Annotated in this window: 52 protein-coding genes and 2 pseudogenes (2 of these 54 only partly in view); 28 read left to right on the plus strand and 26 right to left on the minus strand. The window is 53.1% G+C overall.

Translation table 11 applies throughout. From position 1 onward, the window contains the following. Both NQH49_RS08005 and NQH49_RS08010 read left to right on the plus strand, forming a co-directional pair. Nucleotides 1-399 carry the 3' portion of a phosphatase gene (locus NQH49_RS08005; protein WP_256696244.1) on the plus strand. It extends 339 nt beyond the left edge of the window, so the window shows 399 of its 738 coding nt (coding positions 340-738); its start codon lies off the left edge, out of view; the stop codon is at nucleotides 397-399. 27 nt (nucleotides 400-426) lie between these two features. Next, nucleotides 427-987 carry a TorD/DmsD family molecular chaperone gene (locus NQH49_RS08010; protein WP_008102748.1) on the plus strand — a complete coding sequence of 187 codons (561 nt, stop codon included), beginning with the start codon at nucleotides 427-429 and terminating at the stop codon, nucleotides 985-987. A gap of 3 nt (nucleotides 988-990) precedes the next feature. Here NQH49_RS08010 and NQH49_RS08015 read toward each other — a convergent pair whose 3' ends face one another. Beyond that, nucleotides 991-2,352 (minus strand): CoA transferase, encoded by a 1,362-nt coding sequence (locus NQH49_RS08015; RefSeq protein WP_256696246.1) that lies wholly within the window; start codon nucleotides 2,350-2,352, stop codon nucleotides 991-993. A 46-nt stretch (nucleotides 2,353-2,398) separates the two neighbouring features. Next, nucleotides 2,399-3,283, minus strand: a complete 885-nt coding sequence (locus NQH49_RS08020; protein WP_256696247.1) for a DMT family transporter — start codon at nucleotides 3,281-3,283, stop codon at nucleotides 2,399-2,401. Nucleotides 3,284-3,473: 190 nt separating this feature from the next. Between NQH49_RS08020 and NQH49_RS08025 the strand changes: the two genes are divergently transcribed. Continuing rightward, entirely contained in the window at nucleotides 3,474-4,199 is a 726-nt protein-coding gene (locus NQH49_RS08025) for a glutamine amidotransferase (RefSeq protein WP_256696248.1), read from the plus strand. On the opposite strand, the gene NQH49_RS08030 is transcribed toward NQH49_RS08025, so the two are convergent. Then, nucleotides 4,187-4,750: a class I SAM-dependent methyltransferase gene (locus tag NQH49_RS08030; protein ID WP_061716776.1), complete on the minus strand. Its 564-nt coding sequence runs from the start codon at nucleotides 4,748-4,750 to the stop codon at nucleotides 4,187-4,189. The genes NQH49_RS08025 and NQH49_RS08030 overlap by 13 nt on opposite strands. 237 nt (nucleotides 4,751-4,987) lie before the next feature. Here NQH49_RS08030 and exaC point away from each other — a divergent pair, with 237 nt between their 5' ends. Then, complete coding sequence (gene exaC / locus NQH49_RS08035) at nucleotides 4,988-6,508, plus strand: acetaldehyde dehydrogenase ExaC (RefSeq protein WP_256696249.1); 1,521 nt, start codon at nucleotides 4,988-4,990, stop codon at nucleotides 6,506-6,508. Between the two features lie 172 nt (nucleotides 6,509-6,680). Continuing rightward, nucleotides 6,681-6,893 (plus strand): hypothetical protein, encoded by a 213-nt coding sequence (locus NQH49_RS08040; RefSeq protein WP_110865967.1) that lies wholly within the window; start codon nucleotides 6,681-6,683, stop codon nucleotides 6,891-6,893. Nucleotides 6,894-6,999: 106 nt separating this feature from the next. On the opposite strand, the gene fumA is transcribed toward NQH49_RS08040, so the two are convergent. Then, the gene (fumA, locus tag NQH49_RS08045; protein WP_008102761.1) at nucleotides 7,000-8,643 is read right to left on the minus strand and encodes a class I fumarate hydratase FumA; all 1,644 of its coding nucleotides are present in this window, start codon (nucleotides 8,641-8,643) and stop codon (nucleotides 7,000-7,002) included. Nucleotides 8,644-8,807: 164 nt separating this feature from the next. Further along, entirely contained in the window at nucleotides 8,808-10,322 is a 1,515-nt protein-coding gene (locus NQH49_RS08050) for an anion permease (RefSeq protein ID WP_293798172.1), read from the minus strand. Nucleotides 10,323-10,927: 605 nt separating this feature from the next. Between NQH49_RS08050 and NQH49_RS08055 the strand changes: the two genes are divergently transcribed. Then, nucleotides 10,928-13,708: an NADH-dependent fumarate reductase gene (locus tag NQH49_RS08055; protein ID WP_256696251.1), complete on the plus strand. Its 2,781-nt coding sequence runs from the start codon at nucleotides 10,928-10,930 to the stop codon at nucleotides 13,706-13,708. Between the two features lie 51 nt (nucleotides 13,709-13,759). Beyond that, entirely contained in the window at nucleotides 13,760-14,719 is a 960-nt protein-coding gene (locus tag NQH49_RS08060; RefSeq protein WP_256696252.1) for an FAD:protein FMN transferase, read from the plus strand. Here the strand turns inward: NQH49_RS08060 and dcuR are convergent. From dcuR to NQH49_RS08080, 4 genes are all read right to left on the minus strand, one after another. Beyond that, nucleotides 14,713-15,432, minus strand: coding sequence for a two-component system response regulator DcuR (gene dcuR / locus NQH49_RS08065; protein ID WP_008102769.1), 720 nt, complete (start codon nucleotides 15,430-15,432; stop codon nucleotides 14,713-14,715). The two genes, NQH49_RS08060 and dcuR, sit on opposite strands and share 7 nt — an antisense overlap. Next, on the minus strand, nucleotides 15,429-17,054 hold the full coding sequence (locus NQH49_RS08070) for a sensor histidine kinase (RefSeq protein ID WP_256696253.1): 1,626 nt from the start codon (nucleotides 17,052-17,054) through the stop codon (nucleotides 15,429-15,431). Before NQH49_RS08070 ends, dcuR begins: the two co-directional genes overlap by 4 nt. Before the next feature lie 108 nt (nucleotides 17,055-17,162). After that, the gene (gene msrA / locus NQH49_RS08075; protein ID WP_256696254.1) at nucleotides 17,163-17,699 is read right to left on the minus strand and encodes a peptide-methionine (S)-S-oxide reductase MsrA; all 537 of its coding nucleotides are present in this window, start codon (nucleotides 17,697-17,699) and stop codon (nucleotides 17,163-17,165) included. A 63-nt stretch (nucleotides 17,700-17,762) separates the two neighbouring features. Beyond that, nucleotides 17,763-18,317, minus strand: a complete 555-nt coding sequence (locus NQH49_RS08080) for a flavin reductase family protein (protein WP_256696255.1) — start codon at nucleotides 18,315-18,317, stop codon at nucleotides 17,763-17,765. 106 nt (nucleotides 18,318-18,423) lie between these two features. Between NQH49_RS08080 and NQH49_RS08085 the strand changes: the two genes are divergently transcribed. Further along, nucleotides 18,424-18,927 (plus strand): P-loop nucleotide/nucleoside kinase family protein, encoded by a 504-nt coding sequence (locus NQH49_RS08085; RefSeq protein ID WP_154152577.1) that lies wholly within the window; start codon nucleotides 18,424-18,426, stop codon nucleotides 18,925-18,927. Between the two features lie 19 nt (nucleotides 18,928-18,946). Beyond that, complete coding sequence (locus tag NQH49_RS08090; RefSeq protein ID WP_256696256.1) at nucleotides 18,947-20,005, plus strand: NAD(P)H-dependent flavin oxidoreductase; 1,059 nt, start codon at nucleotides 18,947-18,949, stop codon at nucleotides 20,003-20,005. 14 nt (nucleotides 20,006-20,019) lie between these two features. Here NQH49_RS08090 and NQH49_RS08095 read toward each other — a convergent pair whose 3' ends face one another. Next, nucleotides 20,020-20,946, minus strand: a complete 927-nt coding sequence (locus NQH49_RS08095; protein ID WP_256696257.1) for a LysR family transcriptional regulator — start codon at nucleotides 20,944-20,946, stop codon at nucleotides 20,020-20,022. A gap of 95 nt (nucleotides 20,947-21,041) precedes the next feature. Here NQH49_RS08095 and NQH49_RS08100 point away from each other — a divergent pair, with 95 nt between their 5' ends. Beyond that, a complete protein-coding gene (locus NQH49_RS08100; RefSeq protein WP_256696258.1) occupies nucleotides 21,042-21,545 on the plus strand; it encodes a GNAT family N-acetyltransferase in 504 nt (167 codons plus the stop codon). Nucleotides 21,546-21,903: 358 nt separating this feature from the next. Here the strand turns inward: NQH49_RS08100 and NQH49_RS08105 are convergent, their stop codons facing one another. The 4 genes from NQH49_RS08105 to NQH49_RS08120 are packed head-to-tail and all read right to left on the minus strand — an operon-like array spanning nucleotide 21,904 to nucleotide 26,673. Then, entirely contained in the window at nucleotides 21,904-22,725 is an 822-nt protein-coding gene (locus tag NQH49_RS08105) for an alpha/beta fold hydrolase (RefSeq protein WP_256696259.1), read from the minus strand. Between the two features lie 36 nt (nucleotides 22,726-22,761). Then, entirely contained in the window at nucleotides 22,762-24,387 is a 1,626-nt protein-coding gene (locus NQH49_RS08110) for an MFS transporter (RefSeq protein ID WP_256696260.1), read from the minus strand. Further along, nucleotides 24,374-24,793 carry a DoxX family protein gene (locus NQH49_RS08115; RefSeq protein WP_256696261.1) on the minus strand — a complete coding sequence of 140 codons (420 nt, stop codon included), beginning with the start codon at nucleotides 24,791-24,793 and terminating at the stop codon, nucleotides 24,374-24,376. The genes NQH49_RS08110 and NQH49_RS08115 overlap by 14 nt, the downstream gene beginning before the upstream one ends. A gap of 2 nt (nucleotides 24,794-24,795) precedes the next feature. Next, nucleotides 24,796-26,673, minus strand: a complete 1,878-nt coding sequence (locus NQH49_RS08120; RefSeq protein ID WP_256696262.1) for an amidohydrolase — start codon at nucleotides 26,671-26,673, stop codon at nucleotides 24,796-24,798. A 196-nt stretch (nucleotides 26,674-26,869) separates the two neighbouring features. Between NQH49_RS08120 and NQH49_RS08125 the strand changes: the two genes are divergently transcribed. From NQH49_RS08125 to NQH49_RS08145, 5 genes are read left to right on the plus strand one after another with little or no spacing between them, the layout of a single operon-like run. Continuing rightward, nucleotides 26,870-27,562: a hydrolase gene (locus NQH49_RS08125; RefSeq protein WP_256696263.1), complete on the plus strand. Its 693-nt coding sequence runs from the start codon at nucleotides 26,870-26,872 to the stop codon at nucleotides 27,560-27,562. Nucleotides 27,563-27,616: 54 nt separating this feature from the next. Beyond that, nucleotides 27,617-27,868 (plus strand): DUF1427 family protein, encoded by a 252-nt coding sequence (locus NQH49_RS08130; RefSeq protein ID WP_256696264.1) that lies wholly within the window; start codon nucleotides 27,617-27,619, stop codon nucleotides 27,866-27,868. Between the two features lie 2 nt (nucleotides 27,869-27,870). After that, nucleotides 27,871-28,122 (plus strand): XapX domain-containing protein, encoded by a 252-nt coding sequence (locus NQH49_RS08135; protein ID WP_008102799.1) that lies wholly within the window; start codon nucleotides 27,871-27,873, stop codon nucleotides 28,120-28,122. Between the two features lie 41 nt (nucleotides 28,123-28,163). Then, nucleotides 28,164-28,550 (plus strand): response regulator, encoded by a 387-nt coding sequence (locus NQH49_RS08140; protein WP_256696265.1) that lies wholly within the window; start codon nucleotides 28,164-28,166, stop codon nucleotides 28,548-28,550. After that, on the plus strand, nucleotides 28,547-34,108 hold the full coding sequence (locus NQH49_RS08145; RefSeq protein ID WP_256696266.1) for a trifunctional serine/threonine-protein kinase/ATP-binding protein/sensor histidine kinase: 5,562 nt from the start codon (nucleotides 28,547-28,549) through the stop codon (nucleotides 34,106-34,108). Before NQH49_RS08140 ends, NQH49_RS08145 begins: the two co-directional genes overlap by 4 nt. A 67-nt stretch (nucleotides 34,109-34,175) precedes the next feature. On the opposite strand, the gene NQH49_RS08150 is transcribed toward NQH49_RS08145, so the two are convergent. Together NQH49_RS08150 and NQH49_RS08155 are read right to left on the minus strand one after the other, a co-directional pair. Continuing rightward, nucleotides 34,176-34,790: a response regulator transcription factor gene (locus tag NQH49_RS08150; RefSeq protein ID WP_256696267.1), complete on the minus strand. Its 615-nt coding sequence runs from the start codon at nucleotides 34,788-34,790 to the stop codon at nucleotides 34,176-34,178. A 190-nt stretch (nucleotides 34,791-34,980) separates the two neighbouring features. Continuing rightward, nucleotides 34,981-35,373 carry a YgiW/YdeI family stress tolerance OB fold protein gene (locus tag NQH49_RS08155; RefSeq protein ID WP_256696268.1) on the minus strand — a complete coding sequence of 131 codons (393 nt, stop codon included), beginning with the start codon at nucleotides 35,371-35,373 and terminating at the stop codon, nucleotides 34,981-34,983. A gap of 222 nt (nucleotides 35,374-35,595) precedes the next feature. Here NQH49_RS08155 and NQH49_RS08160 point away from each other — a divergent pair, with 222 nt between their 5' ends. From NQH49_RS08160 to NQH49_RS08170, 3 genes are all read left to right on the plus strand, one after another. Beyond that, the gene (locus NQH49_RS08160; protein WP_101760752.1) at nucleotides 35,596-36,729 is read left to right on the plus strand and encodes a glutathione-independent formaldehyde dehydrogenase; all 1,134 of its coding nucleotides are present in this window, start codon (nucleotides 35,596-35,598) and stop codon (nucleotides 36,727-36,729) included. Between the two features lie 269 nt (nucleotides 36,730-36,998). Beyond that, entirely contained in the window at nucleotides 36,999-39,263 is a 2,265-nt protein-coding gene (gene katE, locus NQH49_RS08165; protein ID WP_256696269.1) for a catalase HPII, read from the plus strand. A 271-nt stretch (nucleotides 39,264-39,534) separates the two neighbouring features. Next, on the plus strand, nucleotides 39,535-41,103 hold the full coding sequence (locus NQH49_RS08170; protein WP_256696270.1) for a sensor domain-containing diguanylate cyclase: 1,569 nt from the start codon (nucleotides 39,535-39,537) through the stop codon (nucleotides 41,101-41,103). 8 nt (nucleotides 41,104-41,111) lie between these two features. Here the strand turns inward: NQH49_RS08170 and NQH49_RS08175 are convergent, their stop codons facing one another. Then, nucleotides 41,112-41,363, minus strand: a complete 252-nt coding sequence (locus NQH49_RS08175; protein WP_008102814.1) for a hypothetical protein — start codon at nucleotides 41,361-41,363, stop codon at nucleotides 41,112-41,114. A gap of 183 nt (nucleotides 41,364-41,546) precedes the next feature. On the opposite strand from NQH49_RS08175, the pseudogene NQH49_RS08180 reads away from it, so the two are divergent. Together NQH49_RS08180 and NQH49_RS08185 are read left to right on the plus strand one after the other, a co-directional pair. Then, a pseudogene (locus tag NQH49_RS08180) lies at nucleotides 41,547-41,645 on the plus strand (type II toxin-antitoxin system RelE/ParE family toxin); the annotation flags it as partial. After that, nucleotides 41,645-41,962, plus strand: coding sequence for a HigA family addiction module antitoxin (locus NQH49_RS08185; RefSeq protein ID WP_256696271.1), 318 nt, complete (start codon nucleotides 41,645-41,647; stop codon nucleotides 41,960-41,962). The pseudogene NQH49_RS08180 and the gene NQH49_RS08185, both read left to right, overlap by 1 nt. Before the next feature lie 304 nt (nucleotides 41,963-42,266). Here the strand turns inward: NQH49_RS08185 and NQH49_RS08190 are convergent. Beyond that, nucleotides 42,267-42,597: pseudogene (locus NQH49_RS08190) on the minus strand (DUF4113 domain-containing protein); the annotation flags it as partial. 572 nt (nucleotides 42,598-43,169) lie between these two features. On the opposite strand from NQH49_RS08190, the gene NQH49_RS08195 reads away from it, so the two are divergent. Both NQH49_RS08195 and NQH49_RS08200 read left to right on the plus strand, forming a co-directional pair. Next, complete coding sequence (locus NQH49_RS08195; protein ID WP_256696272.1) at nucleotides 43,170-45,293, plus strand: ATP-dependent nuclease; 2,124 nt, start codon at nucleotides 43,170-43,172, stop codon at nucleotides 45,291-45,293. Continuing rightward, entirely contained in the window at nucleotides 45,290-47,128 is a 1,839-nt protein-coding gene (locus NQH49_RS08200) for a UvrD-helicase domain-containing protein (protein WP_256696273.1), read from the plus strand. The genes NQH49_RS08195 and NQH49_RS08200 overlap by 4 nt, the downstream gene beginning before the upstream one ends. A 689-nt stretch (nucleotides 47,129-47,817) precedes the next feature. Here NQH49_RS08200 and umuC read toward each other — a convergent pair. The 3 genes from umuC to NQH49_RS08215 form a co-directional block, all read right to left on the minus strand. After that, a complete protein-coding gene (umuC, locus tag NQH49_RS08205; protein ID WP_256696274.1) occupies nucleotides 47,818-49,080 on the minus strand; it encodes a translesion error-prone DNA polymerase V subunit UmuC in 1,263 nt (420 codons plus the stop codon). After that, nucleotides 49,080-49,502, minus strand: a complete 423-nt coding sequence (umuD, locus tag NQH49_RS08210) for a translesion error-prone DNA polymerase V autoproteolytic subunit (RefSeq protein WP_256696276.1) — start codon at nucleotides 49,500-49,502, stop codon at nucleotides 49,080-49,082. Before umuD ends, umuC begins: the two co-directional genes overlap by 1 nt. A gap of 140 nt (nucleotides 49,503-49,642) precedes the next feature. Further along, on the minus strand, nucleotides 49,643-50,155 hold the full coding sequence (locus NQH49_RS08215) for a GNAT family N-acetyltransferase (RefSeq protein ID WP_008102825.1): 513 nt from the start codon (nucleotides 50,153-50,155) through the stop codon (nucleotides 49,643-49,645). A gap of 197 nt (nucleotides 50,156-50,352) precedes the next feature. Here NQH49_RS08215 and NQH49_RS08220 point away from each other — a divergent pair, with 197 nt between their 5' ends. From NQH49_RS08220 to NQH49_RS08235, 4 genes are all read left to right on the plus strand, one after another. Next, nucleotides 50,353-50,631: a hypothetical protein gene (locus tag NQH49_RS08220; RefSeq protein WP_256696277.1), complete on the plus strand. Its 279-nt coding sequence runs from the start codon at nucleotides 50,353-50,355 to the stop codon at nucleotides 50,629-50,631. Nucleotides 50,632-50,844: 213 nt separating this feature from the next. Beyond that, nucleotides 50,845-51,090, plus strand: coding sequence for a regulatory protein YcgZ (gene ycgZ / locus NQH49_RS08225; protein WP_007891089.1), 246 nt, complete (start codon nucleotides 50,845-50,847; stop codon nucleotides 51,088-51,090). A gap of 121 nt (nucleotides 51,091-51,211) precedes the next feature. Beyond that, nucleotides 51,212-51,502, plus strand: a complete 291-nt coding sequence (locus NQH49_RS08230; RefSeq protein WP_256696278.1) for a hypothetical protein — start codon at nucleotides 51,212-51,214, stop codon at nucleotides 51,500-51,502. A gap of 62 nt (nucleotides 51,503-51,564) precedes the next feature. Beyond that, the gene (locus NQH49_RS08235) at nucleotides 51,565-51,831 is read left to right on the plus strand and encodes a biofilm development regulator YmgB/AriR family protein (protein ID WP_256696279.1); all 267 of its coding nucleotides are present in this window, start codon (nucleotides 51,565-51,567) and stop codon (nucleotides 51,829-51,831) included. A 35-nt stretch (nucleotides 51,832-51,866) separates the two neighbouring features. Here the strand turns inward: NQH49_RS08235 and NQH49_RS08240 are convergent, their stop codons facing one another. The 5 genes from NQH49_RS08240 to NQH49_RS08260 form a co-directional block, all read right to left on the minus strand. Next, on the minus strand, nucleotides 51,867-52,127 hold the full coding sequence (locus tag NQH49_RS08240) for a hypothetical protein (protein ID WP_256696280.1): 261 nt from the start codon (nucleotides 52,125-52,127) through the stop codon (nucleotides 51,867-51,869). Nucleotides 52,128-52,212: 85 nt separating this feature from the next. Then, nucleotides 52,213-53,022, minus strand: coding sequence for a hypothetical protein (locus tag NQH49_RS08245; RefSeq protein WP_256696281.1), 810 nt, complete (start codon nucleotides 53,020-53,022; stop codon nucleotides 52,213-52,215). Continuing rightward, nucleotides 53,023-53,220, minus strand: a complete 198-nt coding sequence (locus NQH49_RS08250) for a hypothetical protein (RefSeq protein WP_008102837.1) — start codon at nucleotides 53,218-53,220, stop codon at nucleotides 53,023-53,025. Nucleotides 53,221-53,415: 195 nt separating this feature from the next. After that, complete coding sequence (gene fucO, locus NQH49_RS08255) at nucleotides 53,416-54,567, minus strand: lactaldehyde reductase (protein ID WP_256696282.1); 1,152 nt, start codon at nucleotides 54,565-54,567, stop codon at nucleotides 53,416-53,418. A 161-nt stretch (nucleotides 54,568-54,728) separates the two neighbouring features. Further along, a complete protein-coding gene (locus NQH49_RS08260) occupies nucleotides 54,729-55,022 on the minus strand; it encodes a hypothetical protein (protein ID WP_305961176.1) in 294 nt (97 codons plus the stop codon). A gap of 536 nt (nucleotides 55,023-55,558) precedes the next feature. Here NQH49_RS08260 and otsB point away from each other — a divergent pair. After that, complete coding sequence (otsB, locus tag NQH49_RS08265) at nucleotides 55,559-56,347, plus strand: trehalose-phosphatase (RefSeq protein WP_256696284.1); 789 nt, start codon at nucleotides 55,559-55,561, stop codon at nucleotides 56,345-56,347. Next, on the plus strand, nucleotides 56,344-57,671 hold the 5' portion of the coding sequence (gene otsA / locus NQH49_RS08270; protein ID WP_008102848.1) for an alpha,alpha-trehalose-phosphate synthase. The gene runs 112 nt beyond the window's last position; the window shows 1,328 of its 1,440 coding nt (coding positions 1-1,328); it begins with the start codon at nucleotides 56,344-56,346; its stop codon lies beyond the right edge, outside the window. The genes otsB and otsA overlap by 4 nt, the downstream gene beginning before the upstream one ends.

The raw sequence follows: 57,671 nt of genomic DNA on the forward strand, positions 1-57,671 counted from the left end.
ACCGAAGCGATGATTGCGGCGATGGCGGGCGGTTTGGTGCATATCATTTCGCATCCGGGCAACCCGAAATTCCCGGTGGATATCCGCGCAATAGCCGAAGCCGCCGCGCATTATGATGTGGCGCTGGAGATCAACAACTCCTCCTTTACCCATTCGCGCCTCGGCAGCGAACCGAACTGTCGCGCCATTGCCGAAGCGGTGCGCGATGCGGGGGGGAAACTGGCATTTGGCTCCGATTCGCATACGGCGTTTACGCTGGGAAATTTCGAACACTGCCTGCGCATCACCAGCGAAGTGGATTTTCCTGAAGATCGCGTGTTAAATGTCACGCCGCGTCGCCTGCTCGATTTCCTCGAACAGCGCACCGGTAAAACGATTGCCGAATTTGCTGATTTTTAACTTTTTTGCCTCAAGGAATTCTGTTGCATGAATGAGTTTTCCATTCTCTGCCGCGTCATCGGCTCGCTGTTTAATCGCCAGCCGCAGGATCCACTGCTGGTGCCACTGTTCACTCTGCTGCGTGAAGGCAAACTGCAACAGCAGTGGCCGCTGGAGCAGGATGAACTGTTGACGCGCCTGCAGCAGAATAGCGATCCGCAGGCGCTGGCCGCCGACTACAACGCGCTGTTTGTTGGCAGCGACTGCAGCGTGCCGCCGTACGCATCCCAATGGCCGAACGGGGTTGCTGAAGCAGACGTGCGTGCGTTTCTCAGCGCGCGCGGCATGCCGCTGAGCGAAGCGCCCGCCGATCACTTTGGCGTGCTGCTGCTGGCAGCATCGTGGCTGGAAGATCAGTCAGCGGAAGATGAATCCGCCGCGCAGCTGGCGCTGTTTGATGAGTACCTGCTGCCGTGGTGCGGCGCGTTCCTTGGCAAAGTGGAAGCACACGCGACCACGGCGTTTTATCGCACTCTGGCAGCGCTGAGCCGTGAGGCGATTCAGGCGATGTATGACGAGCTTAACGAAGAGCAGGGCGACGAGGCCTAATCGTCACCAGCTGGCTGCGCTGCTGCCGAGCTTCACGCCTGGCGTCGCGCAGATCATTGGCGTGCCGTGCAAATACGCTGCGGCACGCAATCTCTCGGCAATTCCCCACTGATTAATCTCTATTGCGCTCAACGCGTCATCGTGCTGCGCGTGGATACCGTTTTGCGCATTCTGCGGCGCGGCGCCGAACTGCTGTAATAGCCGCGCAGTGCGTGCCAGCGAGAGGCGCGCCTGCCAGCCAACGCCGTTGGTCAAGCGCTGACGCAAACCTTCCAACACTGCGGCGGCCATCAGATAGCCAGTGGCGTGATCGAGCGCCTGCACCGGCAGCGGCGTTGGCTGGTTATTGCCGCTCCAGCGCATGCCTTGTTCGGCGATGCCGCAGCCCATCTGCACCAGGCTGTCGAAGCCGCGCCGGTTGCGCCACGGCCCGCTCCAGCCCCACGCATTGAGGCTGACATCCACTAAGCCCGGCGCGAGTTTGCGGCGCGTCTCAGCATCCAGCCCGAGTTTTTCCAGCGCATCAGCGCGATAACCGTGTACCAGCACATCGCTGTGCTGCAACAGCTGGCGCAGCTGTTCACGCCCCGCGCGGGATTTGATATCAAGCCGCGCACAGCGTTTGCCGCAGGTGATCTCCTCTTCGAGCGTTGGTTCGTGCCAGTCGGGCGGATCGATACGCAGCACTTGCGCGCCGAGGCTGGCGAGAAAACGCGTCGCTACCGGACCGGCGATGATGCGCGTGAGGTCCAACACGCGCACGCCGAGCAGCGGGCGCGCGGGTGATAACGACCAGGCAGGCGCGGGTGCAGCGTCGGTGGCCTGTTGGGCAATCAACGCTTCCTGCTGCACGGCGCTGCCTTGCGGATGTTGCAGCCATTGCGCTTCGCTACGCATCTGCGCGGCGCAGCCGCCAGCATCAATCACCGCCTGTTCCAGCGTCGCGGCGGGCCAGCGTGCCACCGCATCGGCCAGCGCGGCACGATTGGCATGCTGGCCGAGCACGTGCTCCATCGCCGCACGATGATGAGCCGCATTGGTGTGCAGACGAATCCAGCCGTCGGCGCTGGCGTAATCACCGGCAAATTCATCCCATAGCGCGGCAGGCGGTCGATTAAGCGGAATCAGGCTGTGCTGAAACCAGCGCGAGGCGAGACGAACATTGATGCTGACCGGCGCGGCCTGGCCGAGCAGATCGCTCAACGCCTGGCTGGCAAGACCAATGCTGGTGGCCGCCAGTTCACTGACCGCAAAGGCAGAAGAAAAGGTGTCGGGCTGGAGAAAAGTAGGCGAGGGAAGCGGGTCCGCGCCTCGCAATCCCTGCCACATTTGCTGCCACAGTGCGGCAGCACGTTGAGAATCCATGTTGAGTCTCCGGAAAACGCGCGAGACTCAAGCATAGCAGAGCGGATTAACGGCGGCGCAAGCGCGGGAAACGCGCGTGCATCCGCAGGTTGCGCAGGTTGATTACCGCAATGGCGGTGCCCAGCACCACCAATGAGGCGCCGAGAATCTTAAAGCTGTTCATGCTGTCACCTAAGACAAAAACGCCCATCAACACCGCCAGTACCGGTGTCAGCAGCGAATAAGGCATGATCAGGTTGACGTTGTACTTCTTCAGCAGCGCGTACCACAGCGTGTACGCCACAATTGACGAGGCGAGGGCGCTATACAGAATACCAAACCAGCCGCGCCAGCCCGCATGGCTCAATGCGTAAAACTGATTGGATTCGGTCAGCCACGAAGCGGCACCGACAATCGGCACCGCAAGGAAGGAGATCCAGCCGGTCAGCGTCAGCGGTTTTATCGGCGGTGATTTTTTCACAATCATATTGCTGATTGCCCAGCCAAACGCGCTGCACAGCAGAATACACAGCACCCACCAGGCCGGAATAGTCGGGCTGCCCGACAGCACCGCGACGCCGCTCAGCGAAATGGCGATGCCGATCAGTTGCACCAGGCGTAATTTCTCTTTCAAAATCACCATCGCCAGCAGCATGGCAATCGGCGTACCGAGCTGAACCACGATGGCGCCGGTGCCGGCATCGGTGTAGCGCATGCCGACAAACAGCAGCGAGAAGTGCATAAAACCGAAGGTGAATGCCAGCGTCAACAGCCACGGCAATTGTGCGCGCGTGATGCGGCAAAACGGCACCAGCACAACCGCTACCACTACGAAGCGCATCCAGGTGAGAAACAGCGGCGGAAGTTCCAGCAATCCCCACTTCACCGCCACGTTGTTGAAAGCCCAGATGGAAACCACCATCAGAACCATTAAAAAATGCCGCACTGCCACAAGGTCTTCCTTAAGCATCAACAAGGATTATCACCGGCTAATGATGGCATGAAGCCGTCGACTTCGGACATGTCTGACAAAACTTTTTTCGCATAAGCATTAGCTTATGCAGGAAAAAAATAAGACATGTCGTTGATTTACTGTCAAAGTGGATGTCCGAAAGGCGACCATAACGAGGACCGTATTCGGCATGACACACACCCGCGCTTTACCTCTTGCTCTGATTCAACTCGAAGTCCCGCCGCCGCAGGTTGTGGCACAAATTGGTGAACAACCCCGCTGGTTTATCGACGCGCTGCAATTGCAGCCCGATGACTATGTGATTGTACGTCCGCATCTGGGTGATGATTTACCGGCCTTTGACCGCGTCAGCGGCGCGATCCTCAGTGGTTCGTGGGCGATGGTTACCGATCACGCCGACTGGAGCGAACGCACCGCCGCCTGGATTCGGGGCGCGCTGGAAGCGGATCTGCCGCTGCTTGGCGTCTGTTACGGACATCAATTGATGGCGTATGCGCTGGGTGGCAAAGTGGGCGATAACCCGCATGGCTGGGAGCGTGGACTGAAACCGCTGACGCGCAGCGCGCAGGCGCACAACGATCCGTGGCTGGCTGCGTTACCAGGCGAATTTCAGGCGTGGTTATCGCATCGGCAATCGGTGTTAACACCGCCGCAGCATGCGCAGGTGCTGGCGAGTTCGGCGCAGGATGACTGTCAGATTTTGCGTTATTCGCCGCAGGCGCTGTCGGTGCAGTTCCATCCGGAATTTACCCGCGACATTATGAGCGCCTGTTTACCGGCGGGAGTGTGTGACGATGGTACGCAATTGGTGGGGGAAGATTGGTCGCGCGAACTGTTGCGCCGCTTCTGGCTGCAAACGCGGCCGCAGCCGCGCGCACAGGCTCAGGGCGCGTAGTTACGCGTGCAGCGATAAACCCACGCGGGTGGCATGTTTTTCAGCACCCGCTGGCGTTCCCAGGTGAAGTAGCGTGACAAATTTGGCTGAGTGAACGAGGTGTATTGAAACTGCACGAATACGCCGCGTGGACCCAGCGCATCATGCACCGCGCTGAGAATGTTGTCGCGCGTGGCGGGCGGCAATGACAGCAGCGGCAAGCCAGAGAAAATTACATCATATTCCCCCGCAAGATATTCCGCCGAGCAGGCGCGCACCTGCATACGCGCATCGGGCAATCCCCGCAGGCTTTTCACCAGTTCCGGGCTGATTTCGAATACATCAAGCTGTGCTTGCGGTGACATACGCGACAGCACGTGGCGTGTGAGCACGCCGTCACCGGCGCCGAGTTCGGCGATACGCAGGCTGTTATCCCAATTCACCGCATCGCACATGGTGCGGCACAGCGCGGCGGAAGAGGGCGTGATGCTGCCCATTTTGCGCGGGTTACGGATGAATTGCTGAACAAAGTTCGCTTTGGCGCGCATTAACGTCAGGGCTGAAGCCAACATCTGTTTCTCCTGGTTAGTATCCTGCTTCATATTGACCACATATTTCGGCCATGTTCCGCTTTTTGCGGCATAACCGGGAAAACTCGGAATTATCTGTAGCGGCTTACGCACGCCACATTTCCTTCGATGCGGTCACAGTTTCCCCTTCTACGATCTGACAGGCTGGCGTTGATCGCTCAATGTTAATAACAGGTTTCATAGTTGTTAATCGCCACTCTGTCCGCAAGGAGAAACACCATGCGTTACGCTGCCCCGGGAGAACAAGGTTCTCTCATTACTTTGCAATCGCGTTATGGCAACTTTATCAACGGCGAATTTGTTGCGCCGGTGAACGGTAATTACTTCGTCAACACCTCACCGATTAATGCTTCCACCATTGGCGAGTTCCCACGCTCGGATCGTGCCGATATCGATAACGCCGTGGCTGCCGCCCAGGCCGCTGCCGATGCGTGGGGCAAAACCTCACCGCAGGCGCGCTCGCTGGTGCTGCTGAAAATTGCCGACCGGCTGGAAGAGAATCTGGAATACATCGCGGTCAACGAAACCTGGGATAACGGCAAGCCGGTGCGTGAAACGCTGGCAGCGGATCTGCCGCTGGCGGTCGATCACTTCCGCTATTTCGCTGGTTGCGTGCGTGCGCAGGAAGGCACCGCTGCTGAAATCGATGAGTTCACCGCTGCCTATCATTTCCACGAACCGCTGGGTGTGGTCGGGCAAATTATTCCGTGGAACTTCCCGCTGCTGATGGCGGCATGGAAATTGGCACCGGCACTGGGCGCAGGCAACTGCGTGGTGCTGAAACCGGCCGAGCAAACGCCGCTGTCGATTACGCTGTTTATGGAAGTGATCAAAGATCTGTTGCCGCCAGGCGTGATTAATGTGGTGCACGGCTACGGTAAAGAGGCGGGCGAAGCGCTGGCGTCACATTCGGGCATCGCCAAAATCGCCTTTACCGGTTCCACCGCCACCGGCGGCCATATTCTGGAGCTGGCGGCGAAAAGTCTGATTCCGTCCACCGTTGAACTGGGCGGTAAATCGCCGAATATCTTCTTTGAAGACATCATGGATGCCGAAGAGAGTTTCATTGAGAAAGCGGCCGAAGGCGTGGTGCTGGGCTTCCTTAATCAGGGTGAAGTTTGTACCTGTCCGTCACGCGCGCTGGTGCAGGAATCAATCTTTGAGCCGTTTATGGCGGCGGTGATGAAGCGTATCAAATCCATCAAACGTGGCGATCCGCTTGATACCGAAACCATGATTGGCGCGCAGGCGTCGCAGCAGCAGTTCGATAAAATTCTCTCCTATCTGGAGATTGCGCAGCAAGAGGGCGCGCAGGTGCTGCACGGCGGCGGCGTCGAGAAAGTGGGCGAGGAGTTGGCCAGCGGCTACTACATCCAGCCAACGCTGTTGAAAGGCGATAACAGCATGCGCGTGTTCCAGGAAGAGATCTTTGGCCCGGTGGTTGGCGTGCTGACCTTCAAAGATGAAGCCGAAGCGCTGGCTATCGCCAATGACTCGATTTACGGGCTTGGCGCCGGCGTCTGGACGCGCGATATCAACCGCGCCTATCGCATGGGCCGCGCGATCAAAGCCGGTCGCGTGTGGACCAACTGCTATCATCTCTATCCGGCGCATGCGGCGTTTGGCGGCTATAAGAAGTCGGGGATTGGCCGCGAAACCCACAAAATGATGCTCGACCATTATCAGCAGACTAAAAACCTACTGGTGAGCTACAGCACGCAACCGCTTGGTTTCTTCTAATGATAAAAGGCAGCGGAGTGATCCGCTGCCTTATCATCACTTCGTCATCTTACGGCCGCAGGATGACGCTATCGCCAGAAGCTTCTGATGGAAGTGGCATCTTTAAGCCAGGTCTTGTGTGTTTAAAGGATGCGATTGGGCAGAATAGCCCACCTATTTTCAAGGAGAACCCATGAACACGTTGTATAACTACCTGGAACAGCATGACGAGATGCTGGACGGAGTGGAGCAAAATATTATTACCGTTAACCTACCTGGACGTCAGGCGGTGTATGTGATTGGTCAGAACGATGCTGACCTGCTGCTGGAAGTGAAAGCACGCGAAATCGCCACGGCGCAGCGGATGGAAACATTGCGTCAGCTGGAGAGCCAATTCCGTTTTTAACTTTTCTGCTTTGCCTCATTTAATGATCAATTCGTCAGAAATATCGCAATAAAAAAGCCGCTATCACGCGATAACGGCTTTTTTGCGTTGCGTTGCGATGCGTAGATTACTTCACGCAGGCGGCACAGTTGTTATGAATCTGCTGGAAGAAGTCGTTGCCTTTGTCATCCACCAGAATGAACGCCGGGAAGTTCTCCACTTCAATTTTCCAGATCGCTTCCATGCCGAGTTCGGCATACTCCACGCATTCCAGACTCTTAATACTCTGCTGTGCCAGCACCGCTGCCGGGCCGCCGATGCTGCCCAGGTAGAAGCCGCCGTGTTTATGACACGCATCGGTAACCTGCTTGCTGCGGTTGCCCTTCGCCAGCATCACCATGCTGCCGCCGTTGGCCTGCAGCAGATCAACATAGGAATCCATACGACCTGCGGTAGTTGGGCCGAGTGAACCGGAGGCATAACCTTCTGGCGTCTTCGCCGGACCTGCGTAATAGACCGGATGATCTTTGATGTACTGCGGCAAACCTTCGCCGTTATCAATGCGCTCTTTCAGCTTGGCGTGCGCAATATCACGCGCCACGATGATGGTGCCGTTCAGTGACAAGCGAGTTGAGACCGGATAAGCCGACAGCAGCGCCAGGATCTCGCTCATTGGCTGGTTCAGATCGACATGCACCACTTCGCCTTCGCCCTGCTGACGCAGTTCTTCAGGAATGTAGCGGCCCGGATTGTCTTCCATCTTCTCAATCCAGATACCTTCGCGGTTGATCTTAGCTTTGATGTTACGGTCCGCAGAGCAAGATACGCCCATACCTACCGGGCAGGATGCGCCATGACGCGGCAGGCGCACCACGCGGATATCGTGCGCAAAGTATTTACCGCCAAACTGCGCGCCGAGGCCCAGCTCCTGCGAGGCTTTCAGCAGTTCTTCTTCCAGCTGAATGTCACGGAAAGCCTGACCGTGTTCATTACCTTCGGTCGGCAGCGAATCGTAATAGTGGGTTGAGGCCAGTTTGACCGTTTTTAGCGTGGCTTCTGCTGAAGTACCGCCAATCACAAACGCGATGTGGTAGGGCGGGCACGCTGCAGTACCCAGCGACATCATCTTATCGACCAGATAATTCTTCAACTTGGCTGGCGTAATCAGCGCTTTGGTTTCCTGATACAGATAGGTTTTATTGGCGGAGCCGCCACCTTTGGCAATGCACAGGAATTTGTATTCGTCGCCATCAACGCTGTACAGGTCGATCTGCGCCGGCAGATTGGTGCCGGTATTCACCTCTTTATACATATCCAGCGCAGCATTCTGTGAATAGCGCAGGTTATCTTCAATAAAGGTGTTATAGACGCCTTGCGACAGCGCCGCTTCATCGCCGCCGCCGGTCCAGACGCGCTGGCCTTTTTTGCCCATGATGATAGCGGTGCCGGTATCCTGACAGGTTGGCAGCACGCCTTTGGCGGCGATTTCAGAGTTGCGCAGGAATTGCAGGGCAACGTATTTGTCGTTCTTGCTGGCTTCGTCGTCGGCAAGAATTGACGCGACCTGCGCCTGATGCGAGGCGCGCAGCATGAAGGAAGCATCGTGGAATGCCTGCTTCGCCAGCAGCGTCAGCGCTTTGGGATCGACTTTCAGGACTTCTTCGCCATCGAAGTTGGCCACCGAGACGTAATCCGTGCTCAGCAGGTAGTATTCGGTATCATCTTTGGCGAGAGGAAAGGGATTCTGATAATAGAAGGGTTTGTTCGACATGTTGGCTCACTTAGCTTCGTGTTACCCGCCAGCATGACGGGCAACAAATTAGGCAGTCTGTTATTCGATTTTCTCTCGCCAGCCCTCCGCAGGGGCTGACTGGCGAGCATCATAACATTTTCACGGTAATGCGCGGCTCCGTTTTTAACATCGAAGCAACATCATCAGAACATCATCACCATCCATGGATAGGCGACAACCATCAGAAGAACCAGGAACAGCGCGCCGAAGATGGTGCCCAGGCGCCAGTAATCTTTGGTTGGCAGATAGCCGCTACCGTAATAAATCGGGCTTGGGCCGGTGCCGTACGGGGTGATAATGCCCATCACACCCAGAGAAACACACATCATTAAGCAGAATACCGGCATGTTGATGCCCGGGATTGAGGCGGCGATAGTCAGCATGGCTGGCAGCAGCGCGGTGGTGTGCGCGGTGGTACTGGCGAACAGGTAATGCAGCAGGTAGAAGGCGATTAACAGCACCACGGCAGAAACCTGAGGATCGTAACCGTGCAGCAGCATCGCGCCCTCTTTACCCAGCCAGGCGATGAAGCCGACGCGCGCTAAACCATCTGCCAGCGCGACCAGTGTGGCGAACCAGGCGAAAGTGTTCCATGCGGCTTTATTGCTGGTGATGTCATTCCAGTTCAGTACACCGGTCCACAACATCAGCACGATGACTAACAGCGCGGCCATTGCCGGTTCAATCCAGGCGGTGGCAAAGATCCACATCATCAGCGCCGCAACCACAAAGCCCAGCAGCAGGATTTCATTACGTTTCAATTTACCGAGTTTTGCCAGCTCAGCAGTGGCCCAGCGCGGCACTTCGTCATTCACCTTCACTTCTGGCGGATAGAGCCAGTAAGCCAGCAGCGGCATGGTGAGAATCAGCAGCACGCCGAGCGGCAGGAAGGCGAGGAACCACATGCCCCATGAAATTTCAAAGCCCACCACGCTTTTTACCAGCGCCAGCGCCAGCAGGTTCGGTGCCAGAGCTGAAAGGAACATTGAACTGGTGATACAGGCGGCGGTGATGGCGACCCACATCAGGTAAGAACCAATCTTACGCGCGCTTGGGTCGTTGGGTTTTGAACCGTACAGCGGCGGCAGGTTAGCAATGATTGGATAGATGGTACCGCCACTGCGCGCGGTGTTGGATGGCGTAAACGGTGCCAGCAACAGGTCAGCGAAGGTAATGGCGTAACCCAGCGTCAGGCTGCGACGGCCAAGATACTTCACCAGAATCAGCGCCAGGCGACGACCGAACTGAGTTTTATCGTAGCCGGCGGCAAACATAAAGGCACCGAAGATCAGCCAGACCGTGGAGTTGCCGAAGCCGCTTACCGCCCATTTGAACGACTGCGCAGCGGTTTTGAACTTGGGATCCGCCAGTTCTGCCGGGCTAAACAGCACCCACTGGCTGAACAGCGCAATCACCACCACGCCGGTTAAACCGATAACGGCGCCCGGCAGCGGTTCGAAAATCAGTCCCACAATAACCCCGACAAAAATGGCGAAGAAGTGCCATGCGTAAGGTTCCAATCCCGCAGGAGTCGGCACCAGCAGCAACAGCACAGCCACAATAATTGGCAGGCACAACATTATCAGGCGGTTCTTTTTCTTCCCTGGTGCCGCGGGAGGCGCAGTAAGGGATTCACTCTGGGTTGTTTGTGTGTTCATAGTTTTGTCTGCAAGTTATGGAGAATGCGTATATACGCCCCGAACCAAGCTGGTTTTTTTAGTTGCAAAACTCTTTTAACAGATTAGTCGTGACATTTAAAACTGAGTTTTAATAAATCGCTATTAGCAAAATTCGATGCGCGAATTATCTATTGGATGTGCCTATGATGCGATTAATTAAAATATCTATTTTGATCCAGATCAATAAAATTTATTCGTGGTTTTTTTGCTTTAAGCATTCATGCCTTAATAAACGAACCATTAGGTGAAAATTAACTGTGTGAGGTGAATAAAACGGCACAAATCAAGCAAAAAACAGAGAAAGGAGACGATTTATCTTTATGATAAGGCTGGATTTGTTTTAAATGTAAGGAAAAAGTTGATTTTTGTCAAGTCTTGGTTAAAACTTAGCTCAGCGCAACTTTCAGCAATGAGTATCAAATATTATTTCCATGCTTAAAACTTATATAACTAACGAATAAGGTTATGTAAGTAAATAAAATGGTATATTTACGCCATGAAATCGGACCACTCAAATAATTATAAATTTCTCCGAACCGCCAAAGAATTGAATACAAAGTTTCTTAATTCTGGAGTTGCTCATCATGAATACGCTCACCCCGATTCTTAATCCGCTTACGCTACCGAAAGGTGCGGTCCTCAAAAACCGATTGGTTATGGCGCCGATGACCACCTGTACCGGTTATTACGATGGCGGTGTTACCAGTGACCTTGTCGAATATTATCGCGTGCGTGCCGGCAGCATCGGTACCGTCATTGTAGAGTGCTGCTTTATTGATAACCGTGGACCTGCATTCCCAGGTGCGCTCGGTATCGACAGCGACAATAAAATCCCCGGTCTGGCGAAAATTGCCCACGCCATCAAATCGCAAGGCTCCAAAGCGGTTCTGCAGATCTATCACGGCGGCCGCATGGTGGAACCGGCGCTGATCGGCGGTAAAACCCCGGTCGCACCAAGCGCCATCGCCGCACCGCGTGACGGTGCTACCAAACCTCAGGCGCTGACCGCAGAAGAAGTGGATGTGATGATCACCAAGTTTGGCGATGCGGTGAACCGTGCGATCAAAGCCGGCTTTGACGGCGTGGAGATCCACGGCGCCAACACTTATCTGATCCAGCAGTTCTACTCACCAAACTCCAACCAGCGCGACGACAAATGGGGCGGCAGCCGCGACAATCGCGCGCGTTTCCCACTGGAAGTGCTGGAAATCACCCACAAGATGGCGGACCGCTTTGCTGCGGCAGACTTCATCATCGGTTATCGCTTCTCACCGGAAGAATTGGAAGTGCCGGGCATCCGCTGGGACGACACGCTTTATCTGCTGGAGAAACTGGCGGAACGCGGTCTCGATTACGTGCACTTCTCGGTGGGACAGCTGCTGCGTCCGTCGATTGTCGATACCCAAGACCCAACGCCGCTGATCACCAAATACCTGGCGCAACGCTCACCTAACCTGGCGAAAGTGCCGGTGATTGGCGTTGGCGGCATCGTCAATAAAGAAGATGCCGAGAACGCGCTGGAGCACGGTTTCGATTTAGTAGCAGTCGGTAAAGCCTGCATCGCTTATCCGGACTGGACCGATCGCGTCATCAAAAATCAGCACATGGAGCTGTATATCGACAGCACCAAGCGCGAAGAGTTGACCATTCCTGAACCGCTGTGGCGCTTCTCGCTGGTGGACGCGATGATCCGTGACACCAGCGATACCGGCCGTAAATACAAAGCGGGCGTCTATCAGGCGAAAGTGGAAGCCGAAGCGCTGAAGCTGAAAATCAACGTCACGCTCGACACCGACCGTATCACCGATATCTCGCTGGTGCCGGATCCAAGCCTCGACGTCGACTTCACCAGCACCTTCGAAAGCCTGCGTGAACGCATTCTGGTGGCGAACAGCCCGCACGTGGATGCCATCACTGGCGCTACTACGCAGAGTGAAGCGCTGAAAAAAGCGGTATCGCGTGCCATGACCACCTCAAGCAAAGAGTATGTGATTGATGAGGGCGGTAACCCGAACGCACCGGTCAATTACGATGTGGTGGTGGTGGGCACCGGCGGCGCCGGTCTGGCGGCGGCGATTCAGGCGCATGACGATGGCGCACGCGTGGTGATCATCGAGAAGATGCCAACCATCGGCGGTAACACCATCAAAGCCTCGGTCGGCATGAACGCGGCAGAAACCCGTTATCAGAAGCTGAAAGGCATCGAAGACAGCAAAGAGCTGTTCTACGAAGAGACGCTGAAAGGCGGCAAATTCAAAAACAATCCGGTGCTGCTGCGCGAGTTTGTTGAGCAGGCGCCCGAAGCGATTGAGTGGCTGGCAGCGAAAGAGATCGAGCTGTGCGATATCACCATCACCGGCGGCATGAGCATCGACCGTACGCACCGTCCGGAAGATCGTTCTGCAGTCGGCGGCTTCCTGATCAGCGGCCTGGTGAAAAACGTTAACCAGCGCAATATCGAAGTGCTGCTGGAAACCTCGGTAGCGGAAATTCTGGTGGAAAACGGCGCGGTCACCGGCGTGAAAGTGGTGGATGAGTACAACGACAGCCGCATTATCAATGCCAAAAGCGTGATTGTGGCGACTGGCGGCTTCAGTGCCAACCGCGAAATGGTGGTGAAATACCGCCCTGAGCTGGACGGTTTTGTTACCACCAACCACAAAGGCGCCACCGGCAGCGGCATCGCCATGCTGCAACACATCGGTGCGGATACCGTGGATATGGGCGAAATCCAGATTCACCCAACGGTTGAGCAAACCACCTCGTACCTGATTTCCGAAGCGATGCGCGGCGGCGGGGCGATTCTGGTGAGCCAGGCGGGCAAGCGTTTCTACAACGAAATGGAAACCCGCGACAAAGTGTCCGCTGAAATCATCGCACTGCCAGAGAAGAGTGCGTGGATCGTGTTTGACGAGCAGGTACGCGCCAACAACAAAGCGGCTGACGAATACATCGCCAAAGGTTTTGTCATCAGCGCGCCAACGCCACACGAGCTGGCGGTGAAACTCAACATGGATCAGGAAGCGCTGCAAACCACGCTGGGTCGTTACAACGAGTTTGTGGCGAAGCAGGATGACGAAGACTTTGGTCGTAAAACCGCGCTGCGTCACCCGCTGAATAAAGGTCCGTACTTTGCGATTCGTATCGCACCGGGCGTGCACCACACCATGGGTGGCGTGACCATCAACACCGATACTGCGGTGCTGGATGCGCAGAAAGCGGTGATTCCTGGCGCATGGGGGGCGGGTGAAGTGGTCGGCGGCATCCACGGCGCCAACCGCATCGGCGGTAACGCGGTGGCCGACATCATCATCTTCGGTATCAAAGCCGGTCATAACGCGGCTAAACTGGCGTTAGGACACTAAGCTGTAAAGATGCCCGCCTTGTGCGGGCATCGTTTTATTTAGAGGCATGCAATGACCGCTGGCGTTTTTTCTTACTCTGCCGTTCTGATGGGTTCACCCATTCTGCTCAAATTGTTCGATGACAATCCCACGCTTGCCCGCCACGTCTTTCAACTGATCAAACAGCAGGAAAATCTGTTCACCGTAAATCGCGCTGAATCCGAAGTGATGTCGATCAACCACGCCGCTGGCCGTCATCCGGTAATCGTTAGCGAGCCCGTGTTTGCCTTGATCAGCGTGGCGCACGCGGTGAGTTTGCTGCCGGAGAGCGCCTTCAATTTCACTATCGGCCCAGTGGTAAAACGCTGGAAAATCGGCTTTCAGGGTCGCGCCGTACCGCCTGCGCTGGAAATCGCTTCACTGCTGAAACTCACCGATCCGCATCAGGTGCTGCTCAATCCCGCCGAACGCTCGGTGTTTTTGCAACAGCCGGGCATGGAGATCGATCTCGGTGCCATCGCCAAAGGCTACATCGCCGATCGCGTGCAGGCGTTTTTGCGCCAGCAGGGCGTGCAGCAGGCGCTGATCAATCTGGGCGGCAATGTGCAGACGCTGGGCTCGCCGCCGCACGAGCCGCAAGGTTGGGGCATTGGCCTGAAAAAGCCGTTTGGTCGTGATGATGAGCTGTTAGGCGTGCTGCAGGTGCAGGGCAAATCGGTGGTGACGTCGGGGATTTATGAGCGCTACTTCGAACTGGACGGCCGCTGCTGGCATCATATTTTTGATCCGCAAACCGGCTATCCGCTTGATAACGAACTGCTGAGCGTGACGGTGATTTCCGATCGCTCAATTGATGGTGATATCTACACCACGCTGCTCTACGGCATGGGCGTGGAGCAAGGGCTGGCTTATCTCGCTGACCAGCCCGACATCGACGCGGTTTTCGTTACGCGCGATCGGCAGATCATCTGCTCCTCGCCGCATCATTTCCACTTCCAGCAGCTCGATTTCGACTGGCAGCTGCGTTACTGACAATATTGCTGCAGCAGCGAATGGTATTCCGGCTGCAGGCGATAGCGGTACACCGGACGACCGGTCGCGCCATAGTGAATGCTGGTAAACAGAATATTAATCTGCGCCAGCCAAATCAGGTATTTACGGCAGGATACGCGCGAGATATTCACTTCAGCCGCCAGCTCATCGGTGGAGAATTCGTGCCCCGGATGCGCATCAATCCACTGACACAGTGTTCGCAGTGTTTGCGGCGTTAAGCCTTTTGGCAGGCGCTTGTTGTCGTGCTGCGTCGCCGGGCTGCCGTGAATCAGCAGATCCACATCCGCTTGCTGATAGTAATGCTGATTGTCCATCAGCGACTTCTTCTGCCGCCAGCCGGTCAGCGCCTCTTCAAAACGTGGGAACTGGAACGGTTTGATCAGGTAATCGACCACGCCGTAGTGCAGCGAGGTTTTGATATTCTCCGCATCGGCGGCAGACGAAATGATGATCACTTCCACCGCGCTCTGCGCCGTGCGCAGCTCCGGCAACAGATCGAGACCATTCTCCTGCTGCATATAGATATCCAGCAGCACCAGATCGACCGCGGTATCGCTGTTGAACAGGATCTCTTTCGCCTGCTTCAAGGTTGAGGCGGTGCCACAACAGTGGAAGCCCTGAATTTGGCCGATATACGCGCGATTAAGCTCGGCGACCATGGCGTCATCATCGACCACTAACACATTGATCATGCGGATTGGTTTCCTCCATCCCAGGGAAGTTGGACTAAAAATTGGGTAAACACGCCGGGTTCTGACTCGACACTCACGCTGCCACCGATATTTTCGGTTTGCTGCTGCAGCAGAAACAGCCCGACACCACGGTTTTCACCTTTAGTGGAGAAGCCTTTTTCGAAAATGGTACTGAGATGATCGGCTTCAATGCCCGGACCATCATCACTCACTTCGCAGGTCAGCCAACCGTTTTGATAGTGCAGCATCACGTGAATCTCGCCTTCTACCTGCTCGCTCATTGCATCCAGCGCATTCTCAATCAGATTGCCGATCACCGTAATCAGCGCCGCCATCTGCTGCTCATTGCCGCTGTCGGGCAGGAAGCTGGCATCGCTGATGGTCAGGCGATGGCCGCCATCCGATGCGCGATTGATTTTGCTCAGCAAGAAACCGGCAATCACCGGCGACTTAATTTTATCGAGCAGGAAACCGATCTCCGTCTGGTAATTATTGGCGGTTTTGAGAATGTAGCTTTCCACCTGCGTGTAGTTTTTCATGTGCAGCAGGCCGAGAATCACATGCAGCTTGTTCATAAACTCGTGTGAGCGCTCACGCAGCGCATCGACGTAGTTTACCATGCCCGTCAGGCGCTGCATCAGTTGACTGATTTCCGTCTTGTCCCTGAAGGTACAAACCGCGCCGATAATCCGTCCCTGGCTGCGCACCGGCACGGTATTACTCAGCAACACGCGGCCATTCACATTTAACTCTTCATCACGCCGTGCGCGCCCGCTGTGCAGCACATCCTGCAGATGATCGTTGATCACCGAGGCATCGTAGATGCGGTCGCCACTGATGGTGCCCATCGAATCATTCAGCAGCGAGCGCGCCGCCTGATTGACCAGCGTCATCTGCGCCTGATCGTCCATTGCCACTACGCCTTCTTTTAGCGAATTGAGAATCGCCTGGCGCTGTTCAAACAGGGTGGAAATTTCGTAGGGTTCAAGGCCAAACAGGATGCGCTTCAGCACGCGTACCAGTACAAAGGTGCCGATGGCGCCTGCAAAGGTGCCAATCAGGATAGTCCACAAGATGCTCCAGCGGCTTTGGTTTATCTGATCGGTAACGGCACTGAGTGAAATGCCCACTACCACGACACCAATCTGCTTATGCTGCGCATTATAGACCGGCGTATAGACGCGCATTGCCCGGCCCAGCACGCCTTGATTGACGGAGACATTTTCATGACCGCGTATCGCGGGCTCAATATCTGTGCCAATAAAGTGCTGGCCGATGAGTTCAGGATTCAGGTGCGAATAACGGATGGTATCCATGTTGGTAACCACCACAAACAGCAGGTTATTGCTCTCCTGCACGGCTTTAGCAATAGGTTGGATGCTGGTGGCATTTGGCGGCAATATCAGCGCGCGCTGAATTTCAGGAAATTTGGCCAATGTGCGCGCCACCGCCATCGCTTTGTCCTCCAGCTGCGCGCGGGTCGCGGCGCCAATCTGGAAGAAATAGAACATATGCACGCTGAGCAGCACCAGCACAATCACCGCGCTGAGCATCAGAGTGACCAGCGTATTGAGCTTCATCGGCTGCTTGCGCGCCGCGATTCCTTGCTGTGAAGAAGACATGATCGCTCTCGGAGGAGAAGAGGGCGTGTATTATGACGGATAAACCGCAGAAGGTCGCGTATCACGTAGGGTCGCCATTCATGGCGACCCTCTGAACTCACGCGGGAATTAACTCGATTTAACCCGGTTAGCAAAACTCTTACGCAGCTTCTGCAGTTTAGGTGGGATCACCGCCATGCAGTAACCGTTGCGCTGACCTGCGCCTTCCCAATAATCCTGATGATAACCCTCTGCCGCATACCACTCTTTCAGCGGCTCAATGGTGGTAACCACTGGATCGCTCAGACTTTCCTGCGCACGCGCAATCGCGGCAATCGCTTCGGCTTCCTGCTCAGCATTCGCCGGGAAAATCGCCGAACGATATTGCGTGCCCACATCGTTGCCCTGGCGGTTCAGCGTAGTGGGATCGTGGGTGGCGAAGCTGATATCCAGCAGATCGCCATATTTCACCTGCTCCGGATCGAAACCGATGCGAATCGCTTCGGCATGGCCGGTCGCGCCGCTGCACACCTGCTCGTAGGTGGGGTTTGGACGAGCGCCGCCGGTATAACCACTCTCGACTGACTCGACGCCAATCACATCTTTAAACACTGCTTCAGTACACCAGAAACAGCCACCAGCGATCACCGCATATTCGGTTGCCATTATATCTACTCCTGTCAGGGCGAAAGGTTAAAAATGGGGGCAAGCCCATATCAATTCAAGCAGTTAAATTAACATTTCTGGCTTAAAGTCGCTGCGCTTGTCGAGCCGCAAATTGCTCATCACATTAAAGCGTCCTTCGCCGGTATAGTGCAGCGTCGGTGGAAACTCCGGTGTTTCCGCCACATGTGCTTTGACGATCTCAAAGATAAAGAAGTTGTAGTTATCCACCATTGAATCGTCATACAGCTGGCACTCAAAGCTGGCAAAGCACTCGTCAATCAACGGCGCATTGACCACGCTGGCCGGTTCGGGCGTCAGGTTAAAGGCATCAAACTTGTCGAGGCGATCGCCATGGCTGTTACCGATCGCTACCACGCTATCCACCAGATTGGCCGACGGCACGTTAATCACGCACTGACCGCTTTGGCGAATCAATTCATGGCTGTAATTGCCGCCGGCAATCATGCAGCCAACCAGCGACGGCGAGAACTCCAGAATGGTGTGCCAGCCGAGCGTCATGATGTCGCGGTGATCCTCAAACTGTGAACTCAGCAGCACCACCGGACCCGGCTCCAGATATTTGCGCGCTTTACTCACCGGAAAGTCGATTTTATGCATCGGGATTCTCCTGTTGTAGGTACAGATGTTCTAAGTGTAGCTGCCACCCTTTACTGGGCTGGCAATTCACGGCATGTTAATGCGTCATCTTATCTGGAGCTGTTTTATGGAATCTGCGTGCGCGTCCACATCTCGTCCTGTGTTGCATCTGCTGTGCGGTAAAATTGCGGCTGGAAAATCGACGCTGGCTCATCAGCTGGCGCAGCAAACCGGTGCGGTGATCATTAGCGAAGATGCGTGGCTGGCGCATCTGTTTGCCGAAGAGATGCAGGATGTGGCGGATTACGTGCGCTGTGCCGGTAAACTGCGTAACGCGATGACGCCGCATCTGATTTCGCTATTACAGTGTGGCGTGTCGGTGGTGCTGGATTTCCCCGCCAATACCGTGGCTCAACGCCAGTGGATGAAGGCGGTGATCCACAGCGCCGAGGCTGAACATCAACTGCATTTCCTCGATGTGTCCGATGAACTGTGCAAATCGCGGCTGCACGCGCGCAATGCATCCGGCCAGCACGACTTCGCCGCCACCGATGCGCAGTTTGCGTTGATCAGCAGCTATTTCGTCGCGCCACACAGCGATGAAGGGTTTAACGTGGTGAATCACCGTTAATTAAGCAGGGAGGCAAAAAATGAATTATCCGCTGTGCCAGAAGCTTAACCTCACTTATCCGATCATTCAGGCGCCAATGGCCGGCGTCTCCACGCCGGAGCTGGCGGCGGCGGTGAGTAACAGCGGCGCGCTGGGATCGATCAGCGTGGGTGCCTCAACGCCGCAGCAGGCGGAGATGATGATCCGTAAAACGCGCGCACTGACCTCCGCCCCCATCAACGTCAACGTTTTTTGTCACGCGCCGGTGCAGCGCGATCCGCAGCTAGAACAGGCGTGGATCGCTCGCTTTCAGCCGGTGTTTGCTCGTTATGAGGCGACACCGCCGGATGCGCTGTCGGAGATTTACCAAACGTTTGTCGATAATGAGGCGATGCTGGAGGTGCTGCTGGCGACCGCGCCAGCCGCAGTGAGTTTCCACTTTGGTTTGCCGTCTGCCGCTTTCGTACAGCGCTTGAAAGGTCGCGGCATTATCACACTGGCGAGCGCTACCAGTATGCGCGAAGCCCAGGCGATTGAAGCCGCCGACATCGATTTTATTGTGGCGCAGGGCATTGAGGCGGGCGGGCATCGCGGGATATTCCAGCCTGCAGGCGACGATCAGCAGCTCAGCACCTTTACGCTGCTGCAGGCGATTCGCCAGATTTCGCGACTACCGGTGATTGCTGCCGGTGGCGTGATGGATGGCGCGGGCATTGCCGCCATGCTCAAGCTGGGCGCAGCGGGTGTGCAGCCGGGCACCGCGTTTATCTTGTGCCCGGAATCCGCTGCCAATGCGGCGTATCGTCAGGCGCTGAAAAGCGAGCAGGCCAACAGCACCGAGATGATCGCCGCCATCTCTGGCCGCTCGGCAAGATGTCTCACCAACGATTTTTGCCATCTGACGCGCGAATTTGCGCAGGAATCCATTCCCCCTTATCCACTCACCTATGCGTTGGGCAAAGCCCTCGCCGCCGCAGCGGCTGCCAAAGGTGCACAGGGTTTTGGCGCGCAGTGGGCCGGACAGGGCGCGGCGCTGGCGCGGGAAATGCCGGCTAGCGAGTTAGTTAATAGGCTGGTGGCGGAGTGGCAGGCGGCGTAATGTTAGCCGCCCCATTAATCATCAAAGCGGTAGGCTTTCTCCATGATGCTGTTGGCCATCAGGGTTTTAATCCATTCAGTGGGTTCCCGTTTACCGCTGCGTTTGTGTGAATAGATTTTCACGGTGAACCTTGGCGCGGGAAACGGCAGCCGGAATGAGGTGACATCGGCAGCGTGTTTGATTTTACTGGCGACGAAGGAGGGGATCGCCATCAGCAATTCACTTTCCGCGATAATAAAGGGCGCGCTCAGCATGGATGGCGTTCTAATGGCAATGCGGCGCTTAAGACCCAGGCGCGCAAGATGGGAATCCAGCAATCCCTGCTTTTCATTCCACGGCGTCACGACCAGATGTCCGGCGGCAAGATAGTCATCAAGATTCAAGCTGCTGCGTCGCATATTGGCAATCACAATAAACTCATCACTGAATAAATCGGTCTCTTCCAGATCGGGATGATGCATGCCGTCCGGCTCGCTAAAACTCAGCGCCATATCGATTTCACCAGCGAGTAATTCAATCAGCGCCGGATTATGTGGCAAATGGCAGAGTTCAAAACTCAGGTTGGGTGCCGTATTGGTCAGCGCATTCATCAGGCCCGGAAACACGCAAAAAGCGGTGTAATCCGTTACCGCAATTCGAAAACAGTCATCGCTGGTCAGGGGATCAAATGGCTGCATTGGGCTGAGATGCCGATTTAACCCGCTTAGCGTTTCGGCAATATAGGGCGCCAGTTGGCAGGCGTAGACGCTGGGACACATTTTGTGGCCTTCGCGGTAGAACAGCGGATCTTTAAAAAAATCACGTAGTCGTGACAGCGCGTGGCTAAGTGCCGAGGTACTCAAACTGAGTTCAATCGCCGCCAGCCTGACCGAACGGTGCCTGAAAACTGCGTCGAAAACGGGGAGAAGATTCAAGTCCAGTCGACGCAGCACATGATGCATGAAATTCACCTATCATTGATTTTATTGCACTTATTTCATCGAACAATACCCATTATGCTGAGCAGCATCAATCTGATTAAGAAAGAAAATAATGCATGAAGATGACTATTCGACCAGCCAATCCTGAAGACGCGGACGCTATCTACAGCATGATTGCTGAGTTGTCGGTGTATGAGCATGGATTGCAGCAGTCAGTGACGACTGCAGAAGAGATCAGAGCGATGCTTTTCAATCCCGACAGTAATAGCGAAGCGCTGATGTGCGAGATTGATGGCTCAACCGCCGGTTATGCGGTGATTACGCGTAGCTACTCGGCGTGGCTGGGGCGTCGCGGGATGTATATGGAGGATTTGTACTTCTCGCCCAATTTTCGTGGCCTGGGCGCTGGCAAAGCGCTGCTGCAGTATGTCGCGCAGCACGCGGTCAATCACCAGTGTAATCGTATTGAGTGGAGTGCATTAGATTGGGATCAGTCCGCCAGAGAGTTCTATCTCAGTATTGATGCGCTGCCGTTAAATGAGTGGGTGCGTTATCGACTCGACGGGGCGGCATTAGAGAAATTTGCTGCCGCCGCGCCGCAATCGGTGTTAGGGCTGTAATTAATTTCGTAGGGTGCGCATTCATGCGCACCTGGTCACTGTAAGTTTTAAATCCGGTGCGGGCGTTGACACATCTGCTGCGTCACGGGCCGTCCTCGCGCCGCTAACGCGGTGCCTTCGGCTTCCACGTCGTGCCAACGGACCGTTCGCGGATCGGCCGTCCAGGCCGGCCCCGAACTGCCTCACGCATCCATGCGCGAGGCTCCTGGCCCAACGTAAAAGCCTCAGCGCTGCGAATGGCCCTTTTGCCGCAGCAGACGTGTCAGCGCCTCTGTAAAATGTGCCCTTTTCAATAACACGCACTCGCCGTTGGCTTCAATGACAAGCATTGGTCACCATAAATGGCGACCCTACGGAGTTATAGCGATTGCAGGAAGGTCAGCAAATCCGCGTTGAGCTGATCGGTATGCGTCACCGCAAAGCCGTGCGGTGCGTTGTCATACACTTTCAGCTGCGCACCGGCGATCATTTCGGCGGCAACTTTCCCGGTGGTTTCGAACGGAACGACCTGGTCATTGCTGCCGTGAATCACCAGCGTCGGTACGTCGATTTTCGCCATATCAGGACGGAAATCGGTCTCCGAGAAGGCGGTAACACAATCAATCGTGCCTTTCAGCGAGGCCAGCAGGGCAATATTCAACGTCTGCGTCAGCACGCCTTGTGAAACTGTTTGACCGGCATTAATGCCGTAGAACGGGGTCGCAAAATCACTGATGAACTGCGCGCGATCGTGACGTAAGCCCTGACGAATGCCTTCAAACACCGACAAATCGACGCCCGCCGGATAATCATCGGCCTTGCCGAAGATCGGTGTCACCGCGCCCAGCAGCACTAAGCTATCCACGCGGGCTGTGCCGTAATTGTTGATGTAGCGCGTCACATCGCCGCCACCCATCGAGAAACCCACCAGCGTGACGTTTTGCAGATCCAGATGGGTAATCAGGTCGTTGATGTCCGACGCGAAGGTGTCGTAGTTGTAGCCTTCCCACGGTTGGTCGGAACGACCAAAGCCACGGCGATCAAACGCGATAACGCGATAACCTTTCTCCGCCAGGAAATTCAGCTGGCAGTCCCACATATCGCCGTCGAGCGGCCAGCCGTGACTGAACAGCACCGGCTTGCCGGTACCCCAATCTTTGAAATAGATCTGCGTCCCATCCTGAGTGTTGAATGTGCTCATGTTCCAGCCTTATTGATGTCGATAGATGACAGCGCCTTATTCAGGCGCCACGAGGTAACGAACTTCCGGAAGTGCTGTGCCTTGATGGAATCTCAGCACGCGATTCTGAATCTTTTGATCGTTCATGGTGTAACGCTCGCGCTGACGCAAATGCTCCATCCATGAGCCGACGACAAAGGTTTCGACAAACATGCCGGGCTGCAGCATGTCTTCATACAGCGACCAGTTCAGCGCGCCGCCACGCCGTCTAACGCGACGCATATCCTGCATGCACACCGCAAAGGCATGTGCCTCAGTGCGGTTGATCTGATAATGATAGCTGACCATCACCGGCCCGCGATCGTGACGAATCTCCAGCTCGGGCAAGGGATCGCTCACCGTACTGAGGTCGAGGTTCAGATCCGGATCCTGATCCAATCGCCAGCGCAGCACCGTCAGACTCGCCAGCAGCATGCCGACGGTGGCGACAGTCAGAGATAATGGGATGCTGAATTTTGATGCCAGCTGTCCCCAGATGGCGCTGCCTAACGTCATCGAGCCAAAAAATACCGTCAAATAGACCGCCAGCGCACGGGCTTTCACCCATTTGGCGGCGCTACGTTGCGCGCCAAGATTGAGGGTGGAAAGCACGGCGATCCATGCAAAGCCGGTAAAGAACTCGAAAGCATTCAGTAGCCAGACGTGACGAATAAACGCCAGCGCCAGCATAGTGATGGCAAATATCAGGCTCGCCAGCACCATCAGCTGATCGGGATTGAAGCGTTTGCGCATACGCGGCAACAGCAGCGCCCCGCAAATCGCACCTACGCCGATGCAACCCAGCATAATGCCGTAGCCGCCGGGTCCAAGACCCAGCTCGCGCCGTGCCACCAGCGGCAGCAATGCCCAGCCGGCGCTGCCAAACACAAAGAAGGCGACAGTGCGCACCAGCACATTACGCAGCACCGGCGCGGCGTGCACATAGCGCACGCCCGCGCGTACCGCCGGGAAGAAGTGTTCCGGCGGTAAACGCTGCACGCTGGGCTGCGCTTTCCAGAGATACAACACCAGAAACACGCCAAGTACCGAAAGCGTATTCAGCAGAAACACCATCCACGGACCGGCAAACGACAGAATCAGGCCGCCCAGCGCCGGGCCAATCGCGCGACTAATGTTGATGCCGAGTGAGTTGAGCGCGATCGCCGGGCCGAGCTCTTCCTTACTGACCAAATCGGGCACGATGGCCTGGAAGGGCGGAGAACTCATGGCCGCGCCGGTACTCAGCAGGAACGCCGCAATCAGCAGCACCATCGGCGTCACCAGCCCCGCCCACGACAGCAGTGTCAGGCTCGCAGCGGCAATAAATACCCAGATCTGCGAGAACAGCAGGTATTTACGCCGGTCGACGATATCCGCCATCACGCCGGACGGCAGCGCAAACAGGAACATCGGTAAGCTGCTGGCGGCCTGCACCAGCGCCACCGAGAGCGGATCGGCGCTCAGTGTCAGCATGGTCCAGTTAACGCCCACGTCGTTCATCCATGAACCGACATTGGAGACCACGGTGGCGATCCACAGCATGCGGAACACGCGCTGGCGCAGCGGCTGCCACGGTGAAACCGTCTGCGGAACGGGCGGGAGATCCGCCTTCGGAATGTCATGAATGTCATTAACCTGCGCCATGTGCCACCTCCGCAACGCCGCCAAACACGCGCCAGCGACCGGGTCCGGTCAGCGCCAGCGTGGTGAAGATGATTAGCAGCAGCCAGCCAAACTGACCTTCCGCTATGCTCCAGTCGGGATGGACAAACAGCATCGCCACCAGCAGCACGCCGATAATCGGCAGACAGGCGAGACGGGTAAAGACGCCGAGCAGGATAAACAGCGGGCAGACCACTTCAGCCACGATCGCCGCCAGCAGGCTGAGGTAAGCACCAAGGCCAAACGGATCCTCGATACGTGTCAGTTCTTCGCTGTAATGGAACACCTTCGGCAAGCCGTGCACATGCAGCAACAGCAGGCAGCCGGTGAGGCGCAGGAAGAACAGCCCCGCATCAATGCGGGGCGGCAGTGAGAGTGAATGTTTCATGGTTAGAAGGCGAAGCAGCTGCAGCCGAGCGCGCCCCAGAAGGCGTTCTCTTCTGAAACCGGCAGGTTGGCGCCGCGCGCAATCTCGTGGGAATGCGTATGCACGCCGCACGGGCCGCTGCAGTGATGCGCTTGCGGCATCATGCTCACGCGCGTGGTGGCGGTCGGCGGCGCACTGCGATAGTGGCCGGGAACCTTGACCACCGGCGACCATTCCGGCAGTACCGGAATCAGCGGCGGCGCTTCTGAACTAAAGGATCCTGCGGCATAGACGATGTTTCCGTCGACCAGGGTCAGCACCGACTCAATGCCTTTGATCTCTTCCTCCGGCACGCTGAAGTAATCTTTGCTCAGCACCACCAGGTCGGCCAGCTGACCGACTTTAATCTGGCCTTTTTTACCTTGCTCGCTGGAGAACCAGGCGCTGCCCTGCGTCCACAGCATCAGCGCCGTATCGCGATCGAGGCGCGCGTTAACGTCGTACATCTGCATGCCGCCCACGGTGCGTCCCGATACCAGCCAGTAGAGTGCAGTCCACGGATTGTAACTCGCCACGCGGGTGGCATCGGTTCCCAATCCCACCGGCACGCCGGTTTCCAGCATGCGCGCCACCGGCGGTGTATGACGGGTCGCCTCAATGCCATATCGCTCAGCAAAGTATTCGCCCTGGAAGGCCATGCGATGCTGAACGGCAATGCCGCCGCCCAGCTCTTTGATACGATCAAGGTTACGCTGCGTCACGGTTTCGGCGTGATCGAAGAACCAGTGCAGCCCGTTGAACGGAATGTCGCGGTTCACTTTTTCAAACACATCCAGCATGCGGCTGATCGATTCGTCATAGGTGGCGTGCAGGCGGAACGGCCAGCGGTGTTCCACCAGATGGCGCACCACGCGCTCCAGCTCATCTTCCATGCCGGGCGCCAGATCCGGACGCGGTTCGAGGAAATCTTCAAAATCGGCGGCGGAGAACACCAGCATTTCACCGGCACCGTTATGGCGAAAATAGTCGCTGCCCTGGCCCGGCGTCAGCATATCGGTCCACTTTTCGAAATCTTCCAGCTCGTGGCCCGGACGTTGAGTAAACAGGTTGTAGGCGATACGCAGCGTCATCTGCTTCTTCTCGTGCAGCTCCGCAATGACTTCGTAATCTTCGGGATAGTTCTGGAAACCGCCGCCCGCATCAATGGCGCTGGTCAGGCCAAGGCGGTTCAGTTCGCGCATAAACTGGCGGGTGGAATTGACCTGCTGCTCCAGCGGCAGTTTTGGCCCTTTCGCCAGCGTGGCGTAGAGGATCATGGCGTTCGGGCGCGCAATCAGCATGCCAGTTGGGTTGCCATTGCTGTCACGTTGGATCTCGCCGCCCGGCGGATTGGGCGTGTCTTTGGTGTAGCCCACCACCTTCAACGCGGCGCGATTGAGCAGGGCGCGGTCATACAGATGCAGGATGAAAACCGGCGTATCGGGTGCGGCTTCATTGATCTCATCCAGCGTCGGCATGCGACGCTCAGCAAATTGAAACTCGGTCCAGCCGCCCACCACGCGCACCCACTGTGGCGATGGCGTGCGCAGCGCCTGTTCACGCAGCATGCGCAGTGCATCGGCGATGGAGGGCACGCCTTCCCAGCGCAATTCGAGATTGTAATTGAGGCCGCCGCGTATCAGGTGCAGGTGGGAATCATTCAGGCCGGGAATGGCGGTATGACCTTTGAGGTCAATGACTTTGGTGCCTTCGCAGTGATGCTGCATCACGTCGGCCAGACTGCCCACTTCGAGGAATTTGCCATCGCGCATCGCCACAGCCACGGCAATCGGGTTGCCGCGATCGACGGTATGAAACCGCCCATTGGTCAAAATGATGTCTGCTTTGCCTAACGTAACCATAAAATCTCCTGAATAAGAGGTCCTGCCCATTTCGCAGGTGAAATGCGTGGAGGGATTATGTTCAGGCGGTCTGGAAAGCGTCTAGTTATACAAAAGGATAGGTATACCTTTGTATAGGTATACCAATAGATAATAGTTCGGTTGCTCAAAGGTTCCTACACTGCGTCCAGACATTCACCTCAATGGGCATACAAAAATGACAACCAGTAAATTAGAAGTACTGACGCCGCACAACTGCCAGATCATCTTCATCGACCAGCAGCCGCAGATGGCGTTTGGCGTGCAGTCCATCGACCGTCAGGTATTGAAAAATAACGTGGTGGCGCTGGCAAAAGCGGCGAAGGTCTTCAACATTCCTACCGTGCTGACCACGGTTGAGACCGAGAGCTTCTCAGGTAACACCTTCCCGGAGCTGCTGGATGTGTTCCCAGGCCAGGACATTCTCGAGCGTACCTCAATGAACTCGTGGGATGACCAGAAAGTGCGTGATGCGCTGGCGGCCAACGGTAAAAAGAAAATTGTGGTTTCCGGTCTGTGGACCGAAGTGTGTAACAACACCTTCGCGCTGTGCGCCATGCTGGAAGGCGACTATGAAATCTACATGGTGGCTGACGCATCCGGCGGCACCACCAAAGAAGCCCACGACTATGCGATGCAGCGCATGATTCAGGCGGGCGTGATCCCGGTCACCTGGCAGCAGGTGATGCTGGAGTGGCAGCGCGACTGGGCGCACAAAGAGACCTATAACGCGGTGATGGATATCGCCAAAGAACACTCCGGCGCTTACGGCATCGGCGTGGACTATGCGTACACCATGGTGCACAAAGCGCCGTCACGTCAGAAGAGCGAGCATCGCACGCTGGCGCCGGTGCCTGCCCCCGTTCGCTAAATCGTCACGCAGGCGAGCGCTATCGGGCTCGCCTTTCTTTTGCAAGGAGGACCGGTGAGTCCTTTACTGATCTCTCTGGCTGCGGGCGTGTTTATCGGCCTGATTTACGCCTTACTCAACGTGCGATCGCCGGCACCGCCCGCCGTGGCGCTGGTGGGATTGCTGGGTATGATCGTCGGCAGTTCGCTGGGCGGAAAATTGACGCATCCCGTGGCCGCCACTATGCCAGTTGATAAAGCGCAGCACGCGATTGCCGCTGATAAGCCGCTACACTCCGCCACGCTCACGCCAAAACAGGCGGGATGAACATGCTGAAAACCTATGCGATTTCGCTCTCCGTCGGCATTTTAGTCGGCATCATTTACGCCGTTATCGACGTCAATTCCCCGGCGCCGCCAGTGATTGCGCTACTTGGCCTGTTTGGTATGCTGGTCGGCGAACAGATTATCCCGCTGTGCAAGCGCCTGATTAACCGTCAACCGGTAACGCTGGCCTGGTTTCGTCATGAGTGCGTGCCTAAAATCAGCGGCACGCCGCCGCCCAGTGACAAAACCTCCTGAGGACGCGTCGCAGGCAGTGAATAATAATTAAGGAACACAGCATGCAGCTGTCGCAGCGCATTGTCGTTGTTGATGATGAACGATCTGTTCTCAGTGGTTTATGCAATCTGCTTCAGTCGGAAGGATACGCAACGCAGGCATTTGAGTCGGCTGAAGCGCTATTGGCGGACGAGACGGCGCTGTACGGCGCGGCGCTGTTCATTATTGATGTTGAGCTCAACGGCATGTCGGGCTTTGAGTTGTTCCGTGCGCTGGTAGAGCGTCTCGAGAACCCACCTGGAATCATCATCTCCGGCAACGGCGATGAGAATATGCTCTGGTATGCCATCAATCTAGGCGCGATAACCTTTATGCGAAAGCCCATTGATATCGACCTGCTGTTTGAACATATACGCCTGGCGTTTTCCTCCCAGGCGGCGCGCCAATGAGCACGCTTTTCCTGTCGTTAAACATCGCGGATGACGCGGCGCTGGTGCTGGCGGATGACATGGTTTTCACCCCGCTGGCGCAGGAAGGACAGGTTGAGTGGATCGAATGCCGCCACCTTATTTCCGGTGAGTGCTTCGTGCTGGCCACGGCAGCGGCCGAAGAGGCGGTGTTTCCGGTGACGCAACTGCTGAAAAATGAGTATGCGCTGCGCACTTTATTAGCAGAAAGCTGGGCGCTAAAACCGCTGCGCCACACCTTATATCACGGGCGTTACGCGCTGATTTATCCCGCGTTCCACTATCAAACCCTCACTGATTATCTGCGCTTGCCCGCCGGAAAAATCCAGAAATTCATCAGCTGCGCCGTATCGCTGTGTGATGCGCTCAGCAAGCTGCATCAGCAAGGTTTAGTGCACGGCGACATCAAACCGGCCAATTTCTTCTTCACTGACCAGGGCGACGTGGTGCTGGGCGGCTTTGGCCTGGCGTTTATGGAAGCGGACTCACAGCAGCCGCTGCGCGCTGCGGTGACCGGCGGAACGCTGGCCTACATGTCGCCCGAACATACCTCGCGCACCGCGCACGCGGTTAGTCGGGTCAGCGATCTCTATAGCCTTGGCATTGTGCTCTACGAATTGCTCACCGGCAGGCTTCCCTACGGCAGCGCCGAAGGGGGGGCGGCCGAATGGGTGCACCATCACATTGCCTCCGAAGCGTTGCCGCCGCACCGGCTGCGTAAAGATGTGCCGCTGGTGCTCTCGTCCATTATTTTACGACTGCTGACCAAATCGCCGGAACAGCGTTATCAAACCGTCGAGGGCGTGCTGGCCGATCTGCGACGCTGCGAATCCAACTTAATGCCTGATGGCCTGGTCGAATCCTTTGCGCTGGGCTTACAGGATGTGCCGACCTCGACGCTATCCTCCGATGTGTTGTACAGCGATCACGCTCAGGCCAGTGAGATGCTGGCGGCGTTTGATGAGGTGAGCAGCAGCGGCAAACACTGCATGGTGGCGATTAGCGGTGCGCCCGGCTCAGGAAAATCGTCGCTGATTGCTTCGGCGCTTAAAATCCTGCGGGAAAAAAATGCGCTGCTGACGGTGACCAAAGCCGATCAGCACTCGCCGATTTTGCCCTATGCGGTCTTTACCTCAGCGTTTCGTTCGTTGACGCTGCATCTGCTCGGGTTGCCCGCCGCAGAGATGGCGCGCTGGAAAACACATATCACACGTCAGCTGGGGCATTATGTCGGGCTGGCGGTCAATCTGGTGCCCGAGCTGGGCATCTTACTCAACCACAAAGCCAGCGTGCAGGCGGATGCGCGCTCGCTAGATGCGCGCAATCGCATGAATCTGGTGGCCTGCAGCCTGGTGAAAGCCTTTACGGTGCCGGGGCGGCCGCTAATCCTGTTGATTGATGACGTGCACTGGGCCGACCAGGCGACCTTGCAGCTGTTGCAGAATCTGCTGCGTTCCAGCGACGATATCCCCTTGTTGCTGGTAATTTCTCACCGCGATCACGCGTCGTTGCCCTGTCCGACGGTGGTCGCCAGCCTTGATCGGATTCGTGCCGCCGCCACGCGCATTGTGGATGTCACGCCCGAGCCGCTGTCAGTGAAAAATATCGCCAGCTGGCTGGCTGGCATTTTTCACACCCGCAGCGCAGAGACCGCCGAGCTGGCGCAGATTATTCATGAAAAAACCGCCGGGAATCCGCTCGCCACGCGGGAGTTTTACCGTCAGGCGGTGCGCGATCATCACATCACGCACGTCGCGTCGCACAAGTGGACCTTCAATCCGCACGCGCTGAAAAACAGCCATTACACCGCGAACGTTGCAGCTGGCGTGCTGCAACAGCTGCAATTACTCGCGCTGCCGGTGCGCCAGCTGCTGGGTCGATTGGCCTGCATCGGCAGTCGCGGCGATTTGCCGGTATTGGCTGCCATTCTCAATACGGCGGTTAGCGCGATTCATGCCACGCTGCGACCCGCGGCCGAGGCGCGATTGATCTCGCTGAGCGATCACAGCTACGCCTTTATGCATGACAGCATGCATGAGGCCGCGCTGAAGTTGCTGTCGTCGGCAGCAAAAGATGATGTTCACTTTGCCGCCGTCCGCTATTACATGCAGGCCGTGCGCGAGAATAATGCGCATGCGCTGTTGTTCAGTGCCGCGCATCACACCATCACGCTGCAAAACCGCGCCCTTTTAATGCCTGAAGCCGCTACGTTCGGTCTGCTGTTATTAAACGCCACCCGACGCGCGAAGATTATGGGCGATTACGCTTCCGCGCTGCGCTTCTTACACACCGCCCGCGCGCTCAACGCAGAATCAGGTGTGGAGGAGGGCGGCGTAATTTTGTTTGAGCAAGCGGAATGTGAGTTTCTCAGCGGCAACTTATCGGGCGCGCTGGCGTTGAGCTCCGAGATTCTCGCCACGCCCGGCGCGGTCACCGATAAAGCCGAGGCCGCGACGCTGATTGCGGAAATCCATATGCGTCAGTCCGACAGTCAGTTGGCGCTGGAAACCGCGCTGGCCTGGCTGGCGGTGTTTGGCATTCATCTAAACCGCTATCCGGATAAAGCCGAATGCGATGCCGCCCGGCAACGGCTGAAAAAGGCTGTCGGCAAAAATCCCTACACGCGTTTCCGTTCCCTGCCGCGATTAACCTGCCATAAAACCGAAGCCGTGATGAACCTGATGGCCAGCGCCAGCACCTTCGCTGCTTTTATCAGCCCACGGCTGCAATTCATCATCCTGTGCAAACTTCTGCACCTGACAATGGAGAAGGGCATCAGCGGTGCTTCTACACTGGCGCTTGCGTGGTACGGCGTGGTGTGTGGCGATCAGTTCAACGAATACAGCCGTGGTTTTGCCAGCGCGCTGCTGGCCCGTGAACTGGTGTATAAACACGATTTTGTCAGCTATAAAGCGCGCACGCTGATGCCGCTGGATCAGGTGAGCGTCTGGACCATGCCGCTCAGTTACGCCATTGAGTGCGCGAAAGCGACCTTTGATGTGGCTGTCGATATCGGCGATCGCACCTCGGCGTGTCTGGCGCTGCGTCATCTCACCATGAACTGCCTGGCGCGTGGTGACCATCTTGATGGCGTGCATACCTCGATCATGCGCGGCATGGTGTATGTGCGCAAAGCGCAATATCGCGATGTGGAAGTGATTCTCGGCATGCAGCTGGACTACGTGATGTTCCTGCGTAAGCCCGCCGGTGAGATCTTGACCGGCGATGATTTTAGGGCACCCACGCTAAACGGAGTGCTCCCGGAACATGCCATTGAACCGCTGTATCTGATGCAGTTTTGGGCGCGGCTGTATAAAGGCATGGCGCATTTCTTTGCCGGTGAGCATGCCGCCGCCCATCGCCAGTTCATTGATGCCGCGCCGCTCACTGACGTGATTCCCGGCCATGTGCATATGCTGGATTTTCATCTGTATAGCGCGCTTTCGCTCAGCATACCGCTGCAACCCAATGAGCTTGATGCCACGCAGCGGCTGCAACTGCAGCGCCATCTTGAAAGAATCATGACCTGGTCAGCGGAGAATCCAGGCACCTTTGCCGACAAGGAAGCGCTGCTGCGTGCTGAACTGCTCAGGCTGGAGGATAACAGCGGTGCGGCGCTGGAGCAGTTTGAAAAAGCCATCGAGCTGTCGCGCAAAGGTCAGTTCCATCCTATCAACGGTCTGGCCTGCGAACTGGCCGCACGCTGCGCCAATGCACGCGGCATGGCGTTTGCCGCCGAGGGCTATATCAAAGGCGCCCTTGCCGCATGGGATCGCTGGGGCGCGGGTGCCAAGGTACGTCAGCTTGAAATGCACTATCCGCATCTGGCGGCGCAACCGTTGCAGACCGCGTTAAACACCGTGACCTTTGAGCAGAGCGCGGCGATCAGCGACCTGCAAAGCATGGTGACGGCGATGCGTGCGTTAACCGAAGAGATCAATCTTGATCGGTTGATCCATATTTTGATGATGATGCTGGTAGAACGCGCCGGGGCGCAGCACTGTATTTTGATCCGTCTTATCGACGGCAATGTGCCGGAAATTCAGGCCCGCGCGTCTTCTACGGTGGAAGGCGTCAGAGTCAAAATCGTCAATCAACTGCCGGTGGCGACCGATCTGCCGCTGTCGATTCTCTCGGCGGTGATCCGCACCGGACAGGAAATCCGTACCGGCAGGCCGGAAGTGTTCAGTCCGTTTAGTCAGGATAACTATCTGGTCGCCTCCGGCGCGGCGGTGATGTGCGTACCGATGTTCCGCCAGGCGCAAATGGTGGGCGTGCTCTACCTGGAAAACCGGCTGATGCCGGACGTCTTCACCGCTGAGCACTCACGCATTGTCTCGATGTTGGGTGCGCAGGCCGCAGTTTCTCTGGAAACGGCGCGGCTGTATGCCGAGCTGGTGGAGGAGAACATCCAGCGGCGGAAAATTGAAAAACAGCTGCGCGCCAGCCAGACATCCCTGATGCTGGGTGAAAAAATCAGTCATACCGGCACCTGGCACTGGCATCTGGGGCCGGATATTCAGCTGATATCGGATGAATACAAACGCATCATGGGGCTGCCCGCCGGGCAGGTGAATACCTCAATGGCGGAGTTTCAGCGGCGGGTACATCCAGACGATCTTCAGTGCCTGAAAGCGCTGATTGAATCCAGCGTGGCACAGGGTGTGAGCATGCAGGCCGAATTCCGCATCATCCGTGATGACGGCGAATGCCGTTATATCAAAGGTATCGGTGAGCCGGTGGAGAACTGGCCGGAGGTCGCCGAATATTTCGGTACACTGACGGATATCACCGCGCAGCGTCAGTCCGAAGATGCCGCCAGAATTGCCCAGGCCGAGCTGGCTCGCGTGGCGCGCGCCACCACGGTAGGACAGCTCACCTCATCCATCGCCCATGAAATCAATCAACCACTGATGTCGATTGTGGCTAATGCCGGCGCCAGCCTGCGCTGGTTGAAACGCGAACCGGCTCAGCTCGACAAAGCCAGCGAAAGCATTGAGGAGATCATTAACGAAGGGCAGCGTGCCGGCGAAATTATTCGCGGCCTGCAGTCACTGACGCGGAATAATGTCGCGGAGTATGGATCAGCCAGGTTGCATCTGCTGGCGCGCGATATTTTGTCTTTGTCGCGTCTGGAACTTGAGCGCCGTTTTGTGGCGCTGGAACTGGATATCAAAGCGCAGTGGGATGAGGTGTTTTGCGAGCGCGTACAGATTCAGCAGGTGCTGTTGAATCTGGTGATTAATGCCATCGAGGCGATGGCCGATAATACCGGCGCGCGTATCTTGCGGCTCTCATCTTCTAATCCTGACGCTAATCGTATTCGTATTGAGGTTGCCGACAACGGCACCGGCTTATCGGCAGAGGTTATCGGCAAGATCTTTGACTCTTTCTATACCACCAAAGCGGAAGGGATGGGAATGGGGCTGACCATCAGTAACGAAATCATCAAACGTCATGGTGGTGTGTTGAGCGCAGAAAATCGCCCGCAAGGTGGCAGCCTATTCAGTTTTACCCTGCCGTTGAATGCGAATAAATAGTGTATCGTATCCTCCCGCACTATTTCGCGGGAGGAGAAGGATGCCGCTACCGCTATAACCTGTGATGTTATTCGTCTTGCAATAAATGCAGTTTCTCTGCGGCTCTGACTAATTCTGAAACCGAACGCACCGCCATTTTCTCCATCACGCGGCGCTTGTGCACTTTTGCCGTAATTTCACTGATGCCCATTTCAGCGGCAATCTGCTTATTTAATAAACCGCGAATAACTAATTGCATCAATTCCATTTCGCGGGGCGTTAAAGAGTGATAACGCGCGGTGAGTGCAATTCTTTCCTGTGAGAGTGCCGCGCTTTTTTCGGCCAGCGCCATGGCAGCGGATACCACTTGCATCAGGTCATCCGGCATCACCGGTTTAGTGAGAAACTCAAAGGCGCCCGCCTTCATCGCGCGGACCGTCAGGGGAATGGTACCAAAGCCAGTGAGGAAAATAGTGGGAAGGGTGTAGCCGCGTGCGGTGAGATGGTGCGAGACATCAAAGCCGTTGAGGCCCGGCATATTCATATCGACAATTAAACAGCTCGGCGTATGGTAATGCGGCTGATTTAAAAACTCAGCGGGGGAAGTAAAGGTCGAGATCAGGTAACCTTCTGAGCTCAGAAGATTTTGCAGCGCGCTGATGACCGCAGGATCATCGTCAACAATATAAATCGTTCTATCCATAAAAACTCATTCAGACTCTTACGAGTTCTATTCACGACATGCGCGTTAATATACCCGCAAATTAGTGCCGGAGGAATGGCGAAAAACTTATATGTCAAAGGGATGATGCACTGCGCTATTTGAACTAAAAAGGGTGAGGATGAAAAGCCATGCACTCACCCGCCATTCTTAAGATAATAACTGTGTAACCTTAAGGTTCTTCAATCCGCGATACCTTTAAAGTGGTTTGATCGCCACGCCCATACACTTTTCCGCTGACGCGAACTTTATCACTCGCTGAATAGGTTTTCTCTTTGAATGCCGCTTGCTCGGCAGTAATGATAATCGTGCCGGTATCATCACGGAATTTATAGCTATCACCTTTCAGCTTTTCAATAATATGGCCTTCGAGCGTGACATAGCCGCCCTGACGGAAATCACGAATACGTGAAATCGGGGTTTGTGCGGTGTCTTCCGATCCTTTATAACCGGCATCCTGATTCTTCTGCGGCGGTGCTGTTTCACCTGATTGGTATCCGCCTTCCGCTGCGCTCACGCCAACGCTGAACATCATGATTACTGAAGCTAAAACAACCTGTTTCATACGCTCTCCATAGATTTTCCTGCTGACACGGTGTTAAGTCTGGCACAAATATGCGCGACTGCACGACAAACGCAGCGGTAATTGAAAAAAGCACAACTGACTTATTTATGCCAGGGTATGTAGACGCGGTTTTTATTTCTTTGGCTAAGCGCGACGTTAAATTAGCGCCGTGCTTATCTGCTCATTCGAATTAAGAGTGCTAGCCACTCAGGAAAATAAATCATGAAAGCTATCGTCTATAACGGGCCTTTTGATGTCTCGGTTAAAAATGTTCCTGATGCAAAAATTGTGCGTCCTACCGATGCGCTTATTCGTATTACCACCACCAATATTTGCGGTTCCGATTTACATATGTACGAGGGGCGCACCAGCTTTGAACAGGGGCGCATCTTTGGTCATGAAAACCTTGGCGAAGTGGTGGAGGTGGGGAGTGGCGTCGAGCGACTTAAGGTTGGCGATTACGTATGTATGCCGTTCAACGTCGGCTGTGGTTTCTGTGAAAATTGTGAGAGAGGGTTAACCGGTTTCTGTCTGACCGCCAACCCCGGCACCGCAGGTGCGGCCTACGGCTTTGCTGAAATGGGTGAGTGGGAAGGCGGTCAGGCCGAGCTGCTGCGCGTGCCGTTTGCCGATTTTAACTGTTTACTGCTGCCACCGGATGCGGTGGAGAAAGAGGAAGATTATGTGATGCTGTCGGACATTTTCCCCACCGGCTGGCATGCGACCGAACTGGCAGGCCTGCGACCGGGCGATAGCGTCGCCATCTACGGTGCGGGCCCGGTAGGCTTGATGGCCGCGCATTCGGCGATCATCAAAGGCGCGTCGCAGGTGTTTGTGGTGGATACGCACCCCGATCGCCTGGCGCTGGCGGAGCAGATGGGCGCAACGGGCATCAATGCCGTGGGCGACGCAGCGGTGCAGCAAATCCTTGATCTGACGGATGGACGCGGCACGGATTGCGGTTGTGAATGCGTGGGTTATCAATGTTGTAATCAGCATGGACACGAAGATAACAGCGCCACCATGAACAGCCTGGTCGCCTCCACCAAAGCCACCGGCGGCATTGGCGTGGTGGGCGTGTTTATCCCGCAGGATCCCGGCGCGGCCAGCGAGTTAGCCAAAGTGGGTAAAATGCCGTTCGATTTCGGCAGCTTCTGGTTTAAAGGGCAGTCGATCCGTACCGGCCAGGCCAACGTCAAAGCCTATAACCGCCAGCTAGCGCGATTGATTGCCACCGACAAAGCGCATCCGGCGAGCATTATTTCTCATCGACTGTCGCTGGCCGAAGGACCCGAAGCGTACCGCCATTTCGACGATCGTGATGCGGGCTGGACCAAGGTGATTTTGAAACCTTAACGCATTCATAGCGCCTGTTATGACGCATGATATTTTTGGTCGCCATTAATGGCGACCCTGTGGAGGGTGCGAAAATAATTGAAATAAAGCGCAACGGTATTTATCAGGATTAATCTTATTAATAAACCATTAAAGCTACCTTTCGGTTAAAATATCCTCGCTTTACATTCTCCTCATTAATCTCTTTAAACATCATTTCTAAACCAGACGAAATATAAATGTTTTTATGCTCTACAGTTAATAGGGTCTTAACTGGAGGAGCATGTCACATGTCGAAAGATAAAAAAGAACAGAATTTAACCCATACCGCGCCGCATAAAGGGCCAGAAACCTCTGAGCCAGGATTAGGTGATTTAGCACCGCAAGGCGGTGGACATAAACCTGCCGCCGAACCGACGCCGCCGGGCAAACAACCCACCGCGCCCGGTAGCCTGAAAGCGCCCGCCACGCAAAACAGCAAACTTGAGCAGCTCGATGAGTACCGCAAAAATGGCGAAAACGCCGACCTGACCACTAATCAGGGCACCCGTATCGCCAACGATCAGAACTCGCTGCGTGCCGGTTCGCGCGGGCCTACGCTGCTTGAAGACTTCATCATGCGTGAAAAAATCACGCATTTTGACCACGAACGCATTCCTGAGCGTATCGTGCATGCGCGCGGTTCGGCGGCGCACGGCTATTTCCAGCCTTATCGCTCGTTGGAAAAACTGACCAAAGCAGGCTTCCTCAGCGATGCCGAAAAAATCACACCCGTCTTCGTGCGTTTTTCCACCGTACAAGGTGGCGCAGGATCGGCTGATACGGTGCGCGATATCCGTGGATTCGCCACCAAGTTCTATACCGATGAGGGCGTATTTGATTTAGTCGGCAACAACACGCCGGTGTTTTTCATTCAGGATGCGCATAAATTCCCGGACTTTGTGCATGCGGTGAAACCCGAGCCGCACAACGAAATTCCGCAAGGGCAGAGCGCCCATGACACCTTCTGGGATTATGTCTCGCTGCAACCGGAAACGCTGCATAACGTCATCTGGGCGATGTCGGATCGCGGCATTCCGCGCAGCTATCGCACCATGGAAGGTTTCGGTATCCATACGTTCCGCCTGATTAACGCCGAAGGTAAATCCACCTTCGTGCGTTTCCACTGGAAACCGGTGGCAGGCAAAGCTTCGCTGCTGTGGGATGAAGCGCAGAAGCTGACCGGCCGCGATCCTGACTTCCATCGCCGCGATCTGTGGGAAGCGATTGAAGCGGGCGATTTCCCGGAATATGAACTGGGTTTGCAGCTGATCCCGGAAGAGGATGAGTTCAAGTTCGATTTCGACATTCTCGATGCCACCAAACTGATTCCGGAAGAGCTGGTGCCGGTTGAGCTGGTCGGCAAAATGGTGCTCAACCGCAATCCGGACAACTTCTTCGCCGAAACCGAACAGGTCGCGTTCCATCCGGGCCACATTGTGCCGGGGCTGGATTTCAGCAACGATCCGCTGCTGCAGGGCCGTTTGTTCTCCTACACCGATACGCAAATCAGCCGCTTGGGTGGGCCGAACTTCCATGAGATCCCGATCAACCGTCCGGTTTGCCCGTACCACAATTTCCAGCGTCAGGGCATGCATCGCACGGAAATCGATACCAATCCGGCCAACTACGAACCGAACTCCATCAACAACAACTGGCCACGTGAAGTGCCGCCAGCGGCAAAAGAGGGCGGATTCGAGAGCTATCAGGAGCGGGTGGAAGGCAGCAAGGTGCGCGAGCGTAGCCCATCGTTTGGCGAATATTATTCGCAGCCACGGCTGTTTTGGCTGAGCCAGACGGCGGAAGAGCAGCAGCACATTATTGGCGCTTATTCGTTTGAGCTCAGTAAGGTGGCGCGTCCTTATATTCGCGAACGCGTGGTCGATCATCTGCTGCAGATTGATGTCTCGCTGGCGCAGGCTGTCGCCACCAATCTCGGTCTGAAGCTAAGTGATGAACAGCTCAACACCGCGCCGCCGAAGGATGTGAATGGCTTGACGAAGGATGAAAGTCTCAGTCTTTATGCGCAACCGAGCGGCGATATTAAGGGCCGTCAGGTGGCGTTACTGCTGAGTGACGGCGTGAAAGCTGCCGACGTGCTGGCGATTCTGCAGGCGCTAAAAGCGCAGGGCGTGCATGCTAAAATCCTGGCGGCGCATATGGGGCAAGTGCTGGCGGACGACGGCTCGGTGCTGCCGGTTGATGCCACCTTTACCGGTCTTCCTTCGCTGACCTTTGATGCGGTGATTGTGCCGGATGGCAATATTGATGCGTTGCTGCTGAGCGGCGATGCGCGCTATTTCCTGCTGGAAGCGTATAAGCATCTGAAAGCCATTGGTCTGAGCGGTAATGCGCGCCGATTCAAAGCGCAGTTCAACGTGCAGGATAATGAAACCGAAGAAGGGCTGGTGGAAGCGGTGAAAGCCGAAGGCAGCTTTATGGCGGATTTCCTCGCGTTGATGGCATCCCATCGCGTCTGGTCGCGCAGTAAAAAAGCGCTGACCGTCGCGGCATAAAACCCTCAGGGCGGCGCTTTCTGCTCCGTCCTGCTCTCTCTGCCTCTCAAATAAAAAAAGCCCGCATTTCGCGGGCTGGTCGATGTGACTACCGAATGATCTCGTTGTAAACGCGTGCCGTAGTGCAGCCACTGTGTGTGGTGGAGCTATACTACAGTAATATCTCGTTACTGGTCATATGAGTTATCGATGGTCCGAAATATATCCGCCTTATCACGTACTGCACCCATTACATGCTTAACTCTGTTGTAGCTTGAAAACAGAGGACAACATGCCGTTAAAAAGAAAAATGGATCCTAAGGCGACATCTGACGCGGGTTTGCAGCAAAGTATTGTGCTGTCCGGTCTCTTTTTGATTATCACCGTCGTGGGGATGAGCATCTGGACGCTGCGCGAAGACTGGCTCGGCACCGTGCGACAAACGCAGCAAACGGCGATGAACCTGGCGCTGTCGCAGTCGCGTCAGGCGGAAGATACCTTTTTGCAGACGGAGCTGTCGCTGCGGCAGATGCAGCGTGATCTCCAGCTGCAGCTGGCCACACATATTCAGGGCGCCGATCTGAGTAACACCATGCGCGAGCTGCAACGTCGTCTGCCACAACTGCATGGACTCTTCTATTACGATGCCGAGGGCAAGTGGATCGCGACCTCTGCTGAACGCGTGCCCAACAATATTAATAACTCCGATCGTGAATACTTCACCTTTCAGCGCAGCAACCATCGTAACAGCGTGCATATTAGCCCGGTGATCACCAGTCGTAGCACCGGCGATTTGGTGATCCCCGTTTCCCTGCGCGTCAGTGATGCCAGTGGTGGATTTAAGGGCGTGTTGCTGGCCACCATCAAGGTGGATTTTTTCCGCCGCTTCTACAGCTACTATGAGATCGGTGCACGCGATGTGCTGGTGTTAATGCTGGCTGATAGCACCGTGCTCTATGCGCGTCCGATGCCAGACAGTTACATCGGTATGAATCTCTCAGCCAGCCCGCTGTTTCAGGAGATGCTGGCTAAGATGGATCGCGGCAGCGGGCAGTGGCGATCGGTGCTGGATGGGCAACCGCGTATCTTTGGTTTTGCCCGTTCCGATCGTTATCCGATTATTGTTGCAGCAGGTTACAACAGCGACGATCTGTTTCACGTGTGGGTCAACGGTCGGGCGCAGGATATTCTGCTCAGCATTATTCTGCTGCTGACCATCATCTTACTCGGCACTTTCCAGCTGCGTCAGGCGCGTCGCGTGTTGCGCTACCAGCAGGAGCTGACGCTGCTGCGTGACGAACTGCACAACGCCAACCTGACGCTGAACAAACTCGCGCATGTTGATGGCTTAACCGGGCTGGCGAATCGCCGGGAATTTGATCGTTTCCTGCGTGAAGCGTTAACCCATGCGGCGGCCAGCGGCAAACCGCTCTCGCTTATCATGATGGATATTGATTTCTTCAAACACTACAACGACACCTATGGCCACATTGCCGGGGATAAATGCCTGAAAGTGGTTGGCGAGGTGCTGTCGTCTGTCACTGGAAGACGTTCAGACATGGCCGCGCGCTATGGCGGCGAGGAGTTTGCACTGATATTACCGGATACCTCATTTGGTGAAGGGATGACCATTGCCAATCGCGTGGTTGAAGCGGTGAGGGTGATGCAGCTTCCCCATGTTGCTTCGCCCGTTGGCCATGTCACGCTCAGTGCCGGCTGCGCCACCACCGTTACGGCGGCGGCGGTGAGCGCCGTGAAACTGCTGGAATACGCCGATCATGCTTTGTATCAGGCAAAGCGTGAAGGGCGTGATGGGGCGAAAGGCATAAATATCGCCTCGCTGCCAGAAGAGCAGAAATAACCGTGGGTTTATTCCACGGCAGGCAGCTGGTATTTGATATATTGACGTAGCGCTTCGTGCATCTGGCTATTCCTTTCGTCCTCTAAGCCGCGCTCTTCATATTCTTTCGCCAGCTGAATAATCACCTCATCATATTTCCCTTTAAAGGTGATGTTATTAACCGCCACCTGCTTAATCATTAACTCGCGCAAGGCAGCGACTTCAATCTGCAGCTGGTTTACCGTTTCTTCCAGCTCGTTTACGCGTTCTTCATTCGACATAGGTTCTCCAGATGTTATTAAGCTGTGGCTGTGTCAGGGCCTGAATATCGCATTGGCATGCGTGTAATTCAAGCGTGAAGCGCTTACTTCGCCACCGGTAGATCCTCTCAGGGCTTGAGTCTGTGGTACGCTGGGAAAAAGAAAGATTTAGATCTATTTCCTGTCGGGAAACATGTGGTTTAGAAAAACCTGTTTTCATTAACGGTCAGGGCTGACTGGCGTATCACCTTCGAATTCACCGACGGCGATGCCTATATTCTCAACCTGGAGGACTACCACTGATGGCAATGTTCAATCCCCCGCATCCGGGCGGTCTGATCACCGAATACATCGAAGATAACAATGTTGGCTTGCGCGTACTGGCGAAAGAGCTTGGTGTTTCTGCTTCAGCGCTGAGCAAAGTCGCCAGCGGGAAAGCATCGGTCAGCCCTGAAATGGCGGTGCGGCTCGAGGCGGGGCTGGGTATTGCGGCGCGCCTGTGGCTATCAATGCAGGCTGCATGCGACCTGCATAAGGCACGAGAAACCACTGACGTTTCCGGTGTAAATCTGCACCCGGGTATGAATGCCGCTTCTGAGGTGAACAGGGCGGCAAAGTAACGCACCCACGCCAGATACCTGCAAAAAACCGCGCTGACTGCCGTAATGCCGCTCAGTTAAGCATTAATTTGCCTATGCATGCAGGTGCGCATGAATGCGCACCCTACGGAAAACACGCCAATGCTTTGTAGGGTCGCCATTTATGGTGACCGAAAGAAGCTTAACTGACGAGCATTACGCTGACTGGCGCGTTTTTTTGATCTGCTGAAACATCTTTTCGCCGAACCCGGTTCTCCAGATGCTATTAAGCTGTGGTTGTGTCAGGGCCTGAATATCGCATTGGCATAATTCAAGCGTGAAGCGGTTACTTCGCTACCGGCAGATCCGCCAGCCGGGTGGTGTACGCCGGGGACAGCATCTCGTGCTTCATCGACCAGGGTTTCTGAATGCCTTGCCCGGCAAACCATAGCGCGCCGCGCTGGTGGGCGCTCATCTTGTCGATCAGGGCCATTAATTGGTCACTGTTATGTGTTATGGCGCGGCTGATATTCCGCAAACAGATCAAACTGCGCCACGCCATCGCTAAAGAAATCGCCCAGCATTACGCCGCCTTTCGTATAACGCTTACCGGGAACCCAGATGCGATCTAAACAGTTGATCTTGCCCTGAATAATTTTGCCATTGTCAATATTAGGTTGTGATTTTTCGGCTTCAAAATTTTATTAAAATACCATGGTGATCATTTATAAATAAAATATGACGTTTTCTCATGCTTTTTCCATTCATTGTTAACACCAATATCTTGAGGGTTCATGAAGTATGTGTTTGTTAATTAAATTACATAAAATATCGAAAAATGCGATTGTTAATTTGGTTTCATTTTTTTTAGCATTACACGAGCGTTGATGCTCTATATCTCAAGAGTAAACGTATCATAAAAGATTAATGCATTAATCTTAATCTCTAATGTTTTGGAGTGTGGCTTTAAATAGCTAGTTAACCAATGTCTTTATAAGTACTTATAATTCAATCGATTACAAAATGTTTTGTTTATCATTTCCTTTTGCTATGCGTTTTTTCATCTTATTGCTGTAAAATTTCTTGACTATTCCGTAAGGTGGATTTTAGTATTTCAGGATGGTTTGTATACTCGTCGTCCATGAATGGATCTATATATTCATTACCAATCATCTTTTTTAGATATTTAACTCAAATCATAAAAGTATCAACGCACACAGATTTGTATGATAAAAAATAAGGATTAGGTATGAAACTAAGTGAAATTGGTATACGTAATTTCCGACGTCTTGTTGACGTTAAAATTGATATTGAAGAAAAAGAGACTATCTTCGTTGGACCCAATAATAGTGGTAAAACAACAGCAACAGCAATATTTAGATGTTTTTTGGGTGGGAGAGAATTCAGTATTTATGACTTTTCGGTAATCCTCATTCCAGAGTTCCAAAAATTTATTGATTCTAATGGTAGAGAAGATCTTCCAGAAATAAATTTAGATTTGTGGTTTAAAATTGACCCCAGTTCAATAGCTTTTGGACAAGCGTTTCATTTGCTTGACCGTTATGAAGATCTTAATGAGATCGGAATTCGCCTCTCATTAGTTTTTGAGGAGCCTGCGAAACTTAAAGAAAATTATTTTTCCGCTTACCCTGAAATTGAAGGTGTTGGCAGGAATAAATCACTCTTTCAATATTTGAATGTCGATAATAACTTTAAAATACACACTGGATTTATTTATCATGCTCTTTATAAAAGAGGGTCTGAAAGTGGCGGATATGTTGAATCAGAGTTACTAGACTATAAAATTGCTAAGGACATCATTAAAAAATTATTAAAAGTTGAGTTTGTCGATGCTCAAAGGAATATTAATGATAATGATGATAGCGGTAGCAATCGTCTTTCCTCCGCCTTTGCAACATTTTATAATAAAAATTTAAAAAAAGCAGATTTATTTGAAGAAGCCCATAAAGTAATTGATGAAAACAACGAAAAGCTGTCATTGCATTACAAGAAGCAATTTAAACCTTTACTAGATCTTATTCGTGGGCTAGGTGTTCCATCTGCAAGTGAAAGAGAATTAAAAATAATCTCATCTTTGAGTCCTGAAACAGCTTTGAAAGGCAATACCGACCTATTGTACGTGGATTCTGTATTAAATCATGAGTTACCTGAGCTTTATAATGGATTAGGTTTTAAGAATTTAATTTATATGGCAATTCAGGCAAGGCATTTTCATTCGCAATGGATATCATTGGAAAATAATCGGCCATTTTGTCTATTGATTTTTATTGAAGAACCCGAAGCACATCTTCATGCTCAGGTGCAACAGACTTTTATAAATAACGTGTGGAAAGTTATTAATGATGCGTCTTTGCAAAATGGTATTACTACCATGGCTCCTCAAGTTATAGTCACTACACACTCAACTCACATTTTAGATTCCGTTGATTTCGAGAAAGTTCGGTATTTCCAAAGATGTAAAACAGTTGATGTTATTGACAGCAAAATTCTTAATGCTTCATCAGTTCATAGCCTGCGTGCATTCCGACCGGAAATTGAGTTGCAATTAGAAGAGGATGATCAGGAATTAATTTCTCAAGCTCAGGCTCTTACATTCCTTAAACAATATTTACGACTAACACATTGCGATCTTTTCTTTTCTGACGCGGCTATTCTTGTTGAAGGTGCCGTTGAAAAATTATTAATGCCTTCTATGATAGATAAGGTTGCTAGCAGATTAGGAACAACTTTCCTGACCATTCTTGAGGTGGGGGGGGCTTTTGCACATAGATTCGAAGGATTGTTGAAGTTTTTACATATTCCTTATCTTGTTATCACCGATCTTGATTCTGTTGAGCCGCAAGGAAGACTTAAAACTTGCCGAGCTGATGTTTTAGGTGCAAGAACCTCAAATGCGTCACTTAAAAGGTTGTGCAAAAAAAATACTATCAGTGATCTCATAAATATGAATTATGATGACAAGATTAGTATTGAGCATAATAGATTCATTGCTTTTGGAATGGATGTAAATGTTATTGAAGATGGATCAAGCTTATCAATGCGGCCTAGAACTCTTGAAGAGGCAATTGCTTATGAAAATTTCTCACTTCTTCGCTCCGATGAGCTTTACATCGGAATAAAAATCCCAAAAGATCTTCGTAAGGCATATGATGAAATATATAATCATATTCGCTCAGATAGTTTCAAAAAGACTGACTTTGCAATGAGATTACTTATTAATAAAGATTGGGTGGTTCCATCTTACATAACCGAAGGTTTGAAATGGCTGGAAGGGTTTTTATGTCCCACATTAAGTAATGATGAAAGTAATTTTAAATCAACTATTAGTGAGACTTCAGAGGCATCTGTATGATTGATTATAGAGTTACTGAAGCAGAGATAAGAATAGAAGATTGCTTAAATAAAAATATTAGCTTTGCAGTTATTGCAGGTGCAGGATCAGGGAAGACTAGCTTACTTATTAAAACATTAAAGTCTGTACTCCATAAAGAAGGACGAAAATTACGACAAAATGGACAAAAGATTGCCTGTATAACCTTTACTAAAAGAGCTGTAAACGTAATAAAAAAACGTCTTGAGTTTGATGATGTTTTCGAAGTCAGTACATTGCATAGCTTTTTATGGGCTCAACTTTCTGGTTTTAATCATGACATAAGAAAGTCATTAATTAATTTCCGGCTTCCTCTTTTAATTGAAAAAGAGAAGGGTAAAGATAATGGAGGGAAGAGTAAGTCAGCTTTAGCAGCTCGTAACAAGGCAGAGCTTATTCAGAGGGAGTTAGATGCATTACACACTGTATCTTCCTTCCATTACAGTGATTCAAACTATGGAAATTATCTTGAAGGTAAGCTTGGTCATGATGATATTATTTCAATCGCAGTATATCTCTTAAATAATAACGTAACTTTTAGAAAAATTCTTGGGTTACGTTATCCGTATATCTTTATCGATGAAGCACAAGATACTAATGGAGATATTCTGGCTGGCTTTAATTTATTAGGTGATGGGAATTGTTTACCCTTGACTGGATATTTTGGCGATCCTTGGCAACAAATATATGATGGCAGTATAGGTGATTTTTTCCCTCCCAAAAATGGTGAGATAATAAAGAAAGATGAAAACTTTAGATGTTCAATAAGTGTAATAAAACTACTTAATGCTTTTCGTAAAGACCTTTGTCAATATCCTGCAGGGGAAAATTCTGAACGTGAAGGGAGTGTTGTTTTTCATCTAATTAAAGCAGAAGTTCCTGAACTTCCAAGAAACCAATATTCAGAAGAACAAATATCACGTGCTCTATCGAAAATGGATAAGGCACTTATGAATTGGGCGTGGGACAAAGAAGATAATGTAATGCGTTTGTTTTTAGTCAGGCAAATGATCGCTAGGCGTTTAGGGTTTCCTACTATTAATAAACTATTTACTGGAGGTTATTCATCAATACGTTCTCAGGAGCTATTTGAATCAGGGGAACATTATTTATTACATCCATTAATCTCATTAATCTGCCCTTTGATCATATCACACCAAAAAGGAGATAAGAGGAAGGTGTTATCTGTTCTGCAAAGTAATTGTCCTTTCTTTAACTCCGAAGGACCAAATGCTACAAAATCCTTACAGTCAATTATTGATTTGTCAGTTTCTTTCGTAGAGCAGTTATATAAAATTTGGTGTGAAGGGACAATCAGAGATATTCTACAATTCTGTATGGAAAATCAACTTATTGAAATAAGTGATCTTTTACAGTCCCATTTACTAAGAAATCCTCGAACAGAAATTTTTGACCCTGAAGTTCATGGTATTGAAAAGAATGACTGGCTAACTGACTCACTTTTCTCCATGGACACAAAAGAGTTGATGGCTTATTATCATTTCATATCACAAAATACTCCTTATAGTACCCAGCATGGAGTTAAAGGTGAAGAGTATAAAAAAGTTTTAGTTGTTTATGATGATGTTGAGGCTAGCTGGAATAACTATAATTTTGGGAAGATTTTAACGCCCGGATTATCGGGTCATCCCACTGAGGGACAACTCAACCGAGGAAGGAAATTAGCATATGTGTCTTTTTCTCGAGCCCTAGATGACTTACGAGTAATTTTATTCACGCCAGATCCTGAAGAAGCTAAGAATGAGTTATTAGGTTCGGGACTACTTTGTCCAGATCAAGTGGAGTTAGGTGATTGATTGTATGATTTTTAATGTTTTTGTTTCTTGCTAGCATTTTCATAAAGGGTTGTTTATATATATTGTCAATAGGTGTTTTGATGAGTTCAGGACTGTATTGGATATCTGGTAATTATATATATGGGCCAAAGGAATCAGGTAAATTTTGGATTTCTAATGGTTACATTTATGGGCCTAAAAATTCGGGGAAGTATTGGATCTCTGATAATTATATTTATGGCCCGAAGCATAGTGGGAAGTTTTGGATAAGTGGGGGGTATATTTATGGACCTTCAGGTATCAATTTACCTTGGTTGGAGGGCTGAGAGTAAAGGCGCTAAGTGAAAATTCAGTATAGAACGTACCTATGAACCTTCTGAGCAAACTAATGGTGATAATGAAAATCCATTATCACCATTTTTCGATACTTGCATTTTTTCAAACTAACGAAAAAATATTTTATTAATTATATACACTTTAAATTATTTTTATTTATTTAATGATATTATATTTCTAGTAAGGAAACGTTCTAAAATATTTTCTACGCTATAAAATTATGCTGGGGAATTTAATAGGACTGTCAAATTTCACGCAGTTAGAACGCCTATACTGAATTTATTAGGATAAAGATACTGTATCGTGTGATAAATGCTAGCCCACCGGTGGATTCATTCTTTCATATCTCGAAATATTTAGATAAGTGGAGGGACTTACTTCGCCACCGGTAGATCCGCCAGCCGGGTGGTGTACGCCGGTGACAGCATATCGCGCTTCATCGACCAGGGTTTCTGAATCCCCTGGCCAGCAAACCATAGCGCGCCGCGCTGGTGGGCATTCATCTTATCGATCAGGGCCATCAGTTGGTCACTATTATGACGCGGCTGATATTCCGCAAACAGATCAAGCTGCGCCACGCCATCGCTAAAGAAATCGCCCAACATCACGCCGCCTTTCATATAACGCTTACCGGGAACCCAGATACGATCTAAACAATTAAGCGTGGCCTGAATAATATCGCGACTGTCAGCGGTGGGCGTAATCAAGGTTTGACTGGCCGCATTGGCGTAATAAGGATGATGCGCATCGTGCGGGCTGGTGCGAATAAACGTCCCGATATGACGGCAATATTGCCGCTCGCTGCGCAGCTTCTCTGCGGCGCGCGCGGCGTAATTGGCGATGGCTTCGCGCATATCCTGATATTCGGTAATACGATCGCCAAACGAGCGCGAGCAGAGAATATTTTGTCGGTTGGGAACCACCTCCTCAAACGCCAGACAAGACTCGCCACATAATTCACGTACCGTGCGCTCCAGCACCACGCCGAAGTGTTTCCGGATCAGCGCGGTTGGGGTTTCCGCTAATTCCAGCGCGGTGTTGATCCCCATCAGGTTGAGCTTTTTCGATAAGCGCCGGCCCACGCCCCACACCTCTTCAACCTTGACGAGTTTCATCAACTCGCGCTGACGGTGGGGCAAAGAGAGATCCATCACGTTCTCGGCTTTGGTCCAGCGTTTGGCCGCCCAGTTGGCGAGTTTGGCGAGGGTTTTGGTCGGTGCAATGCCGACACCCACGCGCAGATGGGTGTCCTGATAAATGCGGTCGCGGATATCGCAGCCTAACTGTTCAAACGTCATGCAGGCATTGATGCCGGTAACATCAACGAAGGCTTCGTCAATGGAATACTCATCCACACGCGTGGATATCAGCGCCAGCGTCTCCATCACGCGGCGCGACATATCGCCATACAACGCATAGTTAGACGAGAACACCACCACTTTGTGACGCATCAGCTCTTCGCGATGTTTGAAGTAGGGCGCGCCCATCTTGATGCCCAGCGCCTTGGCTTCTCTGCTCAGGGAAATAATGCAGCCGTCGTTATTCGACAGCACCACAATCGGTTTGCCACGCAGATCCGGGCGAAACACCGTTTCACAGCTGGCGTAAAACGAGTTCACATCCACCAGGGCAAACATCAGCGGCCTATGGTTTTAATCACGTGTTTAACGATGCCGAAGACTTCGAACTCATCGGCGTCAGGAATGGCGATAATCGCATGGGTTGCGTTCATCGGTTTGAGATGCAGGTAAGGCTGCAGCATCAGCTGTTTCACGGTGAACTCGCCGGAAAGTGACGCCACCACAATGTCACCGTGTTTGGGTTTCAGCGAGCTGTCCACCACCAGCATGTCGCCCTCATTGATCCCGATGTCGATCATCGAGTCACCGCTGACTCTGATGAAGTAGGTTGAACTGGGGTGATCGACTAAAAAGTCGTTGAGGTCGATGCGTTGTTCAACGTAGTCCTGAGCTGGGGACGGAAAGCCGCAGGGCACGCGGCTGATGAACAAGGGTAAGGCGAGAATGGCGCGGATTTCCGCGGGCTGATAAAACTGCATGGCTGCGATCTCAAATCATTACTGTATGTGTATACAGTAATGTCGATTGGGCAGTTTGATCAAGCCAGAACCGGCAATGATTTGCAAAACAGTTGGCAACAAAGGATATTTATTTTGTGCCGAATGGCGTGCCGCTGCGCTTAAATCATCATTCCCATGATCTGCAGGGTGCTCTGCTGCGAGGCGGTAACAAACGGAATGTCTTTGATGTGCTGCATGCCAAAGGCTTCATAGAACTTACGTGCACGCACATTATCGCCTAACACTTCCAGCCACAGATAGCCTTCACGCTTGTCGCGCGCTTCATTGATGATGCTCTCGAACATCCAGCGGCCGTAATTTTTGCCGGTTTCTTCCGGATTGAGGTACAGCTTATTCAGCAGCGCGCCGCTCATGCCGGAATCCGGTACCGGCGTGTTCCAGGTGACTTTGGCAAAGCCAATCGGCTTGTCGGTCTCGGCGATCAGCCAGCTCTCGTTGGGGGCCGCGAGGCTGCTATTCAGCTCCGCCAGGCCATATTCCTTGTCGATAAAGGCATCCAGCTCTTCTGCGGAAACCCACATATGTTTAAAATGCGCGCTGTAGGTCATGCGCCCCAGCAGGTGCAGCAGCTCTGCATCCTCTGCCTTGGCTTTGCGTATGGTGAACTCCATGCCAGATTTCCTTGCTTCATTCTTGTTATTAATTCACATCGTCGGTGCGAGCAGAGGCCACCGAAGGGCAGTTACCATAACGTGTTAGTAACAAAAACCCAAGATAACCAGAGCTTTCTGTTAACAAGGTATCACGCTGATGATCTATAGTGAGTAGTGAGAACTAAGCGTAAGCCCATATTCTCAGGAGGTAGAAGATGTCAGATTCGCAACCTAAAATTATCGGCGAAGCCGCCTATGCGTTACTGCTACGTCGTGAGGATGTCAGCGTCTCATCGCTGCTGACAGAGCTCGCGCGCATGGCGAGAAAAGAGCAAAACACGCAACAGCAGCAGCGCATTGCCCAGGCTCAGCAATGGTTGCTCACGCACCGTCAACCGGCGGGCAGCGATAACCGCGTCCATTCCGCGTTGCGCGGGTTGAGTCGTCAGGAAGGCAGCGTCAGAATGCCTTCGGCCGATACCGACGACAGTTGACCAGCCCAATAAGCTCACGCGTCGATGACTTTCGGCGCTGAGCGCACGGATTTGGAAATAAAAGCTTTCCAATTATCCTAATTCACCTTTATTAGCACTTTTTGCAACAAATCCCGCCTGCTAACTTGAGTAAGCTCCTTGTACAGCTTTTTGCTACCTGTACAACTTTACTTAGGTCAAATGATCTAACTTTTTTAATTATTGGGGTCAATTATGCGTCAGAACGGATACACGCCGAGTTCAGTCGAGGCCATTGCCAACTACTTCAGCAAAGCGTCGCTGCCATCGCAGCAGGAAACATTGGGTCAGATCGTGGTTGAAATCTTACGCGAAGGCCGTAATCTCAACCGCAAATCGCTCTGTACCAAGCTGCTGCGCAGACTGGAACTGGCCGCCAACGCCGAAGAAGAGCATCACTATCATCAGCTGATTGGCTTATTATTTGAACGCGAAAGCTGAGAGCCTGTCAGATTTCAAACTTGTACAAGTATTAGAATTTTACTCTGAATACGCTCCCACACTGGTTTCGCCCCGCTCCGGGGCGAAACGGCGATCAGAGATTCGTTATGAATGATTCGTTATGAATAGAAGTGAACAGCAGAAAATAATCGATGAAATTATTGGCGAAGCCGCGCTGGCGTTGCTGCAGCGCCCGGGGCCCGTTAATACTCAGGCGCTGATGGATCAGCTGACGCTGATGAAACAGCAGAGCACCGATGACGAACAGCGTGCAGCGATCACTGCCGCCATCACCGATGTGCGCAACAGCATTTCGGCGGGGAAAAAATTGCGCGAAGAGCAGCCGCAGCGAGACAACGTTCTTCAGCTGTTTGGTCATAACCAGCAGTCTGGCAACAATCGTAAACATTGACCGATTGGCTCGCATTGAGGACATAGCAATGCGGGAATATACGCAATCACGGGACTGGAATCATGTCGGAAAATCACAACCTCTATGCTGCACTGCCTGACACCGAGTTGGCAGAGCATTTTCGCAATGCAGACAGTACGCTAAAAAACGAAGCTGCCGTATTGGATAGGGTTATCCGCCACGTGCTGGCCACGGAAGGACGAGTCAGTAATAAATCGATTATTCTTTGTCTGATTATGGCGCTGGAAACCGCAGAAAGTGATGCTGAAGCCGATGTGCTGCGCAAAACGCTGGAAATTGTGGTGGGCTATACGCCTGACGACGCCTGATATTCTTCTCTGTCCCCCATGCGGGGACAATCTCATTACTCCTTTCGTAAGAGAGCCAACCGGCGTTTTGCTTTACCAATGTTAATTCTGTGTAACCAAGTGCGAAACTGTTTTAACTGAATATGTGACGCAATCTCAGTAGAAAGCGTGCAAATATAAAGTTGACTCTGGGTATGATTATTGGTGCCGGTGGCGTAAATTTCGCTTTTATTATCACGCTGTTGTAATTCAATTCCTGTGAAGTGTAAATCTCCCCACAGCTGCAGAATGGCCTCGAACTTTTTAAAGTCCATCATGATTACCTTATTATTTTGACTTATTATGGAGAGTTGCTGGCTCGGTACAACATAAACAATTAAGCCAGCATCTTTGATTATTAAATTATGGATAGTCGCGTTTAGGCGCAGACCTCCTCATCCATTTGCGTTTATTACCGCTTTGCTTATCCATGGCTAATGCGCTGGCGCTAGCCGGATCAAACAGCGACAAACTTTCTATTTGATGCACCATAATCACTTTGCGAAACTCAAGGGCATTTTTCGGCGACGAAGAGAAATCAATGTCGTGATTGTGGTACCACAAACTGTAATTATGCTCGATCGCCAGGTTGAGCGTGCGTGAATCGCGATAGCCACTTAGCATCGGGATCAACACAATATTGGCGGTATTCGGATACTCAAACGTTGCTGCATGAATCATACCGATATAAATACGGCGCGATTTCAGCGTAACCCACGCCAGTTCGCCTTCTTCCATGCACTGCAGCAATAACTGTTCAATGCCGTTGGAACGTGAAAGCCGCTGATACAGCTCTTTGCGCCCGCCGGCGTTAAGCCGGGCGCTCACCGCCCAATTGGAGCGATACATGCAGAAGAGGATGGCAAAGGCCAGCATCAATACCACCGGCGCCTGAATGCCTAAAAAACTCCACGTCATGAAGTCGACATTCCAGTGGACATTTTCTGCCGAAGTCAGGGCAAAGGCATTGTTCACACCGGATGCGGCCAGCAGAATCAGCCAGATAATGGCGGTCGCCAACACGCCTTGCAGTACAAATATGCAGCCATACAGTGCAATAAGAAAATAGACATCCCAGCCAAAAGAGCGCTTAATTTTCAAACGGCTCGACATGTCGCGGCTAGTATACCAATAACCGCATACCATCATTACCATAAATATCGCCGTGCCCATCTAAATATCCTTTAATGTGCTGACATGATGGGCAAAATCGCGCTGTACTTCAGGACTCAATGGATTAACCGAAGCGTTGCCGTCTTCATCAATAATAATTCTGTCACCTTCCTCAATCGATTCCTGAATGTCCTGGCGCGTCATGACTTGCACTAATGATTCGGGACTACCAAAAAGAGAGGTTAAAAAGCCAAACATAGCAGGATCCTTTATATTTCATATCAACATGAACTATGGCACATCCTGCAAAGAGAACGCCTCATATCCGAATATTAAGCAAAATTCCAGATTAATCTGCCGATAGAGTTAGCGTAATTGGCGATAAACAGGGAATAACCGATGCGGCTAATAAATGGCAATGCTGTTCATTCAGCATTGCCTGATTGACATTAATCAGAACAGTTCACGATAAAGTGATCTAATCATCTCGACGCTGCACTCACGCGGATTGCCCGGCGTACACACATCAGCGAAGGCGGCGGCGGCGAGCGCATCCACATCCTGCTCCTGCATGCCGATATCACGCAGTCTGAGCGGAATACCGATATCGTGGTTCAGGGTTATCACCGCATCAATCGCCAGCGCACGTGCGTCGGCTAATGAACAGGCATAGGCACCTTCTATGCCGAGTGCATGCGCGATAGCGCGGTATTTCTCGCCGGTATGTTCGGCATTGAACGCCATGATGTGCGGCAGCAGTACCGCATTGGCGATGCCGTGCGGCGTGCCGTAAAACGCGCCCAGCGGGTGCGCCATACCGTGCACCAGACCGAGTCCGACATTCGAGAAGCCCATCCCGGCGATGTACTGACCCAGCGCCATATCGGCAACGCCCGCAGGCACGCCTTTGACCGAGTCACGCAGCGAGCGGCCAATAATTTCAATCGCCTTGAGATGGAACATATCGGTGAGCTCCCACGCACCGCGCGTGATGTAGCCTTCAATGGCGTGCGTCAGCGCATCGACGCCGGTGGCCGCTTTCAGGCTGGCGGGCATGCTGGCCATCATGTCGGGATCGATGATGGCAATCGCCGGAATATCGTGCGGATCGTAGCAGACGAACTTGCGCTTCTTCTCTTCATCGGTGATGACGTAATTGATGGTGACTTCCGCTGCGGTGCCTGAGGTAGTCGGCACCGCAATGATCGGCACAGAAGGATTACGCGTGGCGGCACCGCCTTCCAGCATGCGCACATCGCTGAACTCGGGATTGGCAATCATCATGCCGATGGCTTTGCAGGTATCCTGCGGCGAGCCGCCGCCCACCGCGATCAGATAATCGGCACCCGAACGGCGAAAAGCATCGACGCCCGCATGCACCACATCAACGGTGGGATTAGGAATCACGTCATCATAGATTTCGAAACTGAGGTCGTGCTGCGCCAGCAGATCGGTTATGCGGGTGGCGACCGAAAACTTGATCAAATCTTTGTCGGTAACCACCAACGCTTTAGTAAAACCGCGCTTGTGAATCTCATCGACAATCGAATTAATCGCGCCCGCACCGAAATAAGCGGTCTCATTGAGGATCATTCTGTTAATCATAATAATTACCTTCACGTAGATGCCAGATTTAATTTTTTTCGATTAAATTCATCAAGATAAGAAGATTTAACCGTATCCAGATTTACGGGGTAATTAAGAGGGAGATATTGCGTTACCTCAATAAAAACGCGATTTCCACTTAATGAAATACCCGACAGAAATTACGAGCCTAAACGCAAGGTCTCGGCACGCTTCGCGGTGTCGTAGACATATTGCAGCATCGGTTCCAGATCGGTGTCGGGCCCGGAGCTGATGATCTTGGCGCGCAGCCACTCAATCTCGCTGGTGATATCCGGCGGGAAAATGGTGTTGTTCTGCGCATTACGCAGCCATTTCAGCAGGAAGTTATTCTTGCCGCGTATACCGCCAGACTTCTTGGTTTTGGCGTTAATTTTCAGGGCGACCAGAATGCAGTAATAGAAGTGAACGCGTTGGCTATAGCTTTGCGGGATCATCGTCGATCACCTGCCGTGACAAGTGAAAAATGTGATGTCGATCGGTTTTCCATCATCCGGATTCCTGCCTGAATGGGTCTAACAGCCGTGATCAATGCCGATCAGGGCGCAATTTCCGCGCTGTAGCCGCACGGTAAACGCACCATATGATAATCCGCGCGGCGGATGCAAGTCGGCATAATCCGGGAATTGAGGCGGGAGAAGGGCGTAATACTGCCAGAAATAAGCGAAGCGGTTGAAAAATCCGTGAGGCGATTCTTTTGCGGCATAACCCTTAAAACTGCCACTTATCCTATAGCGAAGCCGCATGAATCTGGCAATATCGTGATCTGCGTCTACACTTAAAGTTGACGATGTTCGCAGTAAGACTGGCGAGTGAGTTCAAATGATGTTTGTTTGTGGAGAGTTATCTATCGAAATTCCGTGTTATCTGCAAAACCTCCTCGCGCACACTTCTGCGGTTGTAACCGCCTCGATCGCCCAGCCAGTCTCCGAACATCCTGTGATGGTAAATTCCACAAGACAGGAGAAGAGTCGTGACCCCCGCGGTTAATCAGAACAGCACCTTGCCGTCGTTAAGTGGCGGACTTTATGCCTTCTTTTTTGATGTCGACGGCACGCTGGCAGCGATTCAGTCGCAGCCCGAGTCGGTCTCCATTCCCGCCTCGGTACGCCAGCTCCTGCAACAAATTTCCAATCTCAGCCACGGCGCAGTCGCGTTGGTTTCCGGACGTCCAATTGCGCAACTTGATGCCTTAGTGGCGCCGCTCGAAACGCCAGCCGCTGGCGTGCACGGTGCAGAACGCCGCGATGCGGCGGGACGTGTACATCGCCACAGCTTGCCGGGCGATGTGGCGCAAACGCTGCAAACCGAACTGCAGCAGACGCTGGATCAATGGCCGAATACGCTATTAGAAGTGAAAGGCATGGCGTTTGCGCTGCACTATCGCAATGCGCCGCAGTATGAAAACGCCATCATGCAGCTGGCCGAAGACGCGGCCGCACGCTTTCCCGAGCTGACGCTGCAGCCAGGCAAATGCGTGGTGGAACTGAAGCCGCAAGGCATCGATAAAGGTGCCGCCGTGCGTGAATTTATGCAGGAAGCGCCCTTTGCCGGACGCATTCCGGTATTTGTGGGAGACGACCTGACAGACGAAAAAGGATTCCTCGCGGTCAACGCCATGCAGGGCATTTCTGTCAAAGTCGGTGAAGGGGCCAGCCATGCACGCTATCGCCTCGACAGCGTTGAGGCCGTATGGCACTGGCTTGAACAACTATTATTACAACTAGAACATGACAATGTGGGTAAGGAGTTTAGGTTATGAGTCGTTTAGTCGTCGTATCTAACCGTATCGCGATTCCCGATGGTAGCAAGGCCAGCGCAGGCGGGCTTGCTGTCGGTATTTTGGATGCTCTGCGAGATACCGGAGGATTATGGTTTGGCTGGAACGGAGAGATCAGCGAATTCTCGGGTGAAGAGGAAGATGAAGAACTTTCGCAGATCGAAAAAGACGGCATTACCTATGCCTCACTGCCGCTGAATCAAAACGATTACGATCAATATTATCTCCAGTTCTCCAATACCGTGATTTGGCCGGCTTTCCACTATCGTCTCGATCTGGTGCAGTATCAGCGCGAAGCCTGGGATGGTTATTGCCGCGTCAACACCTTGCTGGCACAGCGCCTTAAACCGCTGCTCAAGCCTGACGATATTCTGTGGATCCACGATTACCATCTGCTGCCGTTTGCCGCCGAGCTGCGCAAACAGGGCATTAATAATCGCATCGGATTCTTTCTGCATATCCCGTTCCCAACGCCTGAGATCTTCAACGCGTTGCCGCCGCATCAGGAACTGCTGGAGATGCTGTGCGACTACGACCTGCTGGGTTTCCAGACAGAATCCGACCGCGTTGCCTTCCTTGATAGCCTGAGCCAGCTAACGCAGCTGCAGAATAAAGGAGAGAAGAAGCATCGCGCCTTCGGTAACACCTTTATGACCGAGGTCTATCCGATTGGTATTGAGCCGGACACCATTAAAGAGATGGCGGAAGGGCCGTTGCCACCGAAAATGGCGGCGATGAAACGTGATTTGGGCGATCTGCAGAACATCATCGCCTGCGAGCGTCTGGATTACTCTAAAGGATTGCCGGAGCGTTTCCTCGCCTTTGAAGCCTTGCTGGCGAACTTCCCACAGCATCGCGGCAATGTTCGCTACTCGCAAATTGCGCCCACCTCGCGCGGCGACGTGCAGGCTTATCAGGACATCCGTCATCAACTGGAAACGGAAGCAGGGCGCATCAACGGTAAATACGGCACGTTAGGCTGGACGCCGCTCTATTACCTCAATCAGCACTTTGATCGCCGCCTGTTAATGAAGATCTTCCGTCTCACCAACGTCGGCTTGATTACACCGCTGCGTGACGGCATGAATCTGGTGGCGAAAGAGTATGTGGCGGCGCAGGACCCGGATAACCCTGGCGTGTTGGTATTGTCACGCTTTGCTGGTGCGGCCAATGAGCTGACCTCGGCGCTGATCGTCAATCCGTACGATCGTGATGAGGTGGCAGCAGCGCTGGACCGCGCGTTGACCATGCCGCGTACCGAACGTATTTCGCGTTATAACGACATGATGGCGGTGTTGCGCAAACA

This window comes from Pantoea trifolii (assembly GCF_024506435.1).
GTDB lineage: Bacteria > Pseudomonadota > Gammaproteobacteria > Enterobacterales > Enterobacteriaceae > Pantoea > Pantoea trifolii.

Excerpts from the sequence above, each read along its gene's own strand:
- NQH49_RS08055 (WP_256696251.1), top strand. The coding sequence starts at position 10,928 with ATGAATACGCTCACCCCGATTCTTAATCCGCTTACGCTACCGAAAGGT.
- NQH49_RS08085 (WP_154152577.1), top strand. The coding sequence starts at position 18,424 with ATGGAATCTGCGTGCGCGTCCACATCTCGTCCTGTGTTGCATCTGCTG.
- NQH49_RS08195 (WP_256696272.1), top strand. The coding sequence starts at position 43,170 with ATGAAACTAAGTGAAATTGGTATACGTAATTTCCGACGTCTTGTTGAC.
- fumA (WP_008102761.1), bottom strand. The coding sequence starts at position 8,643 with ATGTCGAACAAACCCTTCTATTATCAGAATCCCTTTCCTCTCGCCAAA.
- NQH49_RS08125 (WP_256696263.1), top strand. The coding sequence starts at position 26,870 with ATGACAACCAGTAAATTAGAAGTACTGACGCCGCACAACTGCCAGATC.
- NQH49_RS08240 (WP_256696280.1), bottom strand. The coding sequence starts at position 52,127 with ATGATGGACTTTAAAAAGTTCGAGGCCATTCTGCAGCTGTGGGGAGAT.
- NQH49_RS08095 (WP_256696257.1), bottom strand. The coding sequence starts at position 20,946 with ATGCATCATGTGCTGCGTCGACTGGACTTGAATCTTCTCCCCGTTTTC.
- NQH49_RS08050 (WP_293798172.1), bottom strand. The coding sequence starts at position 10,322 with ATGAACACACAAACAACCCAGAGTGAATCCCTTACTGCGCCTCCCGCG.
- NQH49_RS08025 (WP_256696248.1), top strand. The coding sequence starts at position 3,474 with ATGACACACACCCGCGCTTTACCTCTTGCTCTGATTCAACTCGAAGTC.
- exaC (WP_256696249.1), top strand. The coding sequence starts at position 4,988 with ATGCGTTACGCTGCCCCGGGAGAACAAGGTTCTCTCATTACTTTGCAA.
- NQH49_RS08250 (WP_008102837.1), bottom strand. The coding sequence starts at position 53,220 with ATGTTTGGCTTTTTAACCTCTCTTTTTGGTAGTCCCGAATCATTAGTG.
- NQH49_RS08040 (WP_110865967.1), top strand. The coding sequence starts at position 6,681 with ATGAACACGTTGTATAACTACCTGGAACAGCATGACGAGATGCTGGAC.
- NQH49_RS08030 (WP_061716776.1), bottom strand. The coding sequence starts at position 4,750 with ATGTTGGCTTCAGCCCTGACGTTAATGCGCGCCAAAGCGAACTTTGTT.
- NQH49_RS08120 (WP_256696262.1), bottom strand. The coding sequence starts at position 26,673 with ATGGTTACGTTAGGCAAAGCAGACATCATTTTGACCAATGGGCGGTTT.
- NQH49_RS08200 (WP_256696273.1), top strand. The coding sequence starts at position 45,290 with ATGATTGATTATAGAGTTACTGAAGCAGAGATAAGAATAGAAGATTGC.
- fucO (WP_256696282.1), bottom strand. The coding sequence starts at position 54,567 with ATGATTAACAGAATGATCCTCAATGAGACCGCTTATTTCGGTGCGGGC.
- NQH49_RS08235 (WP_256696279.1), top strand. The coding sequence starts at position 51,565 with ATGTCGGAAAATCACAACCTCTATGCTGCACTGCCTGACACCGAGTTG.
- NQH49_RS08110 (WP_256696260.1), bottom strand. The coding sequence starts at position 24,387 with ATGGCGCAGGTTAATGACATTCATGACATTCCGAAGGCGGATCTCCCG.
- NQH49_RS08185 (WP_256696271.1), top strand. The coding sequence starts at position 41,645 with ATGGCAATGTTCAATCCCCCGCATCCGGGCGGTCTGATCACCGAATAC.
- NQH49_RS08175 (WP_008102814.1), bottom strand. The coding sequence starts at position 41,363 with ATGTCGAATGAAGAACGCGTAAACGAGCTGGAAGAAACGGTAAACCAG.
- umuC (WP_256696274.1), bottom strand. The coding sequence starts at position 49,080 with ATGTTTGCCCTGGTGGATGTGAACTCGTTTTACGCCAGCTGTGAAACG.
- dcuR (WP_008102769.1), bottom strand. The coding sequence starts at position 15,432 with ATGATCAATGTGTTAGTGGTCGATGATGACGCCATGGTCGCCGAGCTT.
- NQH49_RS08100 (WP_256696258.1), top strand. The coding sequence starts at position 21,042 with ATGAAGATGACTATTCGACCAGCCAATCCTGAAGACGCGGACGCTATC.
- NQH49_RS08115 (WP_256696261.1), bottom strand. The coding sequence starts at position 24,793 with ATGAAACATTCACTCTCACTGCCGCCCCGCATTGATGCGGGGCTGTTC.
- msrA (WP_256696254.1), bottom strand. The coding sequence starts at position 17,699 with ATGGCAACCGAATATGCGGTGATCGCTGGTGGCTGTTTCTGGTGTACT.
- NQH49_RS08015 (WP_256696246.1), bottom strand. The coding sequence starts at position 2,352 with ATGGATTCTCAACGTGCTGCCGCACTGTGGCAGCAAATGTGGCAGGGA.
- NQH49_RS08260 (WP_305961176.1), bottom strand. The coding sequence starts at position 55,022 with ATGATCCCGCAAAGCTATAGCCAACGCGTTCACTTCTATTACTGCATT.
- katE (WP_256696269.1), top strand. The coding sequence starts at position 36,999 with ATGTCGAAAGATAAAAAAGAACAGAATTTAACCCATACCGCGCCGCAT.
- NQH49_RS08145 (WP_256696266.1), top strand. The coding sequence starts at position 28,547 with ATGAGCACGCTTTTCCTGTCGTTAAACATCGCGGATGACGCGGCGCTG.
- NQH49_RS08230 (WP_256696278.1), top strand. The coding sequence starts at position 51,212 with ATGAATAGAAGTGAACAGCAGAAAATAATCGATGAAATTATTGGCGAA.
- NQH49_RS08245 (WP_256696281.1), bottom strand. The coding sequence starts at position 53,022 with ATGGGCACGGCGATATTTATGGTAATGATGGTATGCGGTTATTGGTAT.
- NQH49_RS08090 (WP_256696256.1), top strand. The coding sequence starts at position 18,947 with ATGAATTATCCGCTGTGCCAGAAGCTTAACCTCACTTATCCGATCATT.
- NQH49_RS08220 (WP_256696277.1), top strand. The coding sequence starts at position 50,353 with ATGTCAGATTCGCAACCTAAAATTATCGGCGAAGCCGCCTATGCGTTA.
- NQH49_RS08060 (WP_256696252.1), top strand. The coding sequence starts at position 13,760 with ATGACCGCTGGCGTTTTTTCTTACTCTGCCGTTCTGATGGGTTCACCC.
- ycgZ (WP_007891089.1), top strand. The coding sequence starts at position 50,845 with ATGCGTCAGAACGGATACACGCCGAGTTCAGTCGAGGCCATTGCCAAC.
- NQH49_RS08010 (WP_008102748.1), top strand. The coding sequence starts at position 427 with ATGAATGAGTTTTCCATTCTCTGCCGCGTCATCGGCTCGCTGTTTAAT.
- NQH49_RS08135 (WP_008102799.1), top strand. The coding sequence starts at position 27,871 with ATGCTGAAAACCTATGCGATTTCGCTCTCCGTCGGCATTTTAGTCGGC.
- NQH49_RS08215 (WP_008102825.1), bottom strand. The coding sequence starts at position 50,155 with ATGGAGTTCACCATACGCAAAGCCAAGGCAGAGGATGCAGAGCTGCTG.
- NQH49_RS08080 (WP_256696255.1), bottom strand. The coding sequence starts at position 18,317 with ATGCATAAAATCGACTTTCCGGTGAGTAAAGCGCGCAAATATCTGGAG.
- NQH49_RS08150 (WP_256696267.1), bottom strand. The coding sequence starts at position 34,790 with ATGGATAGAACGATTTATATTGTTGACGATGATCCTGCGGTCATCAGC.
- NQH49_RS08105 (WP_256696259.1), bottom strand. The coding sequence starts at position 22,725 with ATGAGCACATTCAACACTCAGGATGGGACGCAGATCTATTTCAAAGAT.
- umuD (WP_256696276.1), bottom strand. The coding sequence starts at position 49,502 with ATGCAGTTTTATCAGCCCGCGGAAATCCGCGCCATTCTCGCCTTACCC.
- NQH49_RS08155 (WP_256696268.1), bottom strand. The coding sequence starts at position 35,373 with ATGAAACAGGTTGTTTTAGCTTCAGTAATCATGATGTTCAGCGTTGGC.
- NQH49_RS08140 (WP_256696265.1), top strand. The coding sequence starts at position 28,164 with ATGCAGCTGTCGCAGCGCATTGTCGTTGTTGATGATGAACGATCTGTT.
- NQH49_RS08070 (WP_256696253.1), bottom strand. The coding sequence starts at position 17,054 with ATGTCTTCTTCACAGCAAGGAATCGCGGCGCGCAAGCAGCCGATGAAG.
- NQH49_RS08170 (WP_256696270.1), top strand. The coding sequence starts at position 39,535 with ATGCCGTTAAAAAGAAAAATGGATCCTAAGGCGACATCTGACGCGGGT.
- NQH49_RS08160 (WP_101760752.1), top strand. The coding sequence starts at position 35,596 with ATGAAAGCTATCGTCTATAACGGGCCTTTTGATGTCTCGGTTAAAAAT.